This is a genomic window from Streptomyces sp. NPDC002577 (assembly GCF_053594815.1).
This window is the reverse complement of record NZ_JBSFWK010000004.1, coordinates 226,488-282,491: the sequence shown is the minus strand read 5'-3', so window position 1 is coordinate 282,491 and position 56,004 is coordinate 226,488. Positions and strand designations below refer to the sequence as shown.

The following is a 56,004-nucleotide window of genomic DNA, read 5'->3' as shown; positions in this document are numbered from 1 at the left end:
GGGCTGGTGGGAGCTGCGCGTCGCGGACCCGCTCGTCGATCTGCGGGTGACAGCCCGCCCGCAGGTGCTGATGACGAACGCGGCCTCGATTCTGGTCGGTTTCGCGATGTACGCCCAGTCACTGGTCGTGCCGCAGCTGCTGCAGCTGCCCGAGGCCACCGGCTACGGACTGGGCCAGTCGATGCTGAGCATGGGTCTGTGGATGGCCCCGGCGGGTCTGATGATGATGGCTCTGTCGCCGCTCGGCGCGAAGCTCTCGGCCGCCCGCGGCCCCAAGGTCACGCTGGCCGTCGGAAGTCTGTTCATCGCCGTCGGCTACGGATCGTCCCAGGCGCTGCTCGGCTCGACCTGGGGCCTGCTGGTGGTGACCCTGATCTGCAACACCGGCGTCGGTCTCGCGTACGGGGCCATGCCGGCCCTGATCATGGGCGCGGTGCCGCAGTCGGAGACCGCGTCCGCGAACAGCTTCAACACCCTGATGCGCTCCGTCGGCAGCTCCGTGGCGGCCGCCGTGATCGGCGTGGTCCTGGCCCAGCTGACGACGGACTTCGGCGGCTACGCGCTGCCATCCGAGGACGGCTTCCGCGTCGCCCTGCTGATCGGCTGCGGTGTGGCGCTCGTTGCCGCTGTCGTCGCCTGGTTCATCCCCGTCCGGCCGGCGGCCGCCACACCCGACGCCGCGGCCGCGCCGCTCCCGGCGACCGAGGCCAAGGTCTGACCTGCCCCTAGGCCAGGGCCTAGCGCCGCAACGGGCCGCTGCACCGCCGAGGTGCGGCCGGCCCGCCCGGTCCGCAGTGTGTGCCGCCGCCCGTCCAGGGCGGCGGCACACGTGTCTGCACAGGTGGGCTCGGGTGGCGGATCCCTTGTCCCCTTCCTCTCCGGGCTCGTCCTCAGACGCCGGACGGGCTGGATACGGATACGGCGCTGTGGGGCTGCTGCTCCGCGTCCTCGGCGGGCGGCAGCAGCCACTCCTCGTACCGGCCGAGCGCCAGGACCGCCCCCAGCATCAGCGCTGGAATGATCACTGCGAGCACCATCATGGCCGTGCCCCTTCCCCGTTGGTCCCCAGAGTGGTCGCGGGGGGTGTTGAGGCCGGGTCTCCAGACGTCCGCGAGGCAAACCACGGCGGCGGGGACGACTTGCCGCCACGCCCCCCGCGCACGTGTCGACGAGAGCCCGCCGGGTACTCGTAGAGGACTCCCCCGAGCGACTGGAGGGAAAGATGCAGCGAGGCAGCGCCCGGATCAGCGTCCACCAGGACGAGGAGATGAAGCACGAACTGCAGGGGCGGCTCAGGACGGGGCACCCCACGAGGACCGAGGAGTGGCACGACCCTGAACCGACCGCCGACGACGATCCGGAGGTCGTCAACGGGCCCGTGACACCGGGCCGTTCACCGGAACCAGTGGCCGTCATGCGTTATGAGCTGGCGCGACATCTGGGACGCAGCGCGTTTCCGGCCGACTCCGCCAAGCTGGCGCGCATGCTGCGCAAGCGGCACGCGCCCGACACGCTGATCGAGCCGGTGGAGCGGCTCCGCCGCGGCACCGTCTACCGCACGGTGCAGGAGCTCGCCCATGCGATGGTCCGCGAACCGGAGGGGGCACGGCACCCGCAGGGCCGGTAAGAGGCATGAGGCCTCGCCACAGGGGTACTGCGGGCGGGGCCACGGTCAAGTGGCCGTACCCCTGCAGGCGATGGAACCGAGAAAGGGCCCACAGACATGGCCGATTTCGTGAGGGAAGTCATGACGCCGGGCGTCGTCGCGGTACGTCCGGACGCCTCGCTCGTCGAAGCCGCCCAGCTCATGCGGGCCCAGGACATCGGCGACGTCCTGGTCACCGACGACACGAGCGTCATCGGGGTGCTCACGGACCGGGACATCGCACTGCGTGCGGTCGCTGACGGCACCGACCCGCTGACCGTGAGTGCCCAGTCCGTCTGCACCCCCGACCCGGTCGTCATCGGACCGGACGACGCGGTGTCGGCCGCCGTGCACCTCATGCGGGACCACGCGGTGCGCCGGCTGCCGGTCGTCGAGGACGGCCGCCCGGTGGGGATGGTGAGCCTCGGGGACCTCGCGGTCGCACAGGACCCGGGTTCCGCGCTCGCCGACATCAGCCGTGCGGAGCCCGGCAGTTCGGCCGCAGCGGTCCGCTCGGCCGGCTTCTGAACGGGCGGCTTCCGGCCGGGCACGCGGCCTGGTCCTTTCCCTCGTATACGTCCCTTGTACGTACGGCTCGGGCCCTTATGGCCGTCGCCCCAGCAGGCACAGCAGCTTCGTCTGCACGTCCGCACCCGGCGACGGCTCCACCGGCGCGGCGAACAGCCCGCTCTTCTCCAACTCCGCGGCATACGGCGTGACTTCGCGCACGGCGAAGTCGACCAGGGCCACCGGGAGGCGCTCGTCGGCGCCGACCGCACGGGACAGATCCCAGGCGTGCACCACGAGGTCCGCGATCATCTGTGAGCAGTAGTTCGAACCGCGGGTGTCGCCGTACGAGAGATGGACGACGCGATCGAGAGCACCGTGGCTGGTGAAGGCCCTGCGGGACGCCTCGGCCCCGTTCTCCCAGGACGCGACGGGCTCGTGGCCGAGCAAGTCGCCGTCGAAGGTGTCCCCGATCGCCTCGATGGTCGCCCCGTGCACGACCAGCGGCGACACCCACAGCTGCTCGGCGGTCAGGTGGTTGACGAGATCACGGACGGTCCACTCGGCACACGGGGTGGGCGCGTCCCACTGATCCGTACGGACGGCCCGCACCCGTTCGCTGAACAGGTCCAGTGCCTCGGAGTGCCGGGCGAGCAGCGGGATCTCTGCCATCACCGTCACCGTCCGCATTCCCTCTCCCGCGCTCCCTCACGGGTACGGCCCGCGACGACGGGCCTGCGCGGATGGCGGCGCAGATACTCGCCCTCCAGCTGCGCCATGCGCTCGTTGTGGGTGCGCAGCGCGTCATTGGACCCGTACAGCAACGTGTCGTGACGGGTGCGGTGGATCGTCTCCAGCTCCTTCATGAGCTGCTGGTCGTCCAGGCGGGCCGGGTCGACTCCGTCCATGTCGGCGCCCCATTCGTCATCGTGTCGTTCCATGTGTACCGGGTACCCGAACCGCCACGATCGGCACAGGACGGCGTCCGGGAGGAAGCCATGGATCTCGAGTTCCTCAATCCACTCTACGAACATCCCGGGCCGTGGGCCTCCGTGTACGCCGACACGTCGCGGCACACGGAGTCCACGCCCGACGAGCGATCACTCGAGGCCCTGTCCGTGTCCCGCACCCTGGCCGAGCAGGGGGCCGACGAAGACACCTGCCGGGCGGTCCGCACGGCCCTCGAGGACCTGCGGCACTCCACGGAGCCGTTCGGGCGGGCGCTGTTCGCCACGGCCGGAACCGTCGTCCTGGATCCGCCGCTGACCGTGGCACCGGGAGGCAGCCAGGTGCACTGGGGTGCCCTGCCGCACACGGCCCCGCTGCTGGAGCTGGCCGGGGAGGACCCGGTGTGCCTGGTCGCGTACATCGACCGGCGGGGCGCCGATTTCGAGCTGCGCGGCGCGCGGGGGACGCAGGATGCCGGTGCGGTGGCCGGCCGGCAGTGGCCGGTGCACCGTACGGCTTCCTCCGACTGGTCCGAGCGCCACTTCCAGCTGCGGGTCGAGAACACGTGGGAGCACAACGCCGCGGAGATCGCCGACGCGCTCACCGTGTGCGAGGAGGAGACGCGGGCCGAGCTGCTGATCCTGGTGGGCGACGACCGCCAGCGGCGCGCGGTGCACGAGCGTCTGCCGCAGCGGCTGCACCCCCAGACGGTGGAGGCCGCGCACGGAGCGTCGAGCCGGCTCCTGGACGAGGAGGTCGACCAGGCCCGCGCCGACCACACGCGGCGCCGGGCGGAGGAGGACCTGGAGCGGTTCCTGGCCGCGCTCACCCCGGACGAGGAAGGCCGCACGGGGGCGCTGGAAGGGGTGCCCGCACTCGTCGAGGCGGCCCGGGAGCACCGCATCGCCGAGCTGCTGGTCCGGCCGGGCGCACCCGACGCCCACCGCGAGGTCTGGGTCGGCCGCGACCCCGATCAGCTGGCCGTACGCCGAACGGAGGTCAGGGAGCCGCTGGGCGAGCCGGAACCCCGGTCGGCCCGCGCGGACGACGCACTGCTGCGCTCCGCGGTGGCGACGGACGCGGAGGCCCGCTCCCTGGCGACGGCCCACCCGCTGGCCTCTCCGGCGGGCGGCCTGGGGGCCCTACTGCGCTGGCGGTGACCCAAGGGGGGAGGGTGGCCCCCCGCGTCAGCGCACCCGCTCCACCCGCCGCTCATCCCACACCGGCTCCGCCGTCTCCCGCACTCGCCCATCGCTGCCGAAGACCAGATACCGGTCGAACGACCGAGCGAACCACCGGTCGTGCGTCACGGCGAGCACCGTCCCCTCGTACGCCTCAAGCCCCTCCTGGAGCGCCTCGGCCGACTCCAGGTCGAGGTTGTCCGTCGGCTCGTCGAGCAGCAGCGCCGTCGCCCCCGCGAGTTCGAGCAGCAGGATCTGGAAGCGGGCCTGCTGCCCGCCCGACAGCTTCTCGAACCGCTGTTCCGCCTGGGCGGTCAGCTCGTAGCGGCGCAGCCGGGACATCGCGGCGCCCCGGTCCTTGGCGTGCTCCAGCCACAGGATGTCGAGCAGGGTGCGGCCTTCGAGCTCCGGGTGGGCGTGCGTCTGCGCGAAGTGTCCGGGCACGACGCGGGCGCCGAGCTTCCACTCCCCCGTATGGGTGACGCCGTCGCCGGCGAGGAGCCGCAGGAAGTGCGACTTGCCGGAGCCGTTCGACCCGAGCACCGCGACCCGTTCGCCGTAGAAGACCTCCAGGTCGAACGGCTTCATCAGGCCCGTCAGCTCCAGGCCCTTGCAGGTCACGGCGCGTACGCCCGTGCGGCCGCCGTGCAGGCGCATCTTGATGTCCTGCTTGCGCGGCGGCTCGGGCGGCGGCCCCGCCTCCTCGAACTTGCGCAGCCGCGTCTTCGCCGCCTGGTAGCGGGATGCCATCTCGTCGCTGCGCGAGGCGTACTGCTGCATGTCCAGGACGAGCTTCTTGAGCTGCGCGTGCTTCTCGTCCCAGCGCCTGCGCAGCTCCTCGAAGCGTTCGAACCGCTCGCGCCGCGCCTCGTGGTAGGTCGCGAACGAGCCGCCGTGCACCCACACGTCGCTGCCCGCCGGGCTCGGCTCCACGCTCACGATCTTCTGCGCGGCGCGGGCGAGGAGTTCGCGGTCGTGCGAGACGAAGAGGACCGTCTTGCGCGTCTCGCGCAGCCGTTCCTCGAGCCAGCGTTTGCCGGGCACGTCGAGGTAGTTGTCCGGCTCGTCGAGGAGCAGCACCTCGTCGGTGCCGCGCAGCAGGGCCTCCAGGACGAGGCGTTTCTGCTCGCCGCCGCTGAGCGTGCGCACCTCGCGCCACTGCGCCTTCTCGTACGGGACACCGAGCGCGGCCGTGGTGCACATGTCCCAGAGCGTCTCGGCCTCGTAGCCGCGCACCTCGGCCCAGTCCGACAGCGCCTGCGCGTACTGCAGCTGCGCGGCCTCGTCGTCGACGGTCATGATCGCGTGCTCGGCGGCGTCGACGGCCTTCGCGGTCTCGCGGATACGGGGCGGCGCCACCGAGACGAGCAGGTCGCGCACGGTCGTGGTGTCGCGCACCGCCCCCACGAACTGCGGCATCACACCGAGCCCGCCGCTGACCGTGACGCTGCCGCCGTGCGGCTTGAGCTCGCCGGACACCAGCCTCAGCAGGGTCGTCTTGCCCGCCCCGTTCGGCCCCACCAGGGCGACCGCCGCGCCTTCGCCGACCCGGAACGAGACATCGCCGAGCAGCGCCCTCCCGTCCGGGAGGTAGTACTCGAGATGCGCCGCTTCCAGATGCCCCATGGTTGCGGATTGTGACGGGCATCGAGGGGCTGCGGCAACGGTTTTTCGCGGCCGGGTGCCGGGCTTGGTGGCAGTCCGGGCGATGCGGGTACCCGTGCCGCATGTCCACCGGAATGTCCACCGACGTCGACCTCACCGTCCCCGAGTTCCAGCGCCACACCCTCCTCAGCCGGCTGGTGGCCCTCGACTGCCGCCTCTTCGAGGCAGTGGCCACCCGGCACTGGCCCGGCGCCGACCGGCTCCTGCCCTGGCTGAGCCGGGGCGCCAATCACGGGCTGCTGTGGTTCGGCACAGCCGCGGCGATCGCCGCGACCCGGTCGCCGCGGGCCCGGCGGGCCGCGCTGCGCGGAACGGCATCGCTGGCGCTCGCCTCCGCGACCATCAACACCGTCGGCAAGCGTTCCGTGCGCCGGGCCCGACCGCTGCTCGACGTGGTGCCGCTGACGCGGCAGCTGAAGCGGCAGCCGATCACCACGTCGTTCCCCTCGGGCCACTCGGCGTCCGCCGCCGCCTTCGCCACGGGTGTGGCCCTGGAGTCACGCCGCTGGGGCTCGGCCGTCGCCCCGCTCGCGGCCGCCGTCGCCCTGTCCCGCGTCTACACCGGCGTGCACTTCCCGAGCGACGTGCTGGCCGGTGCCGCACTCGGGGCGGGTGCGGCCTTCGCGGTACGCGGCCTCGTCCCGACCCGCGACCAGCTGCAACCCCTCGCACGCCCGGCCGCCGACGCCCCCGCACTGCCCCGCGGACAGGGTCTGGTCGTCGTGGTCAACACGGCGGCGGGCCAGCCGGAGCGGATCCGCGCACTGCGCGACGCCCCGCCGCTCGCCGATGTGGTGGAGTGCGATCCGGACGCCATCAAGGATCCGGACGCCATCAAAGACGAGTTGGAGGGCGCGGCCCGTCGGGCCCTGGCCCTCGGCGTGTGCGGCGGCGACGGCACCGTCAACGCGGCCGCGCGGGTCGCGCTGCGCCACGGACTGCCCCTCGCGGTGGTTCCGGGCGGCACTCTCAACCACTTCGCACAGGACATCGGCATCGAGGACGTCCGGACGGTGTGCGAGGCCGTGGAGCGCGGGGAGGCGATCGCGGTCGACGTCGGCCGGTTCACCGTACGGGACGGCGTCGGAGAGGAGACGGAGGGGAGTGAGGGGTCGGGCACCAGCGACGAGTCCGGCACCGGCGAAGGCTCCGCGACCAGCGAGGGCTACTTCCTCAACAACCTCAGCCTCGGGGTGTACGCCGAGCTCGTCCAGGAGCGCGAGCGGTGGGCCCCCCGCATCGGCGGATGGGCGGCCGGGGTGTTCGCGGCGGCACGCGTCCTGAAGGCGCACCGGCATCCGCTCCGCGCCGGGTTCGTGATCGGCGAGCAGCCGTTATGGCTGCTGTTCGCGGGCAACGGCACCTATCACCGTACGGGCCTCGCCCCCGGCCGCCGCTTCGATCTCGCGGACGGGCTGCTGGAGTGCGCCTGGTGCGCGGCGGCCGCAGGCCCGGCCCGCGGCTGCTGGCCGCGGCGCTCGCCGGTCCGCTGACGCGCTCCCCCTTCCACGCGGCGGTGCGGCTGCGCCGACTGCGGGTCGGCGGCATCGCGGAGGGCACCCCGATGGCGTACGACGGTGAACTCACCACACTCAGCGGCGAGTTGACGATCGACAAGCTCCCTGAGGCACTGGTCGCCTACCGTCCGTTCCCGCAGGACCACATGACCACATAGTGAGATAGCGGTCTCATTATTCGGCGACTCCGCGTACGCTGATCCACACCACCCCACGAGGCCGCCTCGTCGGGGGCCGCCTTGCGCGGTCCCCGAGGCCGGCCCGTGAGGGACCGAGCGACGCGAAGGGGAGAACGCCATGCCGAAGGAGACCGCCGTCTACACTCACGGCCACCACGAGTCCGTGCTGCGCTCGCACACCTGGCGGACCGCCGAGAACTCGGCGGCCTACCTGCTCGGTTCACTCAAGCCCCACATGCAGATCCTGGACATCGGCTGTGGGCCCGGCACCATCACCGCGGACCTGGCCGCACTGGTCCCGGACGGGCACGTCACGGGCGTCGACCATGCGCCGGACATCCTGGACCAGGCCCGCGCCACGGCGGCGGAACGGGGCCTGGACAACGTCGACTTCGCCGTCGCCGACGTACACGCGCTGGACTACCCGGACGACTCGTTCTGCGTCGTGCACGCGCACCAGGTGCTGCAGCACGTCGGCGACCCGGTCCAGGCGCTGCGCGAGATGCGCCGGGTCTGCAAGCCGGGCGGATTCATCGCCGTACGCGACTCGGACTACTCGGCGATGACCTGGTATCCGCAGACTCCGGGCATGGACGACTGGCTGGACCTGTATCTGCGGGTGGCCCGCGCCAACGGCGGCGAGCCCGACGCGGGACGCCGTCTGAAGTCCTGGGCGCTGCAGGCCGGCCTGACGGACATCACGACCACGTCGGCCACCTGGTGCTTCTCCACCGCGGACGAGCGCGCCTGGTGGAGCGGTCTGTGGGCCGACCGTACGACGGCTTCGGCGTATGCGGAGCGCGCGGTCCAGAGCGGCCACGCGACGGCCGAGCAGCTGACGGCCGTCTCGGAGGCCTGGCGGGACTGGGGGCGGCAGGAGGACGCCTGGTTCTCCGTACTGCACGGGGAAATCCTCTGCCGGAAGTGAGTGACCGCCGCCTCGGGCAGACACCGCCGCAGTGCCCCAGGTGGTGCCCGAGGAGGTAGCGAGCGACCGGCCTCCCGGTCATTCCCTGGGGAGCAGCGGTCCGAGCGGCCCGAGGTCGATGTTGAGGTCCTCGGGCCGCAGGCCGTACCGCTCGCGCAGCTCGGTCATGCGCTCCTCCAGGAGCATCAGGGTCAGTCCGATCCGCTCCTCCTGCTCCTCCGTCAGCTCCCCCGTGTCGACGCGGCGCAGGGCCTGCCGCTCCATCAGCTGACGCAGCAACTCGACGACCGTCAGGACGAGTTTGACGAGATCGCGCTCCACCGTGTCGGGCTCGAGGTCCAGCCGGTTGCGCGCCCTTTTCTGCACCGCCTTGCGCGTCCTGTCCTGCGCCACGTCAGTACACCTCCGGCAGTGCCCGGGACCGGGCCTCGGGCAGCGTCTCCGGCTGCAACCCCTGCCAGGGCGAGGGCACCTGCTCGTTCACCGAGCTGACGAGGGCGTTCAGATCGATGCGAACGAGATCGACATCCGCGATCCGCAGGGTGATGTCGCCGGTGATGACCACACCGCCGGCCAGCAGCCGGTCCAGAAGGTCCACGAGGGCGATCTCACGCCGTTCGACGACGGTCATCGACGGTCCTCCCCCTCGTACTCGCCCTGGTCACGCTGGTCGTGGCCGCCCGCGGCCGTCCCCTGCCGCCCGTAGTCGTCCAGGCTGGAGAACGAGTACGCGGCCCACGGACCGGTCAGTTCGACGCGCAGCCCCGGTTCCTCGTCCTTCGTGCGATCGACCAGCTCGACGAATTCCTCGGAATGGGACCGGTCGACGAGATACGCGGCGTTGAGCACATTGCGGCCGGGGGCCCGTGAGAGCGCGGGATTCTGCGGAGGGTGCAGCCGTGTCGCCCGCGCATGCCGGGAAAGATGTCCGTGCACTGTCCGGGCGAAATTCTCGGCGCGCTCCCAGACGCTCTCCTGCCGTTCGCGTGCCGCGCGCTTGCGGCGGAGATAGTCGCGCCCCGTCGCGGGTTTCGCCTCGGGCTCGGCCTGGCCCTGCGGCGCGGATTTCTCCGGGGCCACATATACCTTGACGCCCCATTCGACCCGGCCTGCTATCCGTTCCAGCGCGGTATGGAGGCGTTCATGCTCGTCCTCGATCATGGTGCGTACGCCGCTGTCGTCGCGGAACACGGTGGCCAGCCGCAGCGGCAGCGGGCTCGTCACGGTGGTGAGTGCGGCGATCACCTTCTCGTGGGCGCGCGCGGTGTCGGACAGCCAGTCCAGGTCCTCCAGATGCGCACGCAGGGGCTCCTCGGCGAAGTCCCCTTCCGGTACGGCGCTGACGACGGCGACCAGGTCACCGTGGTGCAGCAGCTTCGGGGGGCTGCCCGCGACTCCCGTGAGCTCGGCCTGCAGAGGCGCTTCGAAGGGCCGGCAGACGGCGTACACATAGCGCAGACCGCTCATGTCGCTCATGCCCTTTCGTCGTCCGGCGGGTCCGCGCCGTCCTGGCGGTCCGCGCGGTCGGTGGCGTCCTCGCGGGCGCGGCGAGCGCCGCCGGACCGGCCCGCCTCGCCTGGCCCGCGGACCGCCTCGGACCTGCGCACCTCACCGCCCTGGCGGTCCTCATGGTCTTCACGGGCACGGCGGACGCTGCCAGGTCGGCGTACCTCGCCACCCCGCCCACGGTCCGCCGCGGAGCGGCGCACCTCGCCGGACCGGCGATCGTCGTCCGGCCGTCGCACCTCGCCGGACCTGCGCACTTCGCCGACCCGGGATCCCCTCTCCGGGTGCGAGTCCTTCTCCGAGAGGGGCTCCCTGTCCGAGTGGCGCCCTTCCACCGACCGCTGCGGCCTCTCCGGCCTGCGGCTCTCGACGTCCGATCGGCGAGCTCTGTCCGACGCGCGGCCTTCGGCCGAGGCGCGATCCTCGCCTGAAGTACGCCCCTCGCCCGAAGTGCGGCCCTCGCCCGGAGCGCGGGCCTCGCCCAGGTGGCGCGCCCGGACCGGATGGCGCTCCTCGGCCGCATGGCGCGCCTCACTCAGGGCACGGTCCTCGGCCGGATGGCGCGCCTCGCCGGGCTCGCGACGGCGCTCATCGCCCCGACTGCCCGTCTCCAACCGGTGTCCCCCGCCCGAACCGCGCAGCTCGCCGGAGCCGCGAGGCTCACCCGTCCGATGGAACTCACCGGAGCGGCCACGGCCCTCGTCGGCCCCGCGCATGTCGTCGATCCCGAGCACGTCCTCGTATCTACGGCCGCTGCGGCCGTCCTCGTACTCGTGAACCCTCTCTCCGAGGACCTCCTCGGGCGCACGCCGTCCCCCGTACCCCCGGATCTCCTCGAGCCTGCGCGTCTCCTCGGGCAGGTGTCCGGCCTCGAGTGCCGCGACGCGCGCCTGGAGCTCCGCGTTCTCGCGGGCGAGTTCGTTGCGGCGGGCACGGGACGAGAGCTCGGGGTCGCTCTCCCACCAGTCGATGCCCATCTCCTTCGCCTTGTCGACCGATGCGATGACGAGCCGCAGTTTCACGGTGAGCAGCTCGATGTCGAGCAGGTTGATGCGGATGTCCCCGGCGATCACGATGCCCTTGTCGAGCACGCGCTCGAGGATGTCGGCCAGATTGGCCCCGCCGCCCTGCCCGTACGGCTCGGGAAGCCTGCTTGCTGTCGTCATCGGCGTCGGCTCACTCTCCGAAGGGCCGTTGCATCAGATACGCCTGGGCCTGCTCGAGACGGTCGAGGAGCTCGTCCTCCAGCCGGTCGAACTCCTCGTCGTCGATCTCGCCCGCCTCCAGCTTCTCTTCGAGGCGGGCGAGTGCGCCGCGTATCGCCGCCGGGTCGTAGTACTGCCGCTCGGCCTCGTCGAGCACCCGTCTGAGGACCCACATGCTGCCGCGCACGGGGGCGGCCGGCAGCAGCAGGACCTCCTTCAGCAGTCCCATACGCTCACTCCGCGGTCGTGGTCGCCGCGGCCTCGGCGTGCTCGGACGGTCCGGGCTCGACGAAGCTGTACGGCGGCAGCGGGCCGTTGACACGCAGCTCCAGATGCGGATGCGCCTTGCGTACCTCCTCGACCGCGGCCAGGAACTGCTCGGCGGAGTCGCGGTCGACGAGGAACGACACGTTGGCCACCCAGCCGGTGGACTCCGGACCGACGCTGATGGCCTCGGCCACCGGTTCCAGGGTGTGCTGCAGTTCGACGGCGTCGTCGGCCTCCCGCGTCTGCAGTGCGGCCACGACCATCTCCCCGAGCCGCAGCCGGTCCTCGTAACTCCCGCCGCCCGCCTTGCGGTTGGCCTCTGTCATGGCGCGGATCTCCGGGTTCTCCGCCATGACGCGGTGCAGCACGGCCTCCTCGTTGTGCACGGCCTTGACGTTGTACTCGTCCATTCCGTCGAGGGACCTCAGCCGCTCATCGTAGTGTTCGGCACGCTCCTGGAGCACATGCCGGACTGCGTCGTCGTCGGTGGCGATGCTGCCGAACCGCATGGGCAGCACCGGACCGCCGGCGCCCGCCTCGCTCAGCACCCTCTGGTGGGCGAGCAGGTCGCTCCGTTTGGGCCGCAGCCCCTCGGGCGCGTCGCTGACGATCGCGGCGAGCTCGCCCTCGGCGACGATCCGCACCGGGCGCGGCGGGGCTCCGATGCCTTCCATCCCGTCCGGGAGCGACCGGCCGGCGCGGCGAGCGATGCCGTAGACGTAGGTGCTCACTCCTGCTCCTCCTCCCTCTTCACCGTCTTCTCGGAAGCCTCCTTCGCCCTCCTGCTGCTCCTGGCGTCGGCCGCCGCCTCCTCGGCCTTCTCGCGGACCGAACCGATCGCGTCCTGCACGGTCTGGGCGGCGCCGGCCAGCGCCCCCTTCGTCTTCCGGCGCGCGCCTGATTCGGTGACCTGTCCCACGATCTCGGGCAGCCCAGGCCGGGCCTTCCTGCCGGCTTCCAGGTCGAGCCGGTTACAGGCTTCCGCGAAGCGCAGATAGGTGTCGACACTGGCGACGACGACCCTCACATCGATCTTGAGAATTTCAATGCCGACGAGCGAGACACGCACGAAGGCGTCGATGACGAGTCCTCGGTCGAGGACGAGCTCCAGGACGTCGTACAGGCCGCTGGTGCCGCCTCCGCCTCCGGTCTGTGTTGCCGGGACTACGGTCATGACGACCGGTCCTCCTTGTCCGTCTTCGGTATCGGCGCGGGTGGCCGCCTAGCGGCCGCCGGAGCGGTGTGCGTCGGCCCTCCCGCGTTCGTAGCGGCGGACGCGCCGGTAGCCGCGGAGCTCGCCCCACGGGTCGAGGTCCACCGCGTAGCTCGCCAGGAGACTCATCGTGTCGGGCACCCGCTCGAGCTCGAGCACCTCGATCTCCAGGCTCCAGCCGTCGTCGGTCCGCTCGCAGGACGAGACGGACTCGGCGGTCATACCGGTGAGCTCCTCCAGTTGGGCGCGCGCGTCGCGCAGCACCTCCATCGGGCCCGGCAGGTCGCCCGCCGCTCCGGGTTGTCGCTTGTTCGGTGTGTTCCCCATGGCCACCTCTCGCTCCGAGTGGCCAGCGGGAATGGGGCCAAACCAGTCGAAATAGGGACGAACCTTCAAGGGTCCGGCCGGCCGTGCCTCGTGCCCGTTCAGTCCGCCGTGCGTGCCGGTCCGCTCAGCCCGCGCCGGGCCGGCCCGAGCGCACGTCCGCGCCGCGGCAGTCCGGCCCACGGATCGCTGCGGGCCTGCTCCACCGCATCCTTGATCGTCCAGTGACGGGAGTCGACGGCCGGGTCGTCGAGCTGGCTCCAGGCGAGGGGCACGGCCACGGGCGCACCCGGCCGGGCACGGACGGTATACGGCACCACAGCGGTCTGTGCGTAGCCGTTGCGCTGTACGTCGAGGTAGGGCCGATCGCCGCGGTCCATCTTGTGGGCGGCGGTGGTGAGCCGGTCCGGATGGGCGTCGGTGAGGGCGTCGGCGACGGCTTTGGCGAACGCCCGGACCTCGTCGAAGTCATGGTCTCCGCCGACCGGCACGACGACGTGCAGGCCACGGGAACCGGTGGTCATCAGGGCGGACGGCAGCCTCAGCTCGTCGAGCAGTTCAGAGTGGCCGTGTCCTGACACACGGTGTGCGCGGCTGATGGTCGGCCTGGCAGCGCTGACGGCGGTGTTCACGATGTGATCCCGTCCGGCGTTTGTTTGTTCAAGCCCGTCCGGCGTTTGAGGACGAGCCCGAAGGGCGATTCGGGGGGCCGGGGGCGGAGCCCCCCACGCGGCGGAGCCGCATATCGGACACAGCGGGAAGGGGCGGGTTTGGGGAAGGGGAAGAACTACCTCACCACAGCCTGCTCCACCAGCAGCTGCACAGCCGCCGCAATCGACTGAGCGTCGATACCCGCTGCATGCAACTGCTCCCGCGGAGCAGCCGACCCCGGCATCGTACGAACAGCGAGCCGCACCATCCTCGGCACCGGACCGCCGTCCACGAACGCGTCCATGACGGCGTCCCCGAGCCCGCCCTCCAGCCGGTGGTCCTCGACCGTGAGCAGACACCCCGTCCGTTCGGCGGCCGCCCGCAACGTACGGCGGTCGACCGGTTTGACCGAGTAGAGGTCGATGACCCGCACCGCGATGCCCTCGTCCGCCAGCAGACGGGCGGCCGCCAGCGCCTCATGGACGGTCACCCCGGCCGCGACGACCGTCAGCCGGTCGGCGTCGGACATCCGCAGCACCTTGCTGCCGCCCACGGGGAACTCCTCGCCGGGCCCGTAGACGACGGGCATCTCACCCCGGCTCGTACGGAGATAGCTCACTCCGCGCTGCTCGGCCATCGCCGCGACGAGGTGCGCGGCCTGGTTGGCGTCGCAGGGGTAGAGCACGGTGGAGTCGTGGACGGCGCGGAACATCGCGAGGTCCTCGAGACCCATCTGCGAGGGCCCGTCCGCTCCGATGGCGACCCCGGCGTGCGAGCCGACCAGATTGATGTCGGCGCCGCTGATCGAGGCCATGCGGACGAAATCGTAGGCGCGCGTGAAGAACGCCGCGAAGGTCGACGCGTACGGCACCCAGCCGCGCGCGGCAAGACCGACCGCGGCGGCGACCATCTGCTGTTCGGCGATGTAGCACTCGAAGAACCGCTCGGGATGTTCCTTGGCGAAGAACTCGGAGCGCGTGGAGTCGCTCACCTCGCCGTCCAGGGCCACCACGTCGCCGCGGGCCGTGCCGAGCGCGGCGAGCGCCTGGCCGTAGGCGTCGCGGGTGGCCACCTTGTCGCCGGTCTCGTAGCGCGGCAGCTCGAGGTGGCCGGTGCGCACGGAGTGCAGCATCCGTGCGGGCGGCGGCGACTGGACGTCCACGCGTACGTCGTGCACTCCGCCGAGCTCCTCGATGGCCTCCTCGGGGTCCGGCAGCGGCTTGCCGTGCAGGCCCTCCCGGTTCTCGACGGACCGGACGCCCTTGCCCTTCACGGTCCTGGCGAGGATCGCGGTGGGCTGCCCCAGGGTCGAGCGGGCCTCGGCGTAGGCGCGGTCGATGTCGTCGACGTCGTGGCCGTCGGCCTTGATGGTGTGCCAGCCGAAGGCCTGGAACCGGCGTGCGTAGGAGTCGAGGTCCCACTGGTGCCGTGTCGGGCCGCGCTGGCCGAGCCGGTTGACGTCGACGATCGCGGTGAGGTTCTCCAGGTGTTCGTGCCCGGCGTGCTCGGCCGCCTCCCAGACGGAGCCCTCGGCGAGTTCGCTGTCGCCGCACAGCACCCACACGCGGTAGCCGATCCGCTCGAGTCGCTTGCCGGACAGCGCTATGCCGACGCCGACGGGCAGGCCCTGTCCGAGTGACCCGGTGGCCACCTCCACCCACGGCAGCCGCTGCGGTGTCGGATGTCCTTCGAGGCGGCTGCCGAGCCTGCGGAAGGTGAGCAGCTCCGTCTCGTTGATCGCTCCGGCGGCCTTGTACGCGGCGTACAGCAGCGGCGAGGCATGGCCCTTGGAGAGGATGAAGCGGTCGTTGCCGGGGTGTTCGGGCCGCTCGAAGTCGTAGCGGAGGTGGCGGGCCAGCAGGACGGCCATCAGGTCGGCGGCCGACATCGACGAGGTGGGATGGCCGGAGCCCGCAGCGGCGGCGGCGCGGACCGAGTCGACACGCAACTGCTGTGCCAGGGCGGTCAGTTCACGTGTCTTCGTGGTGGTCATGCGATTCCTCCCTGGGGGGTCCGGGCAGGCGGGCGAGTTCGGGTGACGCGGTGTCGAGCGGCACGGACCAGGAGCGCACCAGGCCGAGTTGCACCGACTGGCGGGGCAGTACGGCGTCGAGGAGCCAGTCGGCGGCGACCCGGACGCGGTTGCCGGGCATGGCGGCCAGGTGGTAGCCGCGGGTGACGGCCCCGGCGAGCGGGCCGGACAGCGGTATGCCGAAGGGGTTGGCGGCGGCCTTCACCCCGCCGAGGTCGACGGTGAAGCCCACGGGGCGGTGGCGGTAGGCGCGCCGCTCGCCCATGCCGAGGGACGCGGCGACGTTGTGGGCGGCGACCTTGCCCTGCCGCCAGGCGTGCTGTGCGGTCATCGTCGTGTAGCGGCCGGGGTTGTACAGGTCGGGCACCGCGGCCGCGTCGCCGCACGCGAACACGTCTGGGTGTCCTGGCACGTTGAGGAACGGGTCGACGAGCAGCCGTCCGCGCTCCAGCGGCTTTCCGAGGTCGCCGACGAGCGGATCGGGCCGTACGCCGACGCACCAGACGAGGGTGCGGGTGTCGACGAAGTCGCCGTCGTCGAGCAGGACCCCGTCCCGCGTGGCCTCCTTCACGGACGTGCGCGTGCGTACGTCCACGCCGCGCTCCCGCAGCACGCGGTCGGCGGTGTCGGACAGCCGGCGGTCGAGCTCGGGCAGCACACGGGGCGCGATGTCGAGCAGCATCCAGCGGGGGCGTATGCCCGCGCGCAGCGGATGGCGGCGCACCAGATCGTCGGTGAACAGCTGGCCGTTCGCGGCGACCTCGGTTCCGGTGTAGCCGGCGCCGACCACGACGAAGGTGCTGCGGGCGCGGCAGATCGCCGGGTCCGAGTCGATCGCGGCCAGCTCTATCTGACGGGTGACGTGGTCACGCAGGTACAGCGCCTCGGGCAGACCGCGGAAGCCGTGCGCGTGCTCGGCGACGCCGGGGACGGGCAGCAGCTTGTTGACGCTGCCGACGGCGAGCACCAGCCGGTCGTACGACAGCTCGCCGTGCTCGCCCTCCGGGCCCTGGTAGCGGACGGTGCGCCGGTCCAGGTCGATGCCGTCGGCCTCGCCCAGCACCAGTCGTACGTGCGGGAGGGTGCCGGCGAGCGAGACCGTGACCCGGCGCGGTTCGAGGACGCTCGCGGCGACCTGCGGCAGCAGCGGCAGATACAGAAAGTAGTCGGTGGGGTTGAGCAGGGTGATGTCGGCCTTGTCGCGGGTCAGGCGGGACAGGGTGCCGGCGGTCCGGTAGCCGGCGAATCCGGCTCCGACGATGAGGACTCGGGATCGGCTCACAGGGGCCTCCGCCACGGTCTTGTCGGGAATGGAGGACGGGAACACGGCTGCGGCTCCGGTAGGCGGCGCCGTCCGCCGCGGCGGCCATGGGACGGCGGCCGCAGCGCTTTCCGCGTCCCCCCGCAGGGGGTCGGCAAACGTCGCGGGCACCCGCCGCGGCCCCGGGGGGATCCGGCTGTACGCCCTCGCACCCGCGCTGGGCGAACACGGCCGCCCGGTGACGGCCGAACCGGAGGCACCAGGGTGCTGTTCACCTTCGGCGATCTGCCGCTGCGGCCCGGCGCCTGAGGCAGCCCTCAAGCGGTTCAGCAGATCCGCGTCACCCGGCGCCCCGCCAGTACCGCAGCGCCGACGGCCAGCCCCATGCCCACCCGCGCGCGGTTGCGGGACAGCCACTCCTGCAGCCCGGCGGAGCGCGCCTCCTCGTCGAACCGGCCGTGCGCGCCGTGGTCGTGGCCGTGCGGCCCGTCCGCCGGGGCCCACAGGTTGGCCGTGTCGGGCGGCGGCAGGTCCGGGGACTGCTGTGCGTCGTAGCCGGTGCGGGCCAGATAGCGGTCGAGCAGCCCGGGGACGAACGCGTTCGAGACGAGGGTGGTGGCGGTGGAGCCGCCCACCCAGTACTCGCGGCGCCGCGGGTGCGCGGCGGCATGGACGATGGCGCGGGCGGCCACTTCTGGCTGGTAGACGGGCGCGACGGGGCGCGCCCGGCGTGGCAGCCGGTCCAGCACCCAGTCGAACTGGGGCGTGTTGACCGCGGGCAGCTGCACCATCGTCGTACGCACCCTGCTGCCCTGATGCAGTAGTTCGCAGCGCAGTGACTCGTTGAAGCCCTGGATGGCGTGCTTGGCACCGCAGTACGCCGTCTGCAGCGGAATGCCGCGGTAGGCGAGCGCGGAGCCGACCTGGACGATCGTGCCGTGGTCGCGCGGCAGCATATGGCGCAGGGCGGCCCGCGTGCCCGACACGTACCCCAGGTACGTCACTTCGGTGACCCGGCGGAACTCGTCGGCACTGATCTCCATGAAGGGCGCGAAGACGCCGGCGAACGCGTTGTTGACCCAGACGTCGATGGGCCCCAGCGTCTCCTCCACCTGCTCCGCGGCGTCCTCCACGGCCTTGGGGTCCGCCATGTCGACGGGCACGACGAGCGCTTCGCCGCCCGCGCGCTGCACCTCGTCGGCGGCCGCGGCGAGCCCGTCGCGGCCGCGGGCCAGCAGGGCGACCCGGTCGCCCCGGGCGGCGAAGGCGCGGGCGGCCGCGCGGCCGACGCCCGCGCTGGCGCCGGTCACCACGACGGTCCTGCGGCTGCCGATCCTCATCACTCGCCGGCCCTCATCGCTCGGTCACTCGCTCACACCTCGTGGCTCACTACGCCCTGTGGTGCGGAGCCTCGGGCCCGGTCGCGCCGCTGCCCGGGGACGGCGGCACGCCGGGAGTGGGCGGCATGGGAGGCGGCGGCACCGGAGGCAGACCTGTACCGCCCGTGGGCGGTACGACCGGCGGGGCGTGCAGGCCGTAGGAGGTGCCGGGCGTCTCACCGGCGCGCTCGGCTTCTGCGAGGCGCTCGGGAGTGGGGCGATTCGCCGAGGGCCGTGCCGTGTTGCGCAGCACGACGGCGGCGACGGCGAGCAGCGCGGCGGTGATCAGGGCGGCTGCCCAGCCGGGCAGGGCGATGGCCAGCGCGAGTCCGACGGCCAGTGCGACGGCGGCGCCCGCGTACAGCGCCGCGGCCCCGGACCCCGCGTACAGCGCGGCGGTGCGGCGCCGCTTCCTGCTCTGCTCGCGCAGTTCGTCGCGCACGGTTTCGCGGGCGACCTGGGCGAGCTCGTCGATCAGTCCCTTGTCCAGGTGCTCCAGATGATCCAGACGATCCAAGCGGTTCATGGCGGCCGGGTACCCGGGCGGCTGGGCGTGTAACGCCGCCCTGGCGGAAGATCGCCCGAATCGATCTCGCCCCGGGCCGGCCCCAACTAGGCTCGCCCGTATGGAGATCTTGGGAACCACGCTCCGTATCTGCGTCGAGGACCTGGAGGCCTCGGTCCCCTTCTACGAGCGGATAGCGGGCAGCAGAGCCCTCCGCTTCGAGCGTGGGGGCGTGTCGGTCGCCGCGGTCGGCTGCTTCCTGCTGATGAGCGGCCCCGAGCAGGAACTCGAGGTGCTGCGGAAGGTGTCGGCGACGATCGCGGTGCAGGACGTCGACGAGGCCTGCGACGTGCTGAGCTCCTCGGGCGCCCGCATCCTCGCCGGCCCGCTCGCCACCCCGGCGGGCCGCAATCTGATAGCCCTGCACCCGGACGGGGCGGTCTTCGAGTACGTGGACCGGCGCACCGTGATGTAGCCGGTGACGGTCACATCAACTCGTCGTCCTCGAAGTCCGCGTCGAGCTCGACCCGGACCGCGGCCTCCTCCGCCGAGAGGCCGCCGGCCGAGCCCTCCTGGGAGTACACGTCCTGCTCCGGCGGAAGGTCGGGGTCCGGCTCGTCGTAGAGCAGGCCGGCCGGTTCGTCCTCCGGATCGGCTCCCGGATCGTGCGGATCGTGCGGCGTGGTCACGGCGACCGCCTCCTTCGGTACGGTCGGGTGTGCGTGCGGCTCCCGGGTGCCCAGGCCGGCGCGGGGTAGTCGTCACGGCGCGGCGCCCGCAGCGGCACCGGGTGACCCGTCTGTCGCGAGCCGGGCGTGGAGATGGGAGTCGTGGCGCTGTCCGTCCGCGTCCACGTAGAAGTCCCGCATGGTGCCCTCCAGCCGGAAGCCCGCCTTGGTCGCGACCCGGCACGAGGCCGGATTGACGAGGGCGTGGTCGAGCGAGAGGCGGTGCAGCCCGAGCCCGCCCTTCTCGCGCGCACCGAACGCCCAGCGGCTCGCCGCGTCCAGGGCGCATGTCGCCACACCTCTGCCACGGGCCTGCGGCGTCACCCAGTAGCCGAGGACGGCCTGGTCCGGCAACCGGTTGACATCGCGCACGCCGACGGAGCCGAGCAGTGTGCCGTCGGAGGCGTCGGTCACGGCGAAGGCCGCGCTGCCGATCTCCCAGCCGACGATGCGGGGCCTCAGCCACATCGCGGCCCGTTCGGCCTCGGGCGCTGCGACGACCGCCCTGCCGACGGCCCAGTGGAGAATCCCGGGGTCGCGGAACGCCTCCGCGACGGCTGGTTCGTCGGCCTCTTCGAAGGGCCGCAGCACGAGGCCGTCCGCCGGCTTGAGCACGCAGGGAACGAGGGAAGGAATCGTTTGCGTCACCGGTCAGTTCTAACCGATCAGCGGACTTCCGGACGGAACTCCCCAGAACCGCCTCAAAACCCTTGTGCCACCCTCGCCCCGATCGCTTATCGTCGACGCGCTTCCTGCCGGAAGCCCCGGCCCGGCCGGGCAGAGAACCATGACGTGGAGGATGACGGTGCGCTACCGCGAGCTGGGACGTAGTGGATTGTCCGTGTCGGAGATCGGCTACGGCGCGTGGGGTATCGGCGAGTCCGGCTGGGTGGGTGCCTCGGAGGACGAGTCCGTGCGCGCCCTGCACCGCGCCATCGACCTCGGCGTGAACTTCATCGACACCGCGCGCGGTTACGGCGAGAGCGAGCGGATCGTCGGCCGCGTGGTCCGCGAGCGGGCCGGCGACGAGGTGCGTGTGGCGACCAAGGTGCCGCCGAAGAACGGCGTCTGGCCGGCGCCCGACGGCCTGGACCCGGCCGAGACGTTCCCGGGCGAGCACATCCGCGAAAGCCTGGAGACCAGCCTGCGCGTGAGCGGCCTGGACCACTTCGACGTGCTGCAGTTCCACGTCTGGAGCGATGAATGGGTCGGCCGCGGCGACTGGCTGGAGACGATCGCCGAGCTGAAGCAGGAGGGGAAGATCGGCCTGTTCGGCGTCTCCATCAACGACCACCAGCCCGACAACGCACTCGCGCTCGTACGCAGCGGTGTAGTGGACAGCGTCCAGGTCATCTACAACATCTTCGACCAGGCACCCGCCGACGCGCTGCTGCCTGCCTGCGAGGAGCACGGCGTCGGCGTCATCGTGCGGGTGGCGCTGGACGAGGGCGGTCTCACCGGCCGTATCACGTCCGGCACCACGTTCCCCGAGGGCGACTGGCGCAACCACTACTTCCGTGACGACCGCCCGGCACAGGTCGAACAGCGGGTGGCCGCGATCGTCGCCGACCTCGGCATCGCACCCGACGAGATCGCGGAGTACGCATTGCGGTACGGCTTGAGTTCACCGGCGGTCTCCACCGTCATCCCGGGCATGCGCACGGTACGCAACGTCGAGCGGAACACCGCCCTGAGCGACGGGCGTCCGCTCACCGCCGACCAGCTCGCCGTACTGGCCAAGCACAGGTGGCAGCGCAACTTCTACGCCTGAAAGGCGCGTGCCGTCGCGCGTCCCTGAACCCGCCGTGTGCGTTCGGTCATGCCGTACCCGCGGCGGGCAGTTCCAGGCAGAGCTCGTAGCCGCCGTCGGACGTCGGCCCCGAGGTGACCGTGCCGCCGAGGAGGGCGGCGCGCTGCCGCAAGCCCACCAGGCCGTAGCGCGCGCTCGGCAGCGGGAACGGCGGTCTGGTCGGTGCGCTGTTGGTGACGGTGACGCGGACGGCGCCGCGCTTGTGGGCGATGCGGACCGTCGCGGTGGCGCCGGGGGCGTGCTTGCGCACGTTGGTCAGCGCTTCCTGGACGGTGCGGTAGATGGCGCGCTGAACGGTCGGCGGAAGGCTGGCCGGCAGGTGCGTCACCAGCTCCGCCTCGATGCCGCTGCCGTCGACCAGCCGCCGGAGATCGGCCAGGGACGGCTGCGGAGTCAGCTCCGTGAGGCGGCCCCCCGAGTCACGCAGGACGCTGACCATGTGCCGCAGCTCGTCCAGGGTCTGCACGCTCAGCCGCCGGATCGTCGCCGCCGCCTCCTTGGCCTCCGCGTCCCGCGTACCCACTTGAAGCGCCCCGGCCCGCACCGCGATCAGGCTGACCTGGTGGGAGACCACGTCGTGCATCTCCCGGGCCAGCTGTGCGCGCTCCTTGGCCAGCACGGCCTGCGCGGTCAGCAGCCGCTCGTGGTCGCGCGCCTCGGAGATCTCGGCCAGCCTCAGCGACAGATCGCGCCGGACCTGGACGAGCTGGCCCAGGAAGACGGGAGCCACCGCGGTCGCCGCGGTGTAGACCAGGGTGATGAGAGTCGGTGGGTGGAAGAGGTCGAGGTTCGGCGACGGAAACGACGTCATGTCGCCGAGCGTGAGCGCCAGGGCGCAGACGGCCAGCAGGACGCGGTTGCGGCTGAGCGAGGAGAGCGTGTACAGCGCGGCCAGCGCGGCGAAGATCGCGTCCGAGAGCATGACGGACGGCATCGTGAGCACGAAGGTGAGCAGCGGCAGGCGCCGTCGCAGCAGCAGCGCGGAGGCGGCGGTGAGGGCGCAGCCAATGCGCAGCGACTCGGCGAAGTCGACGTTGACCCAGACGTCGATCAGTGCTGCCGCGACGAAGGCGGCGTCGGGCAGCAGGGCGGTCAGGCGGCGCGAGGTCATCCCGCCTCCTCGTCCCGCGGCGGCTTGAGGAAGCCCGCCCGCTCGGCGAGCAGGGCCGCCTGGACGCGGCCGCCCACCTCCAGCTTGGTGAGGATGGCGCTCACATGGTCCTTGACCGTGCCCGTGCTCAGGTGCATCCGGGTGGCGATGTCCGTGTTGGACAGCCCCTCGGCGATGAGGACGAGCACGTCCCGCTCCCGGTCGGTCAGCCGGTCGAGGCCCCGGGCCGCGGTCTCCTGGCCGCCCGCCCCCAGGTAGCCGTCCACGACCGTCCGGGTGACCTTGGACGACAGTACGGTGCCGCCGGCGGCGAGGGCGCGCACCAGGAAGGGCAGCTCCTCGGGGTCGGTGTCCTTGAGCAGGAACCCGGAGGCGCCCGAGCGGAGCGCCGTCTCGACGTACTCGTCCATGTCGAACGTCGTGAGCATGGCCACCACCGGCGGCTCGGGCAGGCGGCGGAGGTCGGTCAGGAGGGTGAGTCCGTCCACGTCAGGCATCCTGATGTCCAGCAGCACGACGTCGGGGTGTGTCTCCCGCACCGCCCGGACGGCCTGGCCGCCGGCCACCGCAGCCACGACCTCGATGTCGTCCGCCGCGTCGAGAATGTGCTGGAAGCCCGTACGGATCAGGGCCTCGTCGTCGACCACCACTACCCGGACCACGCGTGCTCCACTCGCCGTCGGACCACTGTCCGATTCGTACCACGCGGCGCGGCGCCCCGCGGGCGCCCGACACCCGGTCCGGCCGGGCGGCGGGTGCGGACCAGCCGGTCGGCGGGGGCGGTTCTGGACACTTGCCGGATGGTTGAAGCCGCATGCTTCGCGGACCCTTGTGGACATGACGTGCGACGTATCAGGGGCCGTGCAGCCCGGGACGACACCGAGTGACCCGGGCGGACAGGCCCGCCCCGACCACCCGGCACCACGCCGGGCCGGGAAGGAGGTCAGTCATATGACGGTCCGCCTGACACTGCTGTGTGCGAGCACCTGGGACGCCTCAAGGGATGCGGTCTTCGGCGAGGGTGCTCTGAACGAGCGAGCTCTGCTCGAAGCAGGCGCCGCCCGAGCGCTCCCCCTGTACTCACCCGCCTTCCGTGCGCCGTCGGCCCGCTGCACGCAGCTCGCCGACGCCCTCGGTCTGGACACGGTCGTCGAACCCGCGCTCCGCGGTCTCGACCACGCAGAGTGGACCGGCCGCATCGTCAGCGAAGTCGTCGCCGACGACCCCTTCGGGTACCACGCATGGCTCACGGACCCGGACGCCGCGCCACACGGAGGTGAGTCCGTACGCGGACTGTGCCGGCGGACGGCGAACTGGCTGAACAACCTGGACCCCGAGACGGGACACGCACTGGCCGTCGTCGACGAGGCCGCCGTCCGCGCGCTGCTCCTCCACGCCCAGGGCGCAGCGGTACGGGCCTTCTGGCATCTCGACGTGCCGGCCCTGTCCACGGTCTGCCTCACGTCGAGCGGCGGCTTCCGCACCATCCGGCTCGAGCCGGTCCTGCACTGTGTGAGCGAGGGTCACCCGCGGACGGACGTGGTCGTCGGCGCGTCCTGAGGCCCGGCGGCACCTCCGGGGCCCAGCGACTCCTGTGAGGCTCAGCGTCGCCTCCTCAGGAAGAGGGCCCCGCAGAGGGCGCCGACGACGGCCGTGCCGAGCAGCGCCAGCCACAGCGGCATGACCACCACGGGGATCAGCAGCCGGATGCTGGTGCTCTGGGTGTTCTGGAAGATGAACACGAGGCCGAGAACCGCGAGCACGAAGACGGCGATCCTGCCGACCGTCACCGCCGAGCCGCCCGAACCACGCATGCCACCGCCCCCGGAGCTCCTCGGGCTCATGTGTGGCCCCTTCCATCGGAGGGTCGTCCGGCTTCCCCGACCAGCATGTACGGCCGACCGGGGTTACCGCGCGGTGGACGTTCCAGCGGAGTAGGACCAGGGGCCATACGGGTGCCCCAGCGCCTGCCCCGTACGGGAGTGCCCCCCGGTCTGCCCCGTACGGGGGTGGCCCCCCGGCCTACCCCGAACGGGTGACGTCAGCCGCGGACGACCGGCTGGCCGACACGTCACACCAGCGCCGGCGCATCCAGCGTCAGAGTCCCGACGTCCGCGTCCAGTTCGGCCGCCACCCCGAACGGAACCGTCAGCGCGCCCTCGCAGTGCCCGAATCCGAAGTCCTCCAGAACCGGCACCCCGAGCCCGCCCAGCCGGTCGGCGAACACGGCCCGCACCTCCTCGGGCGGCCCGCACTCCACCCATGAACCGAGCGCGATCCCGGCGACACCGTCCAGCCATCCGGCGCGCAGCAACTGCGTGAGGATCCGGTCGAGGCGGTACGCCTCCTCGCCGATGTCCTCGATCATGAGGATGCCGCCGGGCGCGGAGCGTCGTGCGAACGGTGTGCCGAGGTCGGCGGCGAGCAGGCTGACGCAGCCGCCCAGGGTGACGCCGTGCGCGCGGCCGGGCACCAGTGCCCTGCCGGGCGATGCGATCGTCCGGGTGCTCTCGGGCTCGAAGAGCGTGGCCCGCAGATGCTCCTGCGACCGCGTGTTCTTGAGGAAGTCGACGCCCGCGACCATCGGCCCGTGCAGGGTGACGAGCCCCGTCCGTGCCGCGAACGCCTCGTGCAGCGCGGTGATGTCGCTGAACCCGAGGAACACCTTGGGGCCCGCGGCACGCATCGCGTCCCAGTCGAGCAGGTCCACCATGCGCTGGGCGCCGTAGCCGCCGCGGGCGCACAGCACCGCGTCCACGGACGGATCGCACCAGGCGTTCTGGAGGTCGGCGGCCCGGTCCTCGTCCGTGCCCGCGAGGTAGCCGAAGTCCCGGTGCCGGTCGAGGACGTGAGGCCCCACGACGACGTCCAGGTCCCAGGCCCGCAGGATGTCCAGACCGGCCCCCAGCCGTTCCTCGGGCACCGGCCCGCTGGGCGCGACGACAGCCACACGGGCGCCGGGGGCGAGCCGGGCGGGGCGCGTCAGAGGGTTCACGCGACGCACACCCTGACAAAGGCGGGACGGTTCACTTGCTGAGCTCCAGGGTCGGGATGCCGGGCACGTCCAGGCCGAAGACCTGGGCGTACAGGGAGAGTTCGGATTCCAGGGCACGGATCATGGTGTCGGCGCGCCGGAACCCGTGCCCCTCGCCCTCGAAGGCGATGTACGCGTGGGGGACGCCCCGCCCCTCCATCCGGGCGAGGAACCGCTCGCACTGGGCGGGCGGGCAGATCACGTCGTCCAGTCCCTGCAGGAGCAGGAAGGGCGCCGTGATCCGGTCGGCGTGCTCCAGCGGCGACCGCTCCGCGTACCGTCCGGGCACGTCGGCGAGCGGCCCGATCAGCGACTCCAGGTACTGGGACTCGAAGTCGTGGGTCCCTCCGGAGGCCCAGCCTTCGAGGTCGAGGACGGGATAGATGATGGTGCCGCAGGCGTAGACGCCGGTGCTGGTCAACGAGGCGGCCGCCGTCCAGCCGCCCGCGCTGCCGCCGCGGATCGCGAGCCGGTGCCGGTCCGCGGTGCCCTCGTCGGCGAGGGCGAGAGCGACGGCCGCGCAGTCCTCGACGTCGACGACGCCCCACTGCTCACGCAGCCGGTTGCGGTACTCGCGCCCGTGCCCGGTGGACCCGCCGTAGTTGACCTCGGCGACGCCGATGCCGCGTGAGGTGAAGTAGGCGATCTCCAGGTCGAGGACGAGCGCGGCGCGGCCGGTGGGGCCGCCGTGCGCCCACACCACGTAGGGCGGCAGTTCGTTGCCGGGCGCGACATGGCCGGGGCTGTGCGGCGGGTAGATGTGGGCGTGGATGTCGCGGCCGCCGGGCCCGGTGAAGGTGCGGATCCGCGGTGCCGGGTGGTACGCGGGGTCCACGGGGTCCTCGTGCGCGGCACCGATCACCCGGGCGTGGCCGGTTCCGGTGTCCAGTTCCACGACCTCGTACGAGGTGCGGGGGCTTGCGGCGACGCCGAGGACGCGGGTGTCGTGCGCGGCGAGGGTCGGTGCCCACTCGGTCCAGGGGCCTGCCGCATGCGGGCCGGCCTGGAGATCGACGATCTCACCGGTCTCGGGGTCGAGCACGCCGAGGGCGGTGGCGCCCCGGCCGTGGACGACGGCGATCAGCCCGCTGTCGAGCGGCGCGAACCACGTGAGGCCGATCTTCCACAGCGGACCGCCGAACTCCTCGTCGCGCGGGCACAGCGGGGTGACGCCGCTGCCGTCGAGGGCTGTCCGGTACAGGTTCCACCAGCCGGAACGGTCGCTCGCTAACAGCAGTCGCCCGTCGGCAGCCCACTCCACCTGCGGGATGGACTCCTCGGGACCGCCCGCGACGGACACCGCGTCGCCGAACGTGCCGTCCGCCGTGACATCGGCGAGCAGGACCTCCGTCCCGTCCCACGGCATCCGGGGGTGGTCCCAGGCCAGCCATGCGGCGCGCGTGCCGTCGGGCGAGAGGCGCGGGCCGGTGACGAACCGGTGCCGGTCGTCGGAGAGTTCGCGCACGGCGCCGCGGTCCCGGGCGGCCGAACCGTCGAGCGGCACCGCGGCGACGACCCGCCGCACATCGGCCGGCCCGTCCCCGGTGAACTCCTCCAGTACGCACCAGACCTCGCCCCGGTCGAGGTGCACGCCCGGATCGGCCCAGCGCAGCCCGCCACCGACCGGCGAGAGGGGCGTGAGCGGGCGGGGCTCGGCGCCGGGGGAGTCGGGCTCGTAGGCGTACAGCCGCTGGTCCGCGAAGTTCACGAACACCAGCAAGGGTCCTTCGGGACGCTCGGCGGCGGCCCACGGCCGTCCGCCGTACTCGATGACGCGGCTGCGCACGTTCCAGGGGGCGGGCAGCACCGATTCCTCGCGGCCTTCGGCCCGCCGCCGCACCAGTGCGCGACGTCCGCCCTCCTCGGGGCGGGGCTCGGTCCACCACGCCTCGGCGCCGACCCAGCCCACGTACTCGGGCTGCCCGTCGTGCGCGGCTGCCAGGTCAGCGCCGATCGGCGACGGCCACGATCCGTACGGCCGGGTCTCCGCCATGTCCCCCACTCCCCTAGGCGTTGCGCAGAAAGCGGTCGAGGACGCGGACGCCGAAGTGCAGGGCCTCGACCGGTACGCGCTCGTCCACGCCGTGGAAGAGCGCGGCGTAGTCGAAGCCCTGGGGCAGCTTCAGCGGCGCGAACCCGTAGCCGGTGATGCCGAGCCGGGAGAACTGCTTGGCGTCCGTGCCGCCCGGCATGCAGAAGGGCACCACGCGCCCGCCGGGCGCGAACTCCTCGACCGCCGCCCGCATCCCGGCGAACAGCGCCGAGTCGACCGGGGCCTGGAGGGCCACCTCGCGGTGGTGGAACTCCCAGTCGACGTCGGGCCCGGTCAGTTTGTCGAGGGTGGCGCGGAACTCGTCCTCGGTGCCGGGCAGATAGCGGCCGTCGATGTAGGCGGTGGCCTCTCCGGGGATGACGTTGATCTTGTAACCGGCGTCCAGCATGGTCGGGTTGGTGCTGTTGCGCAGTGTCGGCTCGACGAGTGCGGCGGCCCTGCCGAGCCGTTCGACGAGGGCGTCCGCGTCGAAGGACTCGTCGTCGACGTCGAGCGGGCGCCCGTCGATGGTGTCGATGCCGTACAGGGCGGCGAGTTCGCGCAGCGCGGCCTTCACCGTCGGGGTGAGCCGCAGGGGCCACGCGTGGCTGCCGATGTCCAGGACGGCCCGGGACAGGCGCATGACCGCGTTCTCACGGTTGATCTTCGATCCGTGCCCGGCCCGGCCGCGCGCGGTGAGCTTGAGCCAGGCGGTGCCCCGCTCCCCCGCCGCGATCGGGTACAGCTCGTTGCCCTGGCCGTCGTGGAAGGTGAACGCACCGGACTCGCTGACGCCCTCCGTGCAGCCCTCGAAGAGGCCTGCGTGCTCGTCGGCGAGGAAGCCGGAGCCGTCGGCGGCGCTGGCCTCCTCGTCCGCGGTGAAGGCGATCACGATGTCACGTCGGGGCCGCACCCCCGCTCGCGCCCACTGGCGTACGACGGCGAGGATCATCGCGTCCATGTTCTTCATGTCGACCGCGCCCCGGCCCCAGACGACGCCGTCGCGGATCTCCCCGGAGAACGGGTGCACGGTCCAGTCCTCGGCCTGCGCCGGTACGACGTCCAGATGGCCGTGGACGAGCAGGGCGTCGGCGGACGGATCGGTGCCTTCGAGACGCGCGACCACGTTCGTACGGCCCGGGGTGCGCTCGAGCAGCACCGGCTCGAGTCCCGCCCCGGCCAGCTGCTCCGCCGCGTACTCGGCGGCGGGCCGCTCCCGGCAGTCGCCGCCGCCCCGGTTGGTGGTGTCGATCCGGATGAGGTCGGACGTGAAGGTGACGACCTCGTCCAGCGCCTGCTGATCCACCTGCTCAGCCATACTGCTCCTCCATCGCGGCCGAGACGATCGTGGTGACCGCCTTGAACGTGCGAATGGTCTCGTACATGGTCTCGTGGGTGTAGGCCACCTTCCGCTCGCCGGAGACCGCCACGCCCGGCACCACGGTGGCCGCCATCGACAGATGGTCGGCGTCGAACTCCAGCTCCACGGTGAACGGCCCGCCCTGGACGGGCTCGTGGCGCACGGCGAGTGGAGCCGCTTGCTTCGCCGCGGCCCTGATCTCGGCGGCGGTACGCGCGGGCGTACGGCACACGGCGGCGTACCGCGACACATGGTCCTTGACGGCCACCTTGAGCGCCTCTGGTGCGTACCCGAGAGCGTCCTCGCAGGTCAGGTCGTCGCCGGTGACGAGCACCACCGGCACACCGAACTCGGCGACGACATGCGCGTTCAGCAGACCCTCGCTCGCCCTGACTCCGCCCAGCCACACGCCGGTGATGGAGTTGGCGAGGTACGTGTGCGCGAGGACGCCCTCCATGCCCGCCCCGGTGTGGTACCCGACGAACGCGACCCCGTCGACGTCGCCGTGCTGCACGCCCTCGACCATGGACAGCGCCTTGTGGCGGCCCGTGAGCATCTGCGCCCGCTCGTCGAGGCGTTCGAGGAGCAGATTGCGCATGGTCCAGTGCGCCTCGTTGATGAGCACCTCCTCGGCGCCGCCGTCGAAGAACCCGAGCACGGCGGCGTTGACGTCCGAGGTGAACATCGAGCGGCACCGCTCCCACTGGGCGGTGCCCGGCAGCACGTCGGCGGGCCAGGTCACGCCCGTGGCACCCTCCATGTCGGCGCTGATGAGGATCTTCATGTCGCGTCACGTTACGCGCCGGGATGGGAACCGGCCAGGACGCGACAGGACGGTCCGCCCCGGTGCGCGTGCAGTCAGAGAGCGCGGCCGAGGAGGTCCAGCAGAGCAGTCCAGTGGCGTTCCGTCGCGTCTGCGTCGTACATCGCGGTGTCGGCCTGGGTGAAGCCGTGGTGCGCGCCGGTGTAGACCTCGGTGCGGTGGCGGACGCCCGCTGCGCTGAGGGCCTTGTCGAGGCGGCCGATCTGCTCCGGGGGCAGGGTGGCGTCCTGGTCGGCGTGGCCGAAGTACAGCTCGGCGGTGATGTGGTCGGCGAGCAGGTGGGGGCTGTCGGGCGCGTCGGTGGCGAGGTACGCACCGTGGAAGCCGGCCGCGGCGGCGACCCGGTCCGGGTAGGTGCCGGCGGTGCGCAGGGCCAGGCCGGCACCCATGCAGTAGCCGGTGACGCCCACCGGGCCGTCGGTCGTCAGGGGTGAGCCGCCCAGCCAGTCGAGGTAGACGCGGGCGTCCCGCATGGCCGCCTCGGGGGTCAGCGTCTGCGCCGCCGGGCGGAGGGCCTGGATGATCTCCGGGCGCTCTGCCGGGTTGATGAACTCCGGCAGCTGCACCAGGGGCGCGCGGCCGTGGCGGTAGAAGACGTTGGGGACCAGGACGGTGTAGCCGGCCGAGGCAATGCGGTCCGCCATCTTCTTCAGGTGCGGGCGCAGCCCGAAGGCGTCCATGTAGAGCAGGACGGCGGGGTGCGGAGTGTTGTCGTCGGGGAGGGCCAGGTAGGCGTCGGCGGTTCCGTCCGGGGTGGGGATGTCGACGGATGATCCGTGTACAGCGGTGCTCATGGTCTCTCTTCGTCGTGGCGGAATCGTGGCTGTCGCGGCGGAATCGTGGCTGCGGATTTCCAGGGAACCTTCCCTGCGGGAGCCGGAAGGGCCGGGCTCAGTCGGTGATCGTCATGCGGGATCCGCCCGCCGGGCCCCTGACGGCGGCGTCGGTCAGCTCCTTCACGCGTGCGGCGGGGACCGGGACGCCCGGCGTCTCGAAGAACCAGCGCCCCGCCTCCTCCTGGCTCAGCCCTGCCGGCCGTTCCGCCATGTACGGCAGGACGTAGACCGGGGTGCCGGGCGCGCTGCGCCAGCTGTCGGCCAGGGTGCCGATGTCCACCGCGTCGTAGCCGAGGGCGTCCAGCATCGTGCTCACCTGCTGCTTGGCGGCCGGGTCGTCGCCCGCGACGGGGAGCGCGCTGCGGTCGGGGTCGCCGGCGGGCCGGGCGCTGGTGAGCAGGCGGCGGAAGTCGATGTTGTTGAACGCCTTCACCACGCTGGAGTCGGCGAGGTGCCGCTGCACCAGGGCGCTGGAGGTCACCTCGTCCGCGTCCAGCTCGGCGAGGCGGCCGTCGCGTTCCGGGTAGTAGTTCATCGTGTCGATCACTGTCTTGCCGGCCAGGGCGGCGGCGGGGAGCTGCGCGTAGGCATTCAGGGGGATGGTCGCCACGACCAGGTCCCCGACCCGCGCGGCCTCGCCGGGCGTGGCCGCGCGGGCGTGTGCACCGAGTTCGGCGACGAGGTCGGCGAGGGTCTCCGGGCCGCGGGAATTGCTCACCACGACGTCCAGACCGGCGGCCACCGCGAGACGGGCCAGCGCGCCGCCGATCATGCCGCTGCCGATGAGTCCGAGGGTCTTGGTCACTGTCTCGTGTCTCCGTTCCACAGGGCGACTTCAGAGGGCTGCTCGATCACAGGGCGAAGTTGAGCACTAAACATGAAACTGAGTGTCACGCTAGCGACCCAGTGTCGACACTGCAAGCCAGGATCGGCGAGGGAGCTACGATCGCAAGGTGACCGGAGCAGCGCGTACGAACACGAGGGACATCGCCCGGGCCGCCGTGCGGGCCGAACTGGCCCAGGTGGCCTTCGAGTTGTTCCACCGCGAGGGCTTCGACAAGGTCACCCTCGACGACCTGGCCGCGGCCGCGGGGGTGTCCCGCAGTACCTTCCTGCGCTACTTCGGCACCAAGGAGGATGCCGTCCTCGCCGCCTTCGACGGCCACGACAAGCGGGTCGCCGCCGCCCTGCTCGCCCGTCCCACCGACGAGGACGACTGGACGGCCCTGCGGCACGCCCTGGACACCGTCATCGAGCGCTACCGCCAGGACCCGGCCGGCTCCCTCGCCACGACCCGGCTCGTGCGGGACACCCCCGCCCTGTGCGCCCGGCATCTGAAGAAGCAGCACAGCTGGCGCCCGGCCCTGGCGCAGGCCCTAGCCGAGCGCACCGGCTCCACCCGGCCCCCGACGCTCGGCCAGTCGGTTCGGGCCGCCGCCGCGCTGGACTGCCTGAACGTCGCGCTGGACCACTGGATCGCCTCCGACGGCCGACTCGACTTCGTCGAACTCCTGGACGAGGCCTTCGCCGCACTCGCATCGCGGTGAGGGCGGACCAACCGGGACTCGGGGCGGAGCCGTCTGTGTGAACCGGGGAGACCGCCTCTCCGTGTCGGGCCCACCGCTCCGGGCGGTCACTGTCAGATGGTCACGGTCCGCCCTTCACCTCTGACTGTGAGCATGCCGTGAGCGCGTCGTGAGCACGCCCCGTTCAGCCGCGTCCCGAACAGGCGAAGGGGCGTCGCCGTTCGCCGCCGGGCCGATGGGAAGGCTGCCGGGCCGCCCGCACATACCCGCCACGGAGAAGGGAACTCCATGACCACCACCACTTCTGGTACGTCGAGTCGTGAGTGAACGACGCTCCGCGGCTGGAGACGTACTTCCGCGACGCCGAACGCGAGAAGACCTGCGAGGGAGTGCCCCGTGATGAGCACGTCATCCTGGTCCACCATCGCCCGGGTCCGCATCCTCGACGGCAGTGCGTCGGCCAGGGACGCGGTGCGGGCCGCGATCACTCGCTCGTTCGAAACGCTCGAGGTTCCCGTGGGCGCCCGCGGGGCGAGAGAAACAGCGCCGGCCGAGCGACCCTCAGGAGCCGAAGCCGACCGATCCGCCGGCGCCCCGGAGGACCGGCCCTTCGGCGTCGAGACCGCCGGCAGGCGTTTCTCCGCCGGCCGGGCTCCCCTCGCGCCCGCCGGCTCGGGCCCGGCCACCGTCGAGCTCATCGGCGACGTCGACGCGGTCGACCGCGTGGCGGCCGTGCTCACCGCCGAGTTCGCCACGGAGCACGTCTTCGAGGACCCGACGACCCTGACCCTGCGCGTCCACCCGGACACACACCGGCCGAGCCAGTACCCCGGACGGTAGGCCGCCGTCCGGCCGGAGGCGTCACCGGTACGACATGAGGCACCGGTACGACATCGGTCACCGGTAGGACATAGGTGACCGGTACGGCACCGGAGGACCGCCGGAACGTTCAGTCCTCGTGCCCGAGTTGCAGGTCCCGCTCCGTACGCCCGCCCGCGGCCACCCGGAGGACCGTGGCCACCGGCGGATAACCCGCCGCGATCACCGTGTACTCGCCGGAGGACAGGTCGACGAACCGGAACGTTCCGTCGTCGCCGGTCGTCAGCGTGTCCACCACGTTGCCCGCCGCGTCCAGCAGTGTCACCCGGGCGTCCGCGACGGGACGGCCGTCACCCGCGCGCACGGTGCCGCGCAGCACCGCGCCGCCCGCGAGCTCGACGTCCTGGCGGGTCTCGCGGGACGCCTGCACGGTGACGGGCAGGGCGACCGGCCGGAAGGCGGGCGCGCTCGCGGCCAGGGTGTACTCGCCGGCCACCAACTCCGTGATCACATAGCTGCCTTCGCGCCCGCTGCGCGTGGTGGCGACGACTTCGCCGTGCACGTTGGTGAGCGTGACGACGGCGTCCCGCACCGGCGTGCCGTCGGCGGTCACCACACTGCCCGCGAGCCGCCCGGCACCGCCGAGTACCACGTCGAGCTCGACGGGCCGTTCGCCGACGGTCACCGACACGGCCTGCGGCTGGTGTCCCCCGGCCGCGGCGATCAGGACGTACGAGCCGGAGCCGGGTGTCGACAGCGCGTACCGCCCGTCGTCGCCGGTCGCGCCCCGGCCGATCTGCCGGCCCCCGACGTCGATGAGGGTGAGTGCGGCGCGTGGGACGGCGGTGCCGTCGGAGTGCTGCACCAGGCCGCAGACGGGCACGCCGGCGGCGTAGGCGGAACGCGCCTGGGGGACCTGGGCGGCGGCGGACGACGGCTCGGCGGCAGGGCTCTGAGGGGGCGTTGCACTGGACAACAGGGGTGTCTCCTTGAGGAAGCAGGCGATCAGCAGGCCGAGGACGAGCACCGGCACGAGATAGAGGAAGATCCGCGGCATGGCGTCGGCGTACGCCTGGATGTAGCCGTCGCGGAGCGCGGCGGGCATCGCGTGGACGAGGCCCGGGGTGATGGACTGCGGGTCCGGCAGATCCGCGCCGGACGGAAGCCGGTCGGCGAGCGCGTCGGTGAGCCGGTCGGCGAAGAGGGTGCCGAAGATGGCGGCGCCGACGCTGCCGCCGATCTGCCGGAAGTAGTTGTGGGCGCTGGTGGCGGTGCCGAGGTCGGCGGCGGGCACGGCGTTCTGCACGGCGAGGATCAGTACCGGCAGGACGAGACCGATGCCCGCGCCGAGCACCGCCATCGAGATGCTGTACTGCAGCCGGGGCGTGTCGACTTCGAGCCGGGACAGCAGCCACATGCCGACGACGGCCAGGGCGCCGCCGAGGATCGGATAGATCCGGTAGCGACCGGTACGGCTGATCAGCTGCCCGGAGATGATGGACGCGCCGACGATGCCGCCCATCATCGGGAGCATCAGCAGTCCGGAATCGGTGGCGCTCACCCCGTCGACCATCTGCAGGAACGTGGGCAGATAGCTGGCGGCGCCGAAGAGCGCGACCCCGATGACCATGCCGACCAGGCTGGTGAGGGCGAAGACGGGGTCGCGGAACAGCCGCAGCGGGATCAGGGGTTCGGCCGCGAAGTGCTCGGCGACGAGGAAGAGCAGCGCCGCGCCGACGGCTCCGGCGCCGAGCCCGATGATCACACGCGAGTCCCAGGCGTACTCGGTGCCGCCCCAACTGGTCAGCAGCACGAGGCACGTGGAGGCCGCGCTGAGGAACAGCATGCCGAGCACGTCGAGCCGCGGTCTGGCCTTGGGCCTCGGCAGCCTGAGTACGACGGTGACGACAGCGAGTGTGACGAGGCCGAAGGGCACGTTGACGTAGAAGCACCAGCGCCAGGAGAGGTGGTCGGTGAAGTAGCCGCCGAGCAGCGGTCCCGCGACCGAGGCGAGGCCGAACGCGGCCCCGATGAGGCCCATGTAGCGGCCGCGGTCCCGGGGCGGCACGATGTCGGCGATGATGGCCTGGACGCCGATCATGAGGCCGCCGGCGCCGATGCCCTGGACGGCGCGGAACGCGATGAGCTCGTCCATGGACCGCGACCAGCCCGCCAGCGCGGAGCCGATCACGAAGACGAAGATGGCGAACTGGAAGACGCCCTTGCGCCCGAAGAGGTCGCCGAGCTTGCCGTAGACGGGCAAGCCGACGGTGGCGGTGAGCAGATACGCGGTGATGGCCCAGGACATCTTGTCGAGGCCGTGCAGCTCCCCGACGATCTTCGGGAGCGCGGTGGCGACGATCATCTGGTCGAGTGCGGCGAGCAGCAACGCGAGCATCAGCCCGAAGAAGACCATCCGGACGCGGCGCGCGCCGAGTTCGGGCGCGGGCGAAGGGTCCGGTCCCGGTGCCTGCCCGGGCGTCTGTGTCTCCCCGGTCGCCCCTGTCTGCCCGGGTAAGGGTCCCGCCGTGGCCGACCGGTCGTCTGGGGGCGCCGTCGGCAGATGGACGGTGCTCGTCCGCCCGTCCTGCTCGGCGCCCTTCGCCAGTGCCGTCCCGCCCACGTCTCCGCTCCCCTCGTCGCGCTTGCGCCGCCCATTTCTCGCATTACGCGACAACTACGAGCAAGCACGACGAGTCGCTCCTGAACGGGGCACGGCGGACGTCATCGCCGGTCGGAGCCCTACGGCGTACAACCGGGCCGAGCGGAAAACCACTCGAACCGGTGAGAGGGAGAGCAACCCGTACGGGTTAACCGACGGCCTCTCAGGGCTTTGCCCCGGGCGGAGCCGGATTCTGCACCCCGGGGGCTACTTCTCCGTCTCGGCGGCGAGCTTCGCCAGCACCGCGTCGTAGATCCGCCCGAGGCCCTTGGGTGCGAAGGTCTTCTCGAAGAAGCCGCCGATGCCGCCCGCACCCTTCCACACCGTGGTCACGACGACGCGCGACTTGCCCTCGCCCGCCGGGGTCACCCGCCAGGTGGTGACCATCGAGGAGTTGCGGTCCTTCTCGACGAGTTCGCCGTCGGTCGGCTCGGTCACATCGAGCAGGCAGTCGCGGACCCGCTTGCTGGTGGCCTGGAGCTTCCAGTGGACGAGAGTGCCCGCGCCGTCCCCGCCCTCGCGCACCTCGTACTCGCTGAAGTGCTCGGGCAGGAGCTTCGCGCGCGTGCCGCTGTAATCCGACAGCGCATCCAGGACGTCGTCCGGCTGGGCCGCGATGATCCGCTCCGTGGTGGCCTCGACCTGCGCCATTGCACTTCCTCCAGGACTTGGTGTTGCAGGGGTTGCGATCAGCCAACCACCCCGCTGCCGGGTGGCCCAAATCGGGGTGGCATCCGCCGGTCCGCCGTCGAGCGGGCCCGGCCGCCCGGCCGTCCCGGCACCGGGTCGCACGATCAAGGGAACAGATGTTCTATTCTGGGTCCAGTGCTACCGAGGAGGGTTCATGCGCTGGGAGAACCTCACCGACGGCCCCGAGGGGGACCGGACCCGGGACGCCGCGCTGTTCGGCACGGACGTGGTGACCACCCGCACCTTCGACAGCCCGGAGTTCCGGGGCATCACCTTCCACGAGGTCCGGGCCCGGTCGATCATCAACCGGGTTCCCGGGGCGTCCCGCATGCCCTTCGAGTGGACGGTCAATCCCTATCGGGGCTGCACGCACGCGTGCGTGTACTGCTTCGCGCGCAAGACGCACAGCTATCTGGATCTCGACACCGGCATCGGCTTCGACACCCAGATTGTGGTGAAGGTCAACGCCCCGGAGCTGCTGCGCCGCCAGCTCGCATCGCGCCGGTGGCACGGCGACCACATCGCGATGGGCACCAACGTGGACTGCTACCAGCGCGCGGAGGGCCGCTACCGGCTGATGCCGGGCATCATCTCGGCCCTGACCGACCACGCGAACCCGTTCTCGATCCTCACCAAGGGCACGCTCATCCTGCGCGACCTCGATCTGCTGCGCCGGGCCGCCGCCGTGACCGACATCGGCATCTCCGTCTCCGTCGGGTTCACCGACCACGAGCTGTGGCGCACCGTGGAGCCGGGCACACCCGCGCCGGAGCGGCGCCTGGAGGTCGTACGCACCCTTGGTGAGCACGGCATCGGCTGCGGCGTGCTGATGGCGCCGGTGATCCCCTTCCTCGGCGACCACCCCGACCAGCTGCGCGCGACCGTGCGGGCGATCGCCGCGTCCGGCGCGACCTCGGTGACCCCGCTCGTGCTGCATCTGCGGCCGGGCGCGCGCGAGTGGTTCATGGCGTGGCTGAGGCAGCACCATCCGCATCTGGTGCCGCGGTACGAGCGGCTGTACGCGGAGGGGGCGTACGCGCCCAAGTGGTACCAGCGGCGGATCACCCGTCAGGTGCACGAGCTGGCCGAGGAGTTCGGTATCGGCCCCTCACGCGCGCGTGCGGCACGCCGCATCCCCGTACCGGAAGCGGTACCGGAGGACGTCGCCGGACCGACGCAGCTCACCCTCATCTGACCTGGCCTGACGGCACGTCACCACCGGCGGGGATAAACATGACGTGAACCAAGGCGCCTGCTGATCGGGTCAATTCTTCGCTGATCACGTCATTTCTTTTCAGAACGCCTTCTTCCAGCCGGACTTTCCGGGACGATCTGCGGGGGCCGTAGCGCTTACGGTCCTTAACCCCCCGCAGTCCTGGGAGGCTCGATTGAAGAAGAGAGCAGCCGCTCTGTGCGGCGTCGCCGCCGTGGCGGCAGGGATGATCACGGCTGTTCCGGCCAGCGCCGGCTCCGCGACCGCCGCTCACACCACCCAGACCACCACCAAGCCCCAGACGCTCACCTGGAAGAAGTGCGGCACCAAGAACTATCCGACGCTCCAGTGTTCGTCGGTGAAGGTGCCCCTCGACCACTCACGACCAGGCGGCCGGCAGATCACCCTCGCGCTGTCCCGTGTCCCGCACACCGCGAAGACCTCCCAGGGTCCGCTGCTGGTCAACCCGGGCGGCCCCGGCGGCAGCGGTCTGAGCCTGGCGGGTTTCGTCGCCTCGTCGCTGCCGAAGAACGTGGCCGCGCAGTACGACGTCATCGGCTTCGACCCGCGCGGCGTGGGCGAGAGCGAGCCCGCACTGAACTGCCGCCCCGGCCACTTCGACCCGGTACGGCCCGACACCCTGCCGTCGACCGCGGCGATCGAACGGGCCAACCTGAACCGGGCCAAGACCTTCGCGAAGGCCTGCGCGGACAAGTACGGCGACGTGCTGCCGTTCATGGACACGGTCAGCGCGGCCAAGGACATGGACACGATCCGCGGCGCGCTCGGGGCGTCGAAGATCAACTACTTCGGCTACTCGTACGGCACCTACCTGGGCGCTGTCTACGGGAAGCTGTTCCCGCACCGCGTCCGGCGCATGGTGCTGGACTCGATCGTCGACCCCACCGGCGTGTGGTACGAGGACAACCTCCAGCAGGACTACGCCTTCGACGCACGCCACAAGGCGTTCATGGCCTGGATCGCCAAGCACGACGCGACGTACAAGCTGGGCACCAGCCCCGGGCGGATCGAGGCCGAGTGGTACGCGATGCGCGCCGCGCTCGCCAAGAACCCGGCGGGCAAGAAGGTCGGGGCGTCCGAGCTCGAGGACACGTTCATCCCCGGCGGCTACTACAACGGCTACTGGCCCTACCTGGCCGAGGCGTTCGCGGCCTACGTCAACGCCAAGGACACCGCTCCGCTCGTCAAGGCGTACGAGACGTTCGGCGCGGTCGACTCCGAGGGCGACAACGGCTACAGCATCTACACATCGGTGCAGTGCCGGGACGCGTCCTGGCCCCGTGACTGGAACCGCTGGCGCACCGACAACTGGCGGGTGTACGCGAAGGCGCCGTTCATGGCCTGGAACAACGCCTGGTACAACGCGCCGTGCGCCTTCTGGCCGACCCGCACGCTGTCCGCACCGGACATCTCGAACGCCTCCCTGCCGCCTGTCCTGCTGTTCCAGGCGACGGAGGACGCGGCGACTCCGTACGAGGGCGGCGTCACCGTCCACAACGAACTGCGCGGCTCCAGCCTGGTGGTCGAGCAGGGCGGCGGAAACCACGGCATCACGCTGGGCGGCAACACCTGCCTGGACGGATACCTGTCGGCGTACCTGTCGACCGGCAAGGTGCCGCGCGGCACCGGCGAGGCCGACGCGGTCTGCGAAACGCTTCCCGACCCCGACCCTGCGACGGCGAAGAGCTCCTCTGCGCCTTCGCGGGGCGGGGAACTGCACGGGCTGATGGGATTCCACGGCTGAACACCGCAGTAACGCCGGGGGCGTGGACGGGCGGCCGATTCATGCCCGTCCACGCCCCCGGCGGCGTTTTCGTGTCGCGGTCCCGGCCGCGACGGTGAGGTGTCGGTTCAGCCCGGCAGCCGCGCCAGCGAAGCCGAGGCCGCGGCCGACAGCCGGGGGTGGGCACAGGCAGCGGTCAGCACCGGGCGGGCGCGCGGGTCGCCCAGGGCGCCCAGGCCTTCCACACAGGCGAGGGCGATCCGCCAGTACGGGTTCTGGGGCGACAGGAGCCGTTCGAGCGTGGCGATGAGTGCCGGTGTGCTCTCGGGGGCCCGCAGTTCGGTCAGCAGACGCACGGGGTGGAGCGCGTACGCGGTGCGCAGTTCGTTCGTCGCCAGAGCCGCCGCGGCCCGCGCCGTCCGCGGGTCCCGAAGGCACGCAAGCGCATGGGCGGCCGAGGCGCAGCGCTCCGGGTCCCGGTGGTTGAGGAGCAGGACGAGCGCCTCGAAGGCGCGCAGGTCGCCGGCGCAGCCGAGCCGGAACGCGGCGAGTTCGCGGGCCCACAGCGGCTGCCCGCCGGCGGTCAGTACGGCCGCGAGGTCACCGAGGCGGTCGGTCGCCACCAGCCGCTCGTACTCCTCGGACCCTCCCGACTCCTTCCGTAAGCGATGCGTGAGCGTTCGCAACTCTTCGTCCATGTGCTCGTCCATGGCGCCCGAGACTAGTGGCGACGCACGTCACACACCCAGGGGGCACCTCGGAGAGCCAGGGGACTGGCGCGCTCGTTACTCACCGGTTAATCTCTGGGGGTACCTCCCAGGCCATTAAGGCACTGGGGGAGAGCGGGAAACACCCCCGCACCCCACTCATGGCGGCCTGGTGACGCAGCCGCCGCGAGGAAGTCGGTTCGGTACGCCACGTACCGCAGTACGACGCGGCTCCGGGACAGAGTCCGTCGGTTCTCCCTCACCGGGCGTGTGCAGTGCAGCGCTCACGCGCCGCCCGGAAGCGGCATCACATCCGCCCGCTGCCCGCCTCTTCGCGCACGGCACGGGCTCCTCAGTCGTCACTTCCACTTTTCAGGAGTCCTCGATGGACACTCCTCTGCCCTCCCTGAACACCATCGCCATCGTCGGGCTCGGCACCATGGGCGCCGGCATCGCCGAGGTGCTGACCCGTGCCGGACGCGAGGTCATCGGCATCGACATCTGCGAGGCCGCCGCGACCCACGCCGCCGGCGCTCTGGCCGCATCGACCGCGCGCGCCGTGGAGCGCGGGCGCCTCACCGAGCAGGAGCGCGCCGACGTGCTGGCCCGCTTCCGCACCTTCACCGACCTGCGGGCGGCGTCCCGCGCCGACCTGGTGATCGAGGTCGTCCCGGAGTCGTACGAGATCAAGCAGCAGGTCTTCCGCGAGCTGGACGCGATCGTCCGGCCCGACACGATCCTCGCCACCGGCACCAACGCGCTGTCCGTCACGCGGCTCGCCGCGGACTCCGCCCGGCCGGAGCGCGTGCTCGGCCTGCACTTCTTCAACCCGGCCCCCGCGATGAAACTCGTCGAGGTCGTCTCCTCGGTGCTCACCGCGCCGGCCGCCGTCGCGGCCGTCACCGACCTCGCGCTCGAACTCGGCAAGGAGCCCGTCGCGGTCGGCGACCGCCCCGGCTTCGTCGCCGACGGCCTGCTGTTCGGCTACCTCAACCAGGCAGCCGCGATGTACGAGGCCAAGTACGCGTCCCGTGAGGACATCGACGCCGCGATGAAGCTCGGCTGCGGCCTGCCCATGGGCCCGCTCGCGCTGCTCGACCTCATCGGCATCGACACCGCGCGTACCGTCCTGGAGACCATGTACGCCGCGTCGCGCGACCGGCTGCACGCGCCCGCGCCCATCCTCAAGCAGCTCAGCGAGGCGGGCCTGACCGGCCGCAAGTCGGGCCGCGGCTTCTACACCTACGAGGCGCCGAGCAGCGCCACCGTCGTGCGCGACGCGCTCACGCCGCTCGAGGGAGGCCGGCGCGCCGCCGGCCGCACCGTGCGCTCGGTCGGCGTCGCGGGCTCCGGCACCATGGCCTCCGGCATCGCCGAGGTCTTCGCCAAGGCCGGGTACGAGGTCGTGCTCGCCGCACGCAGTCAGGAGAAGGCCGAGACCGCCAAGTCCCGTATCGGCAAGTCGCTTTCGCGCTCTGTCGACAAGGGCCGGATGACGGCGGAGGCGGCGGCCGAGACGCTGGACCGGATCGTTCCGGCCGGTTCGTACGACGCGTTCGCCGAGGTCGACCTCGCGGTGGAGGCCGTCGCCGAGGACCTGGCGATCAAGCAGCAGCTGTTCGCCACGTTCGACAAGGTCTGCAAGCCGGGCGCCGTCCTGGCGACCACCACGTCGTCGCTGCCCGTCGTCGCCTGCGCCCGCGCCACCTCGCGCCCGCAGGACGTGATCGGCATGCACTTCTTCAACCCGGCACCGGCGATGAAGCTGGTCGAGGTCGTCCGCACGGTTCTGACGGGCGACGACGTGCACGCCACGGTCCTGGAGGTGTGCGCGAAGATCCGCAAGCACCCGGTCGACTGCGGCGACCGCGCCGGCTTCATCGTCAACGCGCTGCTGTTCCCCTACCTCAACAACGCGATCAAGATGGTGCAGGAGCACTACGCCTCGCTCGACGACATCGACGCCGCGATGAAGCTGGGCGGCGGCTACCCGATGGGCCCGTTCGAACTCCTGGACGTGGTCGGCCTGGACGTCTCGCTCGCCATCGAGCGCGTCCTGCACCGCGAGTTCCGCGACCCGGGACTCGCCCCCGCGCCGCTGCTCGAGCACCTGGTGGCCGCGGGCTGCCTCGGCCGCAAGACGGGCCGCGGCTTCCGCGAATATGCACGGCGCTGAGGCACCCGAGGACCGGACCGGGGAGCGCGCCGACTGGGGCGGACTGCTCGATCCCCCCGGAAACGCTCTCCCCGCTCCGGGCGGGGGGAGCCCCGGTCGTGCGCGTTCCGGTGCACGGATGCAGTACGTTCGGGGCATGTCCCAGCCCGCCAAGTCCTCCCGTACGTCGACCGCGCCCGACGCTCCGGAAAGTGCCGCCGGCAGTCGCGCCGCCGCCCAACGGCTCAAGATGCGCCGAGAACTGGCTGCCGCGGCCATGGAGCTGTTCGCGACGAAGGGGTACGAGGCGACCACCGTCGACGAGATCGCAGCCCAGGCCGGGGTCGCCCGCCGGACCTTCTTCCGGCACTTCCGCTCCAAGGAAGAAGCGATCTTCGCGGACCACGACGACACCCTGATCAGGGCGGAGGCGGTGCTGAACGCGGCGCCGCCGCACGAGCACCCGCTCGACACGGTCTGCCGCGGCATCAAGGAAGTCATGCGGATGTACTCGGCCCAGCCGGAGATCTCCGTGGCCCGCTACAAGCTCACCCGCGAGGTCCCGACGCTGCGCGAGGCGGAGATCGCCTCGGTGGCCCGTTACGAGCGCCTCTTCACCCGTTACCTCCTGGGCCACTTCGACGAGCACGCCCACGACGACGACGCCAACGACGACCCGCTGCTCGCCGAGGTCGCCGCGTCGGCCGTGGTCACGGCCCACAACCACGTACTGCGGCGCTGGCTTCGGGCCGACGGCCAGGGCGATGTGGAGGCCCAGCTGGACCACGCCTTCGCCATCGTCCGCAAGACCTTCGGCACGGGGATCGGGGCCGGGCGCATCTCCGGCGCCCACACGGCCGCGCCGGCGACCGTGGCCACCGGCGGGGACGTCCTGGTCGCGGTGGCGCGCACGGATGCGCCGCTGGACGAGGTCATGCGAACGATCGAAGAGGCTTTGCGGGCGCGCTAGCACTTCCTGCTCCGGCCCCCTCCGCGGACGCCCCGCGGAGGGGGCCGTTCCCGTTTCCGCACCGTTGTGGGCAGTCGTTCCGCTGGGGCGGAACGGGTGGGCACAACCCACGACGGCGGGCGCCCCTCAGACTCGGTCGCCCGGAGGTGGCACGGGGTGCCCTGCGTCGCAGGGGTGCCGCTGTGCCCACCCGTGCCGCCCTGGGGGTACCTCTCAGGCCCTTAGGGCACTGGGGGAGGCACGATTGCCCACAGCGGGGCTGGCAGCCCGCCGCCGCGGCGAACAAAGCAGCAGGTAGCGGGCCCGCAGAGGGCCCATCTGATCGATCATCGCTCATCTGTTACCAGCAGATGACAAGTGAGAGAAATTGTTGGCACGCAGTGTCTTGCGGCCTGGCACGCCGTGCCATACGTTGAAGGTGTCCGGGCGGCCGGCGTGCAGAGCACCTCCGTACGTCGGCTGTCCCCGCAAGCCACACGGCGAGCGCGCCCGGACGCCTGCGTCACAGGCAACCTCCCGCGCCACAAAGCGCTGCCGAAGCACCACCTCCGCCGAACCGACGGCACCTCACCCCACAGCTCCACCCGACGTTTCCCTCAGCGCTCCCCAGAAGCTTCCCCCAAGCTCTCGACACAGCTCGAGCAGGGGAGACCCCATCCGCCGGAGGCCACACCGTGATGAAGGAAATCCTGGACGCGATCCAATCGCAGTCAGCATCGAACAGCGGCTCCGCCGCAGTCACGGCCGCCGACTTCGCGGCCCTGCCCATCCCCGAGTCGTACCGCGCGGTCACCGTGCACAAGGACGAGACGGAGATGTTCGCCGGGCTCTCCACGCGCGACAAGGACCCGCGCAAGTCGCTCCACGTCGACGAGGTCCCCGTCCCCGAGCTGGGCCCGGGCGAAGCCCTGGTCGCCGTCATGGCGAGCTCGGTCAACTACAACTCGGTGTGGACCTCGATCTTCGAGCCGCTGTCGACCTTCGGCTTCCTGGAGCGCTACGGCAAGCTCAGCGAGCTCACCAAGCGGCACGACCTGCCGTACCACATCATCGGCTCCGACCTCGCGGGCGTCGTCCTGCGCACCGGCCCGGGCGTGAACGCCTGGCAGCCCGGTGACGAGGTCGTCGCCCACTGCCTCTCCGTCGAACTGGAGTCCTCGGACGGCCACAACGACACGATGCTCGACCCCGAGCAGCGCATCTGGGGCTTCGAGACCAACTTCGGCGGCCTGGCGGAGATCGCGCTCGTCAAGTCCAACCAGCTCATGCCCAAGCCCGCCCACCTCAGCTGGGAGGAGGCCGCGGCGCCGGGTCTGGTGAACTCCACCGCGTACCGCCAGCTCGTCTCGCGCAACGGCGCGGACATGAAGCAGGGCGACAACGTCCTCATCTGGGGCGCGAGCGGCGGCCTCGGCTCGTACGCCACCCAGTTCGCGCTGGCCGGCGGCGCCAACCCCATCTGTGTGGTCTCGAGCCCGCAGAAGGCCGAGATATGCCGCTCGATGGGCGCGGAGGCGATCATCGACCGCAATGCCGAGGACTACAAGTTCTGGAAGGACGAGCACACCCAGGACCCCAAGGAGTGGAAGCGCTTCGGCAAGCGCATCCGCGAGCTGACCGGCGGCGAGGACGTCGACATCGTCTTCGAACACCCCGGCCGCGAGACCTTCGGCGCCTCCGTCTACGTCACGCGCAAGGGCGGCACGATCGTCACCTGCGCCTCGACGTCCGGCTACAACCACGAGTACGACAACCGCTACCTGTGGATGTCCCTGAAGCGGATCATCGGCTCGCACTTCGCGAACTACCGTGAGGCCTGGGAGGCCAACCGCCTCATCGCCAAGGGCAAGATCCACCCGACGCTCTCCAAGACGTACACGCTGGAGGAGACCGGGCAGGCGGCGTACGACGTGCACCGCAACCTCCACCAGGGCAAGGTCGGCGTGCTCTGCCTGTCCCCCGCGGAGGGCCTGGGCGTGCGCGACCACGAGATGCGCGCCCAGCACATCGACGCCATCAACCGCTTCCGGAACATCTGAGGCCGGAGGTACATCAATGACTGAGCGCCAGACAGCGCCTGGGACTGAGGGCGCGCCGCCCGCGGCGGAGCCGCTGATCGGCACAGCGAAAGAGACGAAGACAAGGGAGCGCAGCGACCGCGGGCTGAGGAACGTCGACACCGGCACAAAGCGCCCTCAGCCCCAGGCGCAAAAGGAAAGGGACCGGCCGTGGCTCATGCGCACGTACGCCGGTCACTCCACGGCCGAGGCGTCGAACGAGCTGTACCGGCGCAACCTCGCCAAGGGCCAGACCGGTCTGTCGGTCGCGTTCGACCTGCCGACGCAGACCGGCTACGACCCCGACCACATCCTCGCCCGCGGCGAGGTGGGCCGGGTCGGGGTCCCGGTCTCGCACCTCGGTGACATGCGCCGGCTGTTCCAGGACATCCCGCTGGAGCAGATGAACACCTCGATGACCATCAACGCCACCGCCATGTGGCTGCTGGCGCTCTACCAGGTCGTCGCGGAGGAGCAGGGCGCGGACATCACCAAGCTCCAGGGGACGACGCAGAACGACATCGTCAAGGAGTACCTGTCGCGCGGGACGCATGTCTTCCCGCCGGGCCCGAGCCTGCGCCTGACCACCGACATGATCGCGTACACGGTCAGCCACATGCCCAAGTGGAACCCGATCAACATCTGCAGCTACCACCTGCAGGAGGCCGGGGCCACGCCGGTGCAGGAGATCGCGTACGCGATGTCGACCGCGATCGCCGTGCTCGACGCGGTGCGTGACTCGGGACAGGTGCCGCAGGAGCGGATGGGCGACGTCGTCGCGCGGATCTCCTTCTTCGTGAACGCGGGCGTCCGCTTCATCGAGGAGATGTGCAAGATGCGGGCCTTCACCCGTATCTGGGACAAGGTGACGAAGGAGCGCTACGGGATCGAGGACCCCAAGCAGCGCCGCTTCCGCTACGGCGTCCAGGTCAACTCGCTCGGTCTTACCGAGGCGCAGCCGGAGAACAACGTCCAGCGCATCGTGCTCGAGATGCTGGCCGTGACCCTCTCCAAGGACGCACGCGCGCGTGCCGTGCAGCTCCCGGCCTGGAACGAGGCGCTGGGCCTGCCCCGGCCCTGGGACCAGCAGTGGTCGCTGCGTATCCAGCAGGTCCTGGCGCACGAGAGCGATCTGCTCGAGTACGAGGACATCTTCGACGGGTCGCACGTCATCGAGGCCAAGGTGAGCGCCCTGGTCGAGGAGTCGCTCGCCGAGATGGAGCGGATCCAGGAGATGGGCGGCGCGATGGCCGCCGTCGAGTCGGGGTACCTCAAGTCGCACCTGGTCGCCTCGCACGCGGAGCGGCGGGCGCGGATCGAGGCGGGCCAGGAGAAGATCGTCGGCGTCAACTGCTTCAAGTCGACCGAGCCGAACCCGTTGACCGCCGATCTGGACACGGCGATCATGACGGTCGACCCGGCGGTCGAGGCCCGTGTCGTGTCGGCCCTGCAGAACTGGCGCGACACCCGCTACCAGCCGCCCTTCAACCACCCGCGCCCGTGCAAGGCGCTGGAGAAGCTGAAGGAGGCCGCGGCCACGGAGGCCAACCTGATGGCGGCCACGCTGGAGTGCGCCCGCGCCGGGGTGACGACCGGCGAATGGGCCGGCGCGCTGCGCGAGGTGTTCGGCGAGTACCGGGCGCCCACCGGCGTCTCGTCCGCTCCCGTCGCGGTCGCCGCCGAGGAGGGCACTCCGCTCGCCGACGTGCGCCGGAAGGTCGCGCGGACCGCCGAGGACCTCGGCACCGGCAAGCTGCGTCTGCTGGTCGGCAAGCCCGGCCTGGACGGCCACTCGAACGGCGCCGAGCAGATCGCCGTGCGCGCCCGCGACGCCGGGTTCGAGGTGGTCTACCAGGGCATACGGCTGACGCCCGAGCAGATCGTGTCCGCCGCGCTCGCCGAGGACGTGCACTGCGTGGGCCTGTCGATCCTCTCCGGGTCGCACGCGCAGCTCGTCCCGGACGTCCTCGACCGGCTCCGCGAGGCCGGCGCCTCCGACATCCCCGTGATCGTCGGGGGCATCATCCCCAACAGCGACGCCGAGGAACTGAAGCGCGCGGGTGTCGCCGCCGTCTTCACTCCGAAGGACTTCGGTATCACGGAGATCATCGGCCGTATCGTCGACGAGATCCGCACAGCCAACAAGCTCGACCCTCTGGAGGTCCCCGCATGACCACGCCTGCCGCGCCCGTGAACCGGCTGCGCCCCCGCCGCTCGTGTCTCGCGGTGCCGGGAAGCAACCCCCGGTTCCTGGAGAAGGCCCAGGGCCTGCCGGCCGACCAGGTCTTCCTGGACCTGGAGGACGCCTGCGCGCCGCTCGCCAAGCCCGAGGCCCGGCACACCATCGTGAAGTTCCTGAACGAGGGCGACTGGACCGGCAAGACCCGGGTCGTGCGCGTCAACGACTGGACCACCCACTGGACGTACCGCGACGTCGTCACGGTCGTGGAGGGCGCGGGCCAGAACCTCGACTGCATCATGCTGCCGAAGGTGCAGGACGCCCAGCAGATCGTCGCCCTGGACCTGCTCCTGACCCAGATCGAGAAGACGATGGGCTTCGAGGTCGGCAAGATCGGCATCGAGGCGCAGATCGAGAACGCCCAGGGCCTGAACAACGTCAACGAGATCGCCACGGCGTCGCAGCGCATCGAGACGATCATCTTCGGCCCGGCCGACTTCATGGCGTCCATCAACATGAAGTCCCTGGTCGTGGGCGAGCAGCCGCCCGGCTACCCGGCGGACGCCTACCACTACATCCTGATGAAGATCCTGATGGCCGCCCGCGCCAACAACCTCCAGGCCATCGACGGCCCCTACCTGCAGATCAAGAACGTGGACGGCTTCCGCGAGGTCGCCGGCCGTGCCGCGGCCCTCGGCTTCGACGGCAAGTGGGTACTCCACCCGGGCCAGGTCGACGCGGCCAACGAGGTCTTCTCGCCCTCGCAGGAGGACTACGACCACGCCGAGCTGATCCTTGACGCATACGAGTGGTGCACGTCCGAGGCCGGCGGCAAGAAGGGCTCCGCGATGCTCGGCGACGAGATGATCGACGAGGCGAGCCGCAAGATGGCGCTGGTCATCGCGGGCAAGGGTCGCGCGGCGGGCATGCAGCGCACCTCCAAGTTCGAGGCCCCGGAGGCGTAAGGATCATGCAGTTCGGACGCACCTACGAGGAGTTCGAGGTCGGGGCGGTCTACAAGCACTGGCCCGGGAAGACGGTCACCGAGTACGACGACCACCTCTTCTGTCTGCTGACCATGAACCACCACCCGCTCCACATGGACACGAACTATGCGGGGAAGACGACGGACTTCGGCAGGAACGTCGTCGTCGGGAACTACATCTACTCGCTGCTGCTCGGCATGTCCGTCCCGGACATCTCCGGCAAGGCGATCGCCAACCTGGAGATCGAGTCGCTCAAGCATGTGGCGCCGACGTTCCACGGCGACACGATCTACGGCGAGACGACCGTCCTCGACAAGTGGCCGTCCAAGTCCAAGGACGACCGCGGCATCGTCTACGTCGAGACCAAGGGCTACAAGCAGGACGGCACGCTGGTGTGCGTGTTCCGCCGCAAGGTGATGGTCCCCACCGAGACGTACATCAAGGAGCGCGGCGGCGAGCAGCCCGGCCGCCCCGAGCTGAAGTCACAGGAGAAGTAAGCCATGAGCCGACTCGCCCAGACCGCCGGTCTGACCGACATCCAGCAGGAGATCCTCTCCACCGTCCGCGACTTCGTGGACAAGGAGATCCTTCCGGTCGCCACCGAGCTGGAGCACCGCGACGAGTACCCGCAAGCCATCGTCGACGGCCTCAAGGAACTGGGCCTCTTCGGCCTGATGATCCCCGAGGAGTACGGAGGCCTGGGCGAGTCGCTGCTCACCTACGCGCTGTGCGTGGAGGAGATAGCGCGTGGCTGGATGTCCGTCTCCGGCATCATCAACACCCACTTCATCGTGGCGTACATGCTCAAGCAGCACGGCACGCAGGAGCAGAAGGAGTACTTCCTGCCGCGGATGGCGGCGGGTGAGGTGCGCGGCGCGTTCTCGATGTCGGAGCCGGGCCTCGGCTCGGACGTCTCGGCGATCACGTCGAAGGCGACGCGGGACGGCGACGACTTCGTCCTCAACGGCCAGAAGATGTGGCTCACGAACGGCGGAACGTCCACCCTGGTGGCGGTCCTCTGCAAGAGTGACGAAGGCCACCCGGAGGGCACGGCCCCGCACAAGTCGATGACGACCTTCCTGGTCGAGAAGGAGCCCGGTTTCGGAGAGGTCCGCCCCGGCCTCACCATCCCCGGCAAGATCGACAAGATGGGCTACAAGGGCGTCGACACCACCGAGCTCATCATGGACGGACTGCGTATTCCGGCCAATCGGGTGCTCGGCGGCACCACGGGCCGAGGTTTTTACCAAATGATGGACGGAGTCGAGGTCGGCCGGGTGAACGTCGCGGCACGTGGCTGCGGCGTCGCTCAGCGTGCGTTCGAGCTGGGCGTTGCTTACGCACAGCAACGGCACACGTTCGGAAAGCCCATCGCCCAGCACCAGGCCATCCAGTTCAAGCTGGCCGAGATGGCTACCAAGGTCGAGGCGGCCCATGCCATGATGGTGAACGCAGCTCGCAAAAAGGACTCTGGGGAACGAAACGACCTCGAGGCAGGGATGGCGAAGTACCTCGCCTCCGAGTACTGCAAGGAGGTCGTGGAGGACGCCTTCAGGATCCACGGCGGCTACGGCTTCTCGAAGGAGTACGAGATCGAGCGCCTCTACCGGGAGGCGCCGATGTTGCTGATCGGCGAAGGCACTGCTGAGATTCAGAAAATGATCATCGGGCGTAGGCTGCTCGAAGAGTATCGGTTCCAGGGTTAGATGTCCGAGTAAGGGGTGTTTTCTTCGAGAAGAAGATCACACCCCGTCAGCTCACTTCGGCCGTCGACTCGACATCGTGGCTTGCCCAGTTGTGGCCCGCTACCGATACGATCCCGGAAAGCCGCCGTCCCCCTGTCAACAGCGCGGCACCATCCGCTACGAAGGTCATCCATGCCCCACAGCCAAACCTCTGCACCTCGCGACAGCCTCGTTGGCGTACGTCTTGCGCGCGGAGCATCGCCGTGGCTCCTGCCGACCGTCGCCACCGCTGCCCTGAGCCTGGCCCGGTCCCGCCGCTCCAAGGCCGCGGCCGCCGTCGCCGTGCCCGCCACCGCTCTCGCGGCGGGCATGCTGTGGTTCTTCCGCGACCCGGAGCGTGAGATCGCTCCGGGCCGCGTCATTTCCCCGGCCGACGGCGTGGTGCAGAGCATCATGCCGTGGAAGGACGGACGCACCCGCGTCGCGATCTTCATGAGCCCGCTGAACGTGCACGTGAACCGCGCTCCCCTCGCGGGCACGGTGACGTCGGTCGAGCACATCCCGGGTGGGTTCGTGCCGGCGTTCAACAAGGAGAGCGAGAACAACGAGCGCGTCGTCTGGCACTTCGACACCGAGCTCGGCGACATCGAGATGGTGCAGATCGCGGGTGCGGTCGCCCGCCGCATCGTCCCCTACATCCCGCAGGGCACCAAGGTCGAGCAGGGCGACCGGATCGGCCTGATCCGCTTCGGCTCGCGCGTCGACATCTACCTCCCCGAGGGCGTCGAGGTCGCGGTCGAGGTCGGCCAGAAGACCGTGGCTGGGGTGACTCGCATTGACCGTGATTGATCCTGATACGAAGGCCAGCTGGGTGCCGGAGGCCGACGAGGTCGACGACGACGTGGAAGAGATGCCGCTGTCGCTGCGCCTGTCAATAGCGGACACCCTCACGCTCGGCAATGCCACGTGCGGCTTCATGGCGGTGTACTTCACCACCACCGGCATCCTGATCCCGCACCTCACGGGCAGCCAGGAGTCGGGCATGGCCCGGCACAGCGCGGCCACGGCCGTGATCCTCATGCTGTGTGCGGCGGTCTTCGACCTGTTCGACGGACTCGTGGCCCGCAAGCTCCGCTCGTCGCCGATGGGTGCGGAGCTGGACAACCTGTCCGACCTGATCAGCTTCGGCCTGGCGCCCGCGTACTTCGTCCTCGTCTACGGCATGGTCGCGGACGACGCGCACCAGCGGGTGGCGGCGCTCGGCGCGATCGTCGTGCTCCTGGCCGTCGTCCTGCGCCTTGCGAGATTCTCGTGCGTGACGATGAAGGACGGCATGTTCCAGGGGATGCCGTCGCCGTTCGGCGCGCTGACGGTCGTCTCGATCGTGCTGCTCGAGCTGCCGTTCTTCGCCACGCTGCTGGCGATCCTCGGCACGGCGTGGCTGATGGTGAGCCGGGTCGAGTACCCGAAGCCGCGGGGGCGGCTCGCGGTGGCGATGCTCGCCTGGATCGTCCTCAGCATGGGGCTGCTGACGGCCTGGGCGTTCGACGCGCCGGGCGGCCAGCTGCTTCTGCAGACCGGCTGCTCGCTGCAGCTGGTCCTCGGAGCGGTGATTCCCCTGTTCGCCACGGCGCGCAGGGTGAACAACTTCCGGGACAATCGGCGGGAGGCGCGGGCGGCGCAGCTGCCGTAGCCTCCGGCGGTACGCGGACGGGTGTGGCCCGAGCCTTCTGGCTCGGGCCACACCCGTTTTTGGGCGCCAAAGGTGCCTCAGGCCAGGAAGTCCCGCCCGATCCGCTCCGCCACCGTCTCCAGGATCGGCCCCGCCTCCGCGATGCAGCGGGCGACGTCGGGTTCGACGTCCGTCAGCGCGTACGCCCGGCGGATGCCCGCCTTCCCCAGCGCCTCGGGCCGGAGCGCGAGGCGGCCGCAGACCGCCACCACCTCCTTGCCCGCCGCGCGGGCCGCCGCAGCGACGCCCGCCGGGGCCTTGCCGTGCAGGGTCTGCTCGTCCAGCGATCCCTCGCCCGTGATGACCAGGGAAGCCCGCTCCAGCGCGGGCGCGAAGCCCAGCACGTCCAGCATGACCTCGATACCGGGCCGGAAACGCGCGCCCAGCCCGACGAGAGCGCCGTATCCGATGCCGCCCGCGGCCCCCGCCCCCGGCGACTGCGCGTACTCCGCAGCCAGCGGCCCGATCGCGTTCTCCAGGACCTTCGCATAGTGGCCGAGCGCGGCGTCGAGCGTCGCCACGTCCTCCGGGCTCGCCCCCTTCTGCGGCCCGTACACGGCGGCCGCCCCCGTGGGCCCGGTCAGCGGGTTGTCGACGTCGCTGGCGAGCACCACGTCGACATCGGCGAGACGCGGGTCGAGGCCCGACAGATCCGCGGAGGCCAGCCCCCGCAGGGACCCGCCGCCCGGCGCGACGGGCTCGCCGTCGGCGTCCAGGAACCGCGCCCCGAGCGCGGCCAGCATGCCGGCGCCGCCGTCCGTGGTGGCGCTGCCGCCGACGCCGAACACGATGGTGCGGGCGCCCGCGTCGAGCGCGGCGCGGATCAGCTCGCCGGAGCCGTACGTCGTCGCGGTCAGCGGCGCGAAGACGCCGCCGGGCAGCCGCTGGAGCCCGCTGGCCTCGGCCATCTCGACCACGGCGGTCCCGTCGCGCAGCGCGTACGCCGCCGTGACCTCGTCGCCGAGCGGCCCGGTGACCCGTACCTCGCGGCGCTGGAAACCGGCCGCGACTGCGGCCGCGACCGTGCCGTCGCCGCCGTCGGCCACGGGCAGCGCCTCGACCTCGACCCGCGGAGCGACGCGTCGCAGCCCGGCCGTGACCCGCTCGGCGACCTCCACGGCCGTGAGTGACCCCTTGAACTTGTCTGCGGCTATCAGCACGCGTCCGACCCGGCCGGACCCTCCCGACGGTCCTGACGGCCCCGTCGGCTGTGCCTTGCCCGCTGCCGTCCATGCAGCGTCCGCCACCGTTGCATCCCCTTGCTTCCGGGCCTTGCTGCTCAGCAAGGCAGTCGCGCCGCTGCGACCATAGCCGGAGGTGGGGCCCGCTGCCCATGGGCCGTCTCACGTGGTGGTTCCGGGACGTACCACGGCCGGGTGCGTCCCAGAACGGCGCCGGCCGAGCGAAAGCACCCGGGAATGGGTACACCGGAGACATGACCACTGTGGACGTGCATGTGGGCACGGATGTGGGCACGCGGCTCGACGACCGGATCCTCGGCGGCTGGCTCGGCCGGATCGCGGGCAACATGCTCGGAAAGCCGGTCGAGCAGGGCGACCACTGGACGCGCGAGCGCATCGACGGCTATCTGAGGCGGGCGGGCGCCCTGCCGCTCACCGGCTATCTTCCGGGACCCGTGTCCGAGTCCGACGAGTTCGCGCTGCGCCCCGAGTGGCGCTCGTGCGTACGGGGCCGTATCCACGGCAGCTGCCGGGACGACGACGTGGACTACGCGATCCTCGGCCTGCACCTGCTGGAGACCCACGGCTTCGGCTTCACCACCGAGCAGGTGGGCGAACTGTGGCTGCTGCGGCTGCCGTATCTGCAGACGTTCACCGCGGAGCGCGCCGCGTACCGCAACCTGGCGAACGGCCTCAAGCCGCCGCTGACCGCGACGTACGACAATCCCTACCAGGAGTGGATCGGCGCGCTCATCCGCGCCGACATCTTCGGCTGGACCTGCCCCGGCGCCCCGCGCCGTGCGGCGTCGCTCGCCCGCCGCGACGCGGTGCTGTCGCACACCGGCAACGGCGTGTACGGGGCGATGTGGGCGGCGGCACTGGTGTCCGCGGCGTTCACTGCGCCGAGTGCCCGGGACGCGATGGACACCGCGCTCATGGTGATCCCGGCGAGCAGCCGTCTCGCCCGGACGGTACGCCGTGTCATCTCACTGCACGACTCCCGTCTCGGCTGGGAGGACACCCTCGACGCGGTCCAGGAGGAGACCGCGGGCCTCAACTGGATCCACACGATCCCGAACGCCGCCGTCATCACCGCCGGGCTCCTCTACGGCGGCGGCGACTTCACCCGCGCCATCGCGCTGACGGTGCGCGGCGGCCTCGACACCGACTCCAACGGCGCGACCGCCGGCTCCGTCGCGGGCGTCCTGTGTGGCGCCGACGCGATCCCGGCCCAGTGGAAGGACCCTTTGGAGGACACCGTACGCAGCGCCGTGTTCGGCTTCGACGGGGCGCGCATCAGCCAACTGGCGGAGCGAACAGCGGTGTTGGCGAGGGCGCAGACCGTCTGAAGCACGGTGTCCGGAGCCGAGCTGGGACGGGGGCGCTGGTTACCCTTCCTTGGTGACCACTCCTGACTACGCCACCTACATCGCCGGCCTGCCCCGTGTCCTCGCCGGCGCCGCCGCACTCTTCCGTGACGCCGAGGGGCGCGTGCTGGTCGTCGAACCCAACTACCGGGATGGCTGGGCGCTGCCTGGCGGAACCATCGAATCGGACACCGGTGAGAGCCCGCGCCAGGGCGCCAGGCGCGAGACGCTGGAGGAGATCGGCCTCGACGTCGAGCTCGGCCGGCTGCTCGCGGTGGACTGGGTGCTGGGCACGGGGCGCCCGCCGATCGTGGCCTATGTGTACGACGGAGGCGTGCTCAACGAGGAGAAGCTCAAGTCGATCCGGCTGCAGGAGGAGGAACTGCTGTCGTGGCGGCTGGTGCCGCGCGCCGAGATCCAGCAGTACCTCCACGGCGCCCTGGGCCTCCGGGTCCTCGCCGCGCTCGACGTACTGGCGGAGGGCACGGGCACGGCGGAGCTGGAGAACGGCCGGCCGGCGGCGTGACGGCCGCGGTACGGAACCCGGAGCTGCGGAGCCCCGGATATGCGTTCGCCGCTGTGGGCCTAGGCTCAGCGGCATGAACAAGCCTCTCGTCGCCATCCTCAGCGGCGCCGGTATCTCCACGGATTCCGGCATCCCGGACTACCGCGGCCCGAACGGGCTGTGGCGGCGCGATCCGGAGGCCGAGAAGCTCGTCACGTACGAGTACTACATGGCGGACCCGGAGATCCGCCGCCGTTCCTGGCAGATGCGGCGCAAGAACCGGACGCTGCAGGCACAGCCGAACGCCGCGCACCGGGCGGTGGTCGACCTGGAGCGTTCCGGGGTGCCGGTGCGCGTCATCACGCAGAACGTGGACGGGCTGCACCAGCTCGCCGGGCTGCCGGACCGCAAGGTCCTCGAACTGCACGGGACGGCGCGGTCGGTGATGTGCACCGGTTGCGGCGCCCGCTCCTCGATGGAGGACGCGCTCGCGCGAGTCGCCGCGGGTGAGGAGGACCCGTCGTGCCCGGACTGCGGCGGGATCCTGAAGTCCGCGACGGTCATGTTCGGCGAGCGGCTCGATCCGGAGGTCCTCGGCCAGGCGGTCGCCATCACCAAGGCGTGCCAGGTGTTCATCGCGGTCGGGACGAGTCTGCAGGTGCAGCCCGCCGCGGCGCTCGCAGGACTCGCCGCCGATCACGGTGCCCGGCTGATCATCGTCAACGCCGAGCCGACGCCGTACGACGACCGGGCGGACGAGGTCGTACGGGAACCGATCGGGACGGCGCTGCCGGAGCTGCTGCGGCGGCTGGACCACTGACCGCGACAAGCCCCCGGCCCGCGATCAGAACAGCCCGGCCCCCCTCTCGAAGTCCAGCAGCAGCTGCTTGCGCTCCAGGCCGCCGCCGTAGCCGGTAAGGCTCCCGTCCGCGCCCACCACGCGGTGGCAGGGCACGATGATGCCGACCGGGTTGCGGCCGTTGGCGAGGCCGACCGCGCGGGAGGCCTTGGGGTTGCCGAGAGCCTGGGCGAGTTCGCCGTAGCTGCGGGTCTCGCCGTACGGGATCTCCCGCAGCTGCTCCCAGACGGTGCGTTGGAAGGGCGTTCCGTGGAGGTCGAGGGGGAGAGTGAACTCCTTCAGCTCGCCCGCGAAATAGGCCTTCAGCTGGGTGGCGATCT

At 71.3% G+C, this 56,004-nt stretch carries 55 protein-coding genes and 3 pseudogenes (2 of these 58 running past the window's edge); 25 read left to right on the top strand and 33 right to left on the bottom strand.

What is annotated here, in order from left to right:
* On the top strand, positions 1–718 hold the end of the coding sequence (locus tag ACWD4J_RS08860; protein ID WP_451394604.1) for an MFS transporter. The gene continues 731 nt to the left of window position 1, outside the view; 718 of the gene's 1,449 nt are visible here — the last part of the coding sequence; its start codon lies off the left edge, out of view; it ends in the stop codon at positions 716–718.
* Between the two features lie 172 nt (positions 719–890).
* Here ACWD4J_RS08860 and ACWD4J_RS08855 read toward each other — a convergent pair whose 3' ends face one another.
* Entirely contained in the window at positions 891–1,040 is a 150-nt protein-coding gene (locus ACWD4J_RS08855) for a hypothetical protein (protein ID WP_451394603.1), read from the bottom strand.
* A 182-nt stretch (positions 1,041–1,222) separates the two neighbouring features.
* Here ACWD4J_RS08855 and ACWD4J_RS08850 point away from each other — a divergent pair, with 182 nt between their 5' ends.
* Entirely contained in the window at positions 1,223–1,627 is a 405-nt protein-coding gene (locus tag ACWD4J_RS08850) for a DUF2795 domain-containing protein (RefSeq protein WP_451394602.1), read from the top strand.
* Between the two features lie 96 nt (positions 1,628–1,723).
* Positions 1,724–2,173: a CBS domain-containing protein gene (locus ACWD4J_RS08845; RefSeq protein ID WP_451394601.1), complete on the top strand. Its 450-nt coding sequence runs from the start codon at positions 1,724–1,726 to the stop codon at positions 2,171–2,173.
* 75 nt (positions 2,174–2,248) lie between these two features.
* On the opposite strand, the gene ACWD4J_RS08840 is transcribed toward ACWD4J_RS08845, so the two are convergent.
* Both ACWD4J_RS08840 and ACWD4J_RS08835 read right to left on the bottom strand, forming a co-directional pair.
* Positions 2,249–2,824 carry a TIGR03086 family metal-binding protein gene (locus ACWD4J_RS08840; RefSeq protein WP_451394600.1) on the bottom strand — a complete coding sequence of 192 codons (576 nt, stop codon included), beginning with the start codon at positions 2,822–2,824 and terminating at the stop codon, positions 2,249–2,251.
* Positions 2,825–2,829: 5 nt separating this feature from the next.
* Positions 2,830–3,093: a DUF6158 family protein gene (locus tag ACWD4J_RS08835; protein ID WP_451394599.1), complete on the bottom strand. Its 264-nt coding sequence runs from the start codon at positions 3,091–3,093 to the stop codon at positions 2,830–2,832.
* Between the two features lie 57 nt (positions 3,094–3,150).
* On the opposite strand from ACWD4J_RS08835, the gene ACWD4J_RS08830 reads away from it, so the two are divergent.
* A complete protein-coding gene (locus ACWD4J_RS08830; protein WP_451394598.1) occupies positions 3,151–4,260 on the top strand; it encodes a baeRF2 domain-containing protein in 1,110 nt (369 codons plus the stop codon).
* A gap of 27 nt (positions 4,261–4,287) precedes the next feature.
* Here the strand turns inward: ACWD4J_RS08830 and ACWD4J_RS08825 are convergent, their stop codons facing one another.
* Positions 4,288–5,907 (bottom strand): ATP-binding cassette domain-containing protein, encoded by a 1,620-nt coding sequence (locus ACWD4J_RS08825; protein WP_451394597.1) that lies wholly within the window; start codon positions 5,905–5,907, stop codon positions 4,288–4,290.
* A gap of 113 nt (positions 5,908–6,020) precedes the next feature.
* Here ACWD4J_RS08825 and ACWD4J_RS08820 point away from each other — a divergent pair.
* Positions 6,021–7,621, top strand: a pseudogene (locus tag ACWD4J_RS08820) (phosphatase PAP2 family protein).
* Between the two features lie 139 nt (positions 7,622–7,760).
* Positions 7,761–8,570, top strand: coding sequence for a class I SAM-dependent methyltransferase (locus ACWD4J_RS08815; protein ID WP_451394596.1), 810 nt, complete (start codon positions 7,761–7,763; stop codon positions 8,568–8,570).
* Positions 8,571–8,648: 78 nt separating this feature from the next.
* On the opposite strand, the gene ACWD4J_RS08810 is transcribed toward ACWD4J_RS08815, so the two are convergent.
* The 13 genes and pseudogenes from ACWD4J_RS08810 to ACWD4J_RS08750 form a co-directional block, all read right to left on the bottom strand.
* Positions 8,649–8,963 carry a gas vesicle protein K gene (locus ACWD4J_RS08810; RefSeq protein WP_451394595.1) on the bottom strand — a complete coding sequence of 105 codons (315 nt, stop codon included), beginning with the start codon at positions 8,961–8,963 and terminating at the stop codon, positions 8,649–8,651.
* A gap of 1 nt (position 8,964) precedes the next feature.
* A complete protein-coding gene (locus ACWD4J_RS08805) occupies positions 8,965–9,201 on the bottom strand; it encodes a gas vesicle protein (RefSeq protein ID WP_451394594.1) in 237 nt (78 codons plus the stop codon).
* Positions 9,198–10,037 carry a GvpL/GvpF family gas vesicle protein gene (locus tag ACWD4J_RS08800; protein ID WP_451394724.1) on the bottom strand — a complete coding sequence of 280 codons (840 nt, stop codon included), beginning with the start codon at positions 10,035–10,037 and terminating at the stop codon, positions 9,198–9,200. Before ACWD4J_RS08800 ends, ACWD4J_RS08805 begins: the two co-directional genes overlap by 4 nt.
* 887 nt (positions 10,038–10,924) lie before the next feature.
* Positions 10,925–11,242: pseudogene (locus ACWD4J_RS08795) on the bottom strand (gas vesicle protein); the annotation flags it as partial.
* Between the two features lie 10 nt (positions 11,243–11,252).
* Entirely contained in the window at positions 11,253–11,510 is a 258-nt protein-coding gene (locus tag ACWD4J_RS08790) for a gas vesicle protein GvpG (RefSeq protein ID WP_451394593.1), read from the bottom strand.
* Positions 11,511–11,514: 4 nt separating this feature from the next.
* On the bottom strand, positions 11,515–12,279 hold the full coding sequence (locus tag ACWD4J_RS08785) for a GvpL/GvpF family gas vesicle protein (RefSeq protein WP_451394592.1): 765 nt from the start codon (positions 12,277–12,279) through the stop codon (positions 11,515–11,517).
* Positions 12,276–12,722 (bottom strand): gas vesicle protein GvpJ, encoded by a 447-nt coding sequence (gene gvpJ / locus ACWD4J_RS08780; RefSeq protein WP_451394591.1) that lies wholly within the window; start codon positions 12,720–12,722, stop codon positions 12,276–12,278. Before gvpJ ends, ACWD4J_RS08785 begins: the two co-directional genes overlap by 4 nt.
* 48 nt (positions 12,723–12,770) lie before the next feature.
* Positions 12,771–13,088 (bottom strand): gas vesicle protein GvpO, encoded by a 318-nt coding sequence (locus ACWD4J_RS08775; RefSeq protein WP_451394590.1) that lies wholly within the window; start codon positions 13,086–13,088, stop codon positions 12,771–12,773.
* A gap of 98 nt (positions 13,089–13,186) precedes the next feature.
* Positions 13,187–13,645: pseudogene (gene ligD / locus ACWD4J_RS08770) on the bottom strand (non-homologous end-joining DNA ligase LigD); the annotation flags it as partial.
* A gap of 227 nt (positions 13,646–13,872) precedes the next feature.
* Positions 13,873–15,729: a transketolase gene (locus ACWD4J_RS08765; RefSeq protein ID WP_451394589.1), complete on the bottom strand. Its 1,857-nt coding sequence runs from the start codon at positions 15,727–15,729 to the stop codon at positions 13,873–13,875.
* Positions 15,707–17,050, bottom strand: a complete 1,344-nt coding sequence (locus tag ACWD4J_RS08760; protein ID WP_451394588.1) for an NAD(P)/FAD-dependent oxidoreductase — start codon at positions 17,048–17,050, stop codon at positions 15,707–15,709. The genes ACWD4J_RS08765 and ACWD4J_RS08760 overlap by 23 nt, the downstream gene beginning before the upstream one ends.
* 305 nt (positions 17,051–17,355) lie before the next feature.
* On the bottom strand, positions 17,356–18,369 hold the full coding sequence (locus tag ACWD4J_RS08755) for an SDR family oxidoreductase (RefSeq protein ID WP_451394587.1): 1,014 nt from the start codon (positions 18,367–18,369) through the stop codon (positions 17,356–17,358).
* A 49-nt stretch (positions 18,370–18,418) separates the two neighbouring features.
* Positions 18,419–18,925: a phage holin family protein gene (locus ACWD4J_RS08750; protein WP_451394723.1), complete on the bottom strand. Its 507-nt coding sequence runs from the start codon at positions 18,923–18,925 to the stop codon at positions 18,419–18,421.
* A gap of 109 nt (positions 18,926–19,034) precedes the next feature.
* Here ACWD4J_RS08750 and ACWD4J_RS08745 point away from each other — a divergent pair, with 109 nt between their 5' ends.
* A complete protein-coding gene (locus ACWD4J_RS08745; RefSeq protein ID WP_451394586.1) occupies positions 19,035–19,388 on the top strand; it encodes a VOC family protein in 354 nt (117 codons plus the stop codon).
* 10 nt (positions 19,389–19,398) lie between these two features.
* Here the strand turns inward: ACWD4J_RS08745 and ACWD4J_RS08740 are convergent, their stop codons facing one another.
* Entirely contained in the window at positions 19,399–19,602 is a 204-nt protein-coding gene (locus ACWD4J_RS08740) for a DUF5709 domain-containing protein (protein WP_451394585.1), read from the bottom strand.
* Between the two features lie 72 nt (positions 19,603–19,674).
* On the bottom strand, positions 19,675–20,289 hold the full coding sequence (locus ACWD4J_RS08735; RefSeq protein ID WP_451394584.1) for a GNAT family N-acetyltransferase: 615 nt from the start codon (positions 20,287–20,289) through the stop codon (positions 19,675–19,677).
* A 157-nt stretch (positions 20,290–20,446) separates the two neighbouring features.
* Between ACWD4J_RS08735 and ACWD4J_RS08730 the strand changes: the two genes are divergently transcribed.
* Positions 20,447–21,412, top strand: a complete 966-nt coding sequence (locus ACWD4J_RS08730) for an aldo/keto reductase (RefSeq protein WP_451394722.1) — start codon at positions 20,447–20,449, stop codon at positions 21,410–21,412.
* Positions 21,413–21,458: 46 nt separating this feature from the next.
* Here ACWD4J_RS08730 and ACWD4J_RS08725 read toward each other — a convergent pair whose 3' ends face one another.
* The gene (locus ACWD4J_RS08725) at positions 21,459–22,562 is read right to left on the bottom strand and encodes a sensor histidine kinase (protein ID WP_451394583.1); all 1,104 of its coding nucleotides are present in this window, start codon (positions 22,560–22,562) and stop codon (positions 21,459–21,461) included.
* Complete coding sequence (locus tag ACWD4J_RS08720; RefSeq protein ID WP_451394582.1) at positions 22,559–23,224, bottom strand: response regulator; 666 nt, start codon at positions 23,222–23,224, stop codon at positions 22,559–22,561. Before ACWD4J_RS08720 ends, ACWD4J_RS08725 begins: the two co-directional genes overlap by 4 nt.
* Positions 23,225–23,513: 289 nt before the next feature.
* Between ACWD4J_RS08720 and ACWD4J_RS08715 the strand changes: the two genes are divergently transcribed.
* Positions 23,514–24,122, top strand: a complete 609-nt coding sequence (locus ACWD4J_RS08715) for a histidine phosphatase family protein (protein ID WP_451394581.1) — start codon at positions 23,514–23,516, stop codon at positions 24,120–24,122.
* Positions 24,123–24,163: 41 nt separating this feature from the next.
* Here the strand turns inward: ACWD4J_RS08715 and ACWD4J_RS08710 are convergent, their stop codons facing one another.
* From ACWD4J_RS08710 to ACWD4J_RS08680, 7 genes are all read right to left on the bottom strand, one after another.
* On the bottom strand, positions 24,164–24,406 hold the full coding sequence (locus tag ACWD4J_RS08710) for a lipopolysaccharide assembly protein LapA domain-containing protein (RefSeq protein ID WP_451394580.1): 243 nt from the start codon (positions 24,404–24,406) through the stop codon (positions 24,164–24,166).
* A 227-nt stretch (positions 24,407–24,633) separates the two neighbouring features.
* A complete protein-coding gene (locus ACWD4J_RS08705; RefSeq protein ID WP_451394579.1) occupies positions 24,634–25,557 on the bottom strand; it encodes a S66 peptidase family protein in 924 nt (307 codons plus the stop codon).
* Positions 25,558–25,588: 31 nt separating this feature from the next.
* Positions 25,589–27,589: an LpqB family beta-propeller domain-containing protein gene (locus tag ACWD4J_RS08700; RefSeq protein ID WP_451394578.1), complete on the bottom strand. Its 2,001-nt coding sequence runs from the start codon at positions 27,587–27,589 to the stop codon at positions 25,589–25,591.
* Positions 27,590–27,602: 13 nt separating this feature from the next.
* A complete protein-coding gene (locus ACWD4J_RS08695) occupies positions 27,603–28,946 on the bottom strand; it encodes a M20/M25/M40 family metallo-hydrolase (protein WP_451394577.1) in 1,344 nt (447 codons plus the stop codon).
* Positions 28,939–29,772: a M55 family metallopeptidase gene (locus ACWD4J_RS08690; RefSeq protein WP_451394576.1), complete on the bottom strand. Its 834-nt coding sequence runs from the start codon at positions 29,770–29,772 to the stop codon at positions 28,939–28,941. Before ACWD4J_RS08690 ends, ACWD4J_RS08695 begins: the two co-directional genes overlap by 8 nt.
* 74 nt (positions 29,773–29,846) lie before the next feature.
* Positions 29,847–30,605 carry a dienelactone hydrolase family protein gene (locus tag ACWD4J_RS08685; protein ID WP_451394575.1) on the bottom strand — a complete coding sequence of 253 codons (759 nt, stop codon included), beginning with the start codon at positions 30,603–30,605 and terminating at the stop codon, positions 29,847–29,849.
* Positions 30,606–30,702: 97 nt separating this feature from the next.
* The gene (locus ACWD4J_RS08680; protein ID WP_451394574.1) at positions 30,703–31,452 is read right to left on the bottom strand and encodes an NADPH-dependent F420 reductase; all 750 of its coding nucleotides are present in this window, start codon (positions 31,450–31,452) and stop codon (positions 30,703–30,705) included.
* 148 nt (positions 31,453–31,600) lie between these two features.
* Between ACWD4J_RS08680 and ACWD4J_RS08675 the strand changes: the two genes are divergently transcribed.
* Together ACWD4J_RS08675 and ACWD4J_RS08670 are read left to right on the top strand one after the other, a co-directional pair.
* Entirely contained in the window at positions 31,601–32,194 is a 594-nt protein-coding gene (locus ACWD4J_RS08675) for a TetR family transcriptional regulator (RefSeq protein ID WP_451394573.1), read from the top strand.
* A 378-nt stretch (positions 32,195–32,572) separates the two neighbouring features.
* Complete coding sequence (locus tag ACWD4J_RS08670; protein WP_451394572.1) at positions 32,573–33,013, top strand: hypothetical protein; 441 nt, start codon at positions 32,573–32,575, stop codon at positions 33,011–33,013.
* A 109-nt stretch (positions 33,014–33,122) separates the two neighbouring features.
* Here the strand turns inward: ACWD4J_RS08670 and ACWD4J_RS08665 are convergent, their stop codons facing one another.
* Both ACWD4J_RS08665 and ACWD4J_RS08660 read right to left on the bottom strand, forming a co-directional pair.
* The gene (locus tag ACWD4J_RS08665; RefSeq protein ID WP_451394571.1) at positions 33,123–35,615 is read right to left on the bottom strand and encodes an MFS transporter; all 2,493 of its coding nucleotides are present in this window, start codon (positions 35,613–35,615) and stop codon (positions 33,123–33,125) included.
* Positions 35,616–35,861: 246 nt separating this feature from the next.
* Entirely contained in the window at positions 35,862–36,305 is a 444-nt protein-coding gene (locus tag ACWD4J_RS08660) for an SRPBCC family protein (protein ID WP_451394570.1), read from the bottom strand.
* A gap of 193 nt (positions 36,306–36,498) precedes the next feature.
* Here ACWD4J_RS08660 and ACWD4J_RS08655 point away from each other — a divergent pair, with 193 nt between their 5' ends.
* Both ACWD4J_RS08655 and ACWD4J_RS08650 read left to right on the top strand, forming a co-directional pair.
* Entirely contained in the window at positions 36,499–37,539 is a 1,041-nt protein-coding gene (locus tag ACWD4J_RS08655) for an Rv2578c family radical SAM protein (protein WP_451394569.1), read from the top strand.
* Positions 37,540–37,732: 193 nt separating this feature from the next.
* Complete coding sequence (locus ACWD4J_RS08650) at positions 37,733–39,322, top strand: alpha/beta hydrolase (RefSeq protein ID WP_451394568.1); 1,590 nt, start codon at positions 37,733–37,735, stop codon at positions 39,320–39,322.
* 107 nt (positions 39,323–39,429) lie between these two features.
* Here the strand turns inward: ACWD4J_RS08650 and ACWD4J_RS08645 are convergent, their stop codons facing one another.
* Positions 39,430–39,999, bottom strand: coding sequence for an adenylosuccinate lyase (locus tag ACWD4J_RS08645; RefSeq protein ID WP_451394721.1), 570 nt, complete (start codon positions 39,997–39,999; stop codon positions 39,430–39,432).
* 394 nt (positions 40,000–40,393) lie between these two features.
* On the opposite strand from ACWD4J_RS08645, the gene ACWD4J_RS08640 reads away from it, so the two are divergent.
* The 9 genes from ACWD4J_RS08640 (at position 40,394) to pssA (ending at position 51,733) form a co-directional block, all read left to right on the top strand.
* Positions 40,394–42,184 carry a 3-hydroxyacyl-CoA dehydrogenase family protein gene (locus ACWD4J_RS08640; protein ID WP_451394567.1) on the top strand — a complete coding sequence of 597 codons (1,791 nt, stop codon included), beginning with the start codon at positions 40,394–40,396 and terminating at the stop codon, positions 42,182–42,184.
* Positions 42,185–42,320: 136 nt separating this feature from the next.
* On the top strand, positions 42,321–43,133 hold the full coding sequence (locus ACWD4J_RS08635; RefSeq protein ID WP_451394566.1) for a TetR family transcriptional regulator: 813 nt from the start codon (positions 42,321–42,323) through the stop codon (positions 43,131–43,133).
* A 677-nt stretch (positions 43,134–43,810) separates the two neighbouring features.
* Positions 43,811–45,172, top strand: coding sequence for a crotonyl-CoA carboxylase/reductase (gene ccrA / locus ACWD4J_RS08630; RefSeq protein ID WP_451394720.1), 1,362 nt, complete (start codon positions 43,811–43,813; stop codon positions 45,170–45,172).
* Positions 45,173–45,296: 124 nt separating this feature from the next.
* Entirely contained in the window at positions 45,297–47,363 is a 2,067-nt protein-coding gene (locus tag ACWD4J_RS08625; protein WP_451394719.1) for a protein meaA, read from the top strand.
* Positions 47,360–48,334, top strand: a complete 975-nt coding sequence (locus ACWD4J_RS08620) for an HpcH/HpaI aldolase/citrate lyase family protein (RefSeq protein WP_451394565.1) — start codon at positions 47,360–47,362, stop codon at positions 48,332–48,334. Before ACWD4J_RS08625 ends, ACWD4J_RS08620 begins: the two co-directional genes overlap by 4 nt.
* 5 nt (positions 48,335–48,339) lie before the next feature.
* The gene (locus ACWD4J_RS08615; protein WP_451394564.1) at positions 48,340–48,852 is read left to right on the top strand and encodes a MaoC family dehydratase; all 513 of its coding nucleotides are present in this window, start codon (positions 48,340–48,342) and stop codon (positions 48,850–48,852) included.
* Between the two features lie 3 nt (positions 48,853–48,855).
* Complete coding sequence (locus tag ACWD4J_RS08610) at positions 48,856–50,061, top strand: acyl-CoA dehydrogenase family protein (RefSeq protein ID WP_451394563.1); 1,206 nt, start codon at positions 48,856–48,858, stop codon at positions 50,059–50,061.
* A 171-nt stretch (positions 50,062–50,232) separates the two neighbouring features.
* The gene (locus ACWD4J_RS08605) at positions 50,233–50,889 is read left to right on the top strand and encodes a phosphatidylserine decarboxylase (RefSeq protein ID WP_451394562.1); all 657 of its coding nucleotides are present in this window, start codon (positions 50,233–50,235) and stop codon (positions 50,887–50,889) included.
* A 22-nt stretch (positions 50,890–50,911) separates the two neighbouring features.
* Entirely contained in the window at positions 50,912–51,733 is an 822-nt protein-coding gene (gene pssA, locus ACWD4J_RS08600) for a CDP-diacylglycerol--serine O-phosphatidyltransferase (protein ID WP_451394718.1), read from the top strand.
* A gap of 77 nt (positions 51,734–51,810) precedes the next feature.
* Here the strand turns inward: pssA and ACWD4J_RS08595 are convergent, their stop codons facing one another.
* Complete coding sequence (locus tag ACWD4J_RS08595; RefSeq protein WP_451394717.1) at positions 51,811–52,932, bottom strand: glycerate kinase; 1,122 nt, start codon at positions 52,930–52,932, stop codon at positions 51,811–51,813.
* A 275-nt stretch (positions 52,933–53,207) separates the two neighbouring features.
* Between ACWD4J_RS08595 and ACWD4J_RS08590 the strand changes: the two genes are divergently transcribed.
* The 3 genes from ACWD4J_RS08590 to ACWD4J_RS08580 all read left to right on the top strand — a co-directional run bounded on the left by ACWD4J_RS08590 (position 53,208) and on the right by ACWD4J_RS08580 (position 55,645).
* Positions 53,208–54,302, top strand: a complete 1,095-nt coding sequence (locus ACWD4J_RS08590) for an ADP-ribosylglycohydrolase family protein (protein ID WP_451394561.1) — start codon at positions 53,208–53,210, stop codon at positions 54,300–54,302.
* Between the two features lie 49 nt (positions 54,303–54,351).
* Positions 54,352–54,846 (top strand): NUDIX domain-containing protein, encoded by a 495-nt coding sequence (locus tag ACWD4J_RS08585; RefSeq protein WP_451394560.1) that lies wholly within the window; start codon positions 54,352–54,354, stop codon positions 54,844–54,846.
* A 73-nt stretch (positions 54,847–54,919) separates the two neighbouring features.
* The gene (locus ACWD4J_RS08580) at positions 54,920–55,645 is read left to right on the top strand and encodes an SIR2 family NAD-dependent protein deacylase (RefSeq protein WP_451394559.1); all 726 of its coding nucleotides are present in this window, start codon (positions 54,920–54,922) and stop codon (positions 55,643–55,645) included.
* A 24-nt stretch (positions 55,646–55,669) separates the two neighbouring features.
* Here ACWD4J_RS08580 and ACWD4J_RS08575 read toward each other — a convergent pair whose 3' ends face one another.
* Positions 55,670–56,004, bottom strand: partial view of a methylated-DNA--[protein]-cysteine S-methyltransferase gene (locus tag ACWD4J_RS08575; RefSeq protein ID WP_451394558.1) — the 3' portion only. It continues 169 nt past the right edge of the window; the window shows 335 of its 504 coding nt (coding positions 170–504); its start codon lies beyond the right edge, outside the window; it ends in the stop codon at positions 55,670–55,672.

Coding starts and splice junctions, on each gene's coding strand:
- ACWD4J_RS08615 (WP_451394564.1), top strand. CDS start 48,340: ATGCAGTTCGGACGCACCTACGAGGAGTTCGAGGTCGGGGCGGTCTAC.
- ACWD4J_RS08645 (WP_451394721.1), bottom strand. CDS start 39,999: ATGGACGAAGAGTTGCGAACGCTCACGCATCGCTTACGGAAGGAGTCG.
- ACWD4J_RS08835 (WP_451394599.1), bottom strand. CDS start 3,093: ATGGAACGACACGATGACGAATGGGGCGCCGACATGGACGGAGTCGAC.
- ACWD4J_RS08695 (WP_451394577.1), bottom strand. CDS start 28,946: ATGGCTGAGCAGGTGGATCAGCAGGCGCTGGACGAGGTCGTCACCTTC.
- gvpJ (WP_451394591.1), bottom strand. CDS start 12,722: ATGACCGTAGTCCCGGCAACACAGACCGGAGGCGGAGGCGGCACCAGC.
- ACWD4J_RS08715 (WP_451394581.1), top strand. CDS start 23,514: ATGACGGTCCGCCTGACACTGCTGTGTGCGAGCACCTGGGACGCCTCA.
- ACWD4J_RS08640 (WP_451394567.1), top strand. CDS start 40,394: ATGGACACTCCTCTGCCCTCCCTGAACACCATCGCCATCGTCGGGCTC.
- ACWD4J_RS08635 (WP_451394566.1), top strand. CDS start 42,321: ATGTCCCAGCCCGCCAAGTCCTCCCGTACGTCGACCGCGCCCGACGCT.
- ACWD4J_RS08800 (WP_451394724.1), bottom strand. CDS start 10,037: ATGAGCGGTCTGCGCTATGTGTACGCCGTCTGCCGGCCCTTCGAAGCG.
- ACWD4J_RS08580 (WP_451394559.1), top strand. CDS start 54,920: ATGAACAAGCCTCTCGTCGCCATCCTCAGCGGCGCCGGTATCTCCACG.
- ACWD4J_RS08605 (WP_451394562.1), top strand. CDS start 50,233: ATGCCCCACAGCCAAACCTCTGCACCTCGCGACAGCCTCGTTGGCGTA.
- ACWD4J_RS08690 (WP_451394576.1), bottom strand. CDS start 29,772: ATGAAGATCCTCATCAGCGCCGACATGGAGGGTGCCACGGGCGTGACC.
- ACWD4J_RS08805 (WP_451394594.1), bottom strand. CDS start 9,201: ATGACCGTCGTCGAACGGCGTGAGATCGCCCTCGTGGACCTTCTGGAC.
- ACWD4J_RS08685 (WP_451394575.1), bottom strand. CDS start 30,605: ATGAGCACCGCTGTACACGGATCATCCGTCGACATCCCCACCCCGGAC.
- ACWD4J_RS08710 (WP_451394580.1), bottom strand. CDS start 24,406: ATGAGCCCGAGGAGCTCCGGGGGCGGTGGCATGCGTGGTTCGGGCGGC.
- ACWD4J_RS08655 (WP_451394569.1), top strand. CDS start 36,499: ATGCGCTGGGAGAACCTCACCGACGGCCCCGAGGGGGACCGGACCCGG.
- ACWD4J_RS08825 (WP_451394597.1), bottom strand. CDS start 5,907: ATGGGGCATCTGGAAGCGGCGCATCTCGAGTACTACCTCCCGGACGGG.
- ACWD4J_RS08830 (WP_451394598.1), top strand. CDS start 3,151: ATGGATCTCGAGTTCCTCAATCCACTCTACGAACATCCCGGGCCGTGG.
- ACWD4J_RS08775 (WP_451394590.1), bottom strand. CDS start 13,088: ATGGGGAACACACCGAACAAGCGACAACCCGGAGCGGCGGGCGACCTG.
- ACWD4J_RS08755 (WP_451394587.1), bottom strand. CDS start 18,369: ATGAGGATCGGCAGCCGCAGGACCGTCGTGGTGACCGGCGCCAGCGCG.
- ACWD4J_RS08855 (WP_451394603.1), bottom strand. CDS start 1,040: ATGATGGTGCTCGCAGTGATCATTCCAGCGCTGATGCTGGGGGCGGTC.
- ACWD4J_RS08790 (WP_451394593.1), bottom strand. CDS start 11,510: ATGGGACTGCTGAAGGAGGTCCTGCTGCTGCCGGCCGCCCCCGTGCGC.
- ACWD4J_RS08660 (WP_451394570.1), bottom strand. CDS start 36,305: ATGGCGCAGGTCGAGGCCACCACGGAGCGGATCATCGCGGCCCAGCCG.
- ACWD4J_RS08815 (WP_451394596.1), top strand. CDS start 7,761: ATGCCGAAGGAGACCGCCGTCTACACTCACGGCCACCACGAGTCCGTG.
- ACWD4J_RS08700 (WP_451394578.1), bottom strand. CDS start 27,589: ATGGCGGAGACCCGGCCGTACGGATCGTGGCCGTCGCCGATCGGCGCT.
- ACWD4J_RS08765 (WP_451394589.1), bottom strand. CDS start 15,729: ATGACCACCACGAAGACACGTGAACTGACCGCCCTGGCACAGCAGTTG.
- ACWD4J_RS08745 (WP_451394586.1), top strand. CDS start 19,035: ATGGAGATCTTGGGAACCACGCTCCGTATCTGCGTCGAGGACCTGGAG.
- ACWD4J_RS08620 (WP_451394565.1), top strand. CDS start 47,360: ATGACCACGCCTGCCGCGCCCGTGAACCGGCTGCGCCCCCGCCGCTCG.
- ACWD4J_RS08845 (WP_451394601.1), top strand. CDS start 1,724: ATGGCCGATTTCGTGAGGGAAGTCATGACGCCGGGCGTCGTCGCGGTA.
- ACWD4J_RS08850 (WP_451394602.1), top strand. CDS start 1,223: ATGCAGCGAGGCAGCGCCCGGATCAGCGTCCACCAGGACGAGGAGATG.
- ACWD4J_RS08840 (WP_451394600.1), bottom strand. CDS start 2,824: ATGGCAGAGATCCCGCTGCTCGCCCGGCACTCCGAGGCACTGGACCTG.
- ACWD4J_RS08725 (WP_451394583.1), bottom strand. CDS start 22,562: ATGACCTCGCGCCGCCTGACCGCCCTGCTGCCCGACGCCGCCTTCGTC.
- ACWD4J_RS08610 (WP_451394563.1), top strand. CDS start 48,856: ATGAGCCGACTCGCCCAGACCGCCGGTCTGACCGACATCCAGCAGGAG.
- ACWD4J_RS08590 (WP_451394561.1), top strand. CDS start 53,208: ATGACCACTGTGGACGTGCATGTGGGCACGGATGTGGGCACGCGGCTC.
- ccrA (WP_451394720.1), top strand. CDS start 43,811: ATGAAGGAAATCCTGGACGCGATCCAATCGCAGTCAGCATCGAACAGC.
- ACWD4J_RS08670 (WP_451394572.1), top strand. CDS start 32,573: ATGAGCACGTCATCCTGGTCCACCATCGCCCGGGTCCGCATCCTCGAC.